Source organism: Syntrophaceticus schinkii (genome assembly GCF_000946815.1).
Taxonomy (GTDB): Bacteria; Bacillota; DSM-12270; order Thermacetogeniales; family Thermacetogeniaceae; genus Syntrophaceticus; species Syntrophaceticus schinkii.
On sequence record NZ_CDRZ01000079.1, the window covers coordinates 1 to 44,479 of the forward strand.

The following is a 44,479-nucleotide window of genomic DNA, read 5'->3' on the forward strand; positions in this document are numbered from 1 at the left end:
TCAGTTTCGTTTTCCACTATTTATCTCTCCTCCGGTGAGTTAGTGTTCCCCTTCCAAGGGTAATGACTCCGCTACTGCCTTTCCTCTACAGGAGTTACCCTGCTTCATCGGTACTATGCAGTAATCCGACTCCCTGCGCGCCTTTTGGCTTCCTCACTTTGTATCGCTTGTCTGCCATACTCCCTCTTCGGAAGAGCCCGCAGGGTCTCCCAAGTTGCCGTGAACCAACTGTGTACAGCGTGCCAAGGTCTTTGACTCCGGGGAAGTTCCGGCCTGCTCGCCTCTATCGCCTGCCGAAATGTTGCCTTCTTCAGGACGGAATGAATCGGCCTTCCCATCTCGCACTATTTCGAAGCTCAATCCCTTCAACCTTGCGGCTTTCGGCCCGCTGTCTCGCCTGCCTACGCTTAAACATAGCTGTTACCAGCTATGCTCCAAGGCTGGCTACGGGTGGTTGGCTAAACCTTGCCCGGTGGGATTCCCACCCACTGAGTGTCACGACCTGGCTTGGTCGCTCCCGTCCCCAGTGCATCTGCTAACCACCAATAAAGGCATCTTTCACCTTTTCAAAAAAGCCTTGCGGGTTTGGTACTGGTCGATGCGCACAGTAGTGTCGAATTTATGCAACATCTCTTTTTGTTCCTCGGTCAGCTTAGTGGGGATCACTACCTTAATGCTGAGGATCTGGTCGCCTCTGCCGTACCCTTGCAGGTGGGGGATCCCCTTGCCTCGCAGATGGAACACCGCATTGGGCTGTGTCCCCTCGGGTATTCTGAATTTAGTGTTTCCATCCAGTGTGGGAATTTCAATCTCATCTCCCAGTGCTGCCTGCACAAAGGAGATGGGTACTTCCATCACCACATTATCCTTCTCCCGCTTAAACACTTTATGGGGGCGCACACGAATGCGTACAATCAGGTCACCCGGAGGGCCGCCCTGTGTCCCCAATTCCCCTTCCCCGGCCAGGCGCAGGGCGGAACCATTATCCACACCGGCCGGCACTTGTATATTGACCTTGCGCGGGCGGCGCACTTTTCCCTTACCGTGGCAGGTATTGCAGGGTTTTTCGATGGTTTTCCCTGTACCCTTGCAATTGTCACAGGTGGTTACTGTAGAAAACTGCCCAAAGGCAATCCTCTGGGTTACACGCACCTGTCCTGTCCCCCCGCATTTATAACAGGTAACCGGCTCAGTACCTGGAGCGGCACCGGATCCACCGCAGTCACCACAGTCCTCCCAGCGCTGAATAGTCACCTCTCGCTCCACCCCAAAGGCAGCCTCTTTAAAGGAGAGTTCTATATTCATCTGCAGGTCAGGGCCACGCCTTGGCCCCCCTCTCTGCCCACCGCCGAAGGGACTGCCAAACCCGCCCCCGCCTCCGAAAAAGACATCGAAGATATCTTCAAAGCCACCGAAATTGCCGAAGTCGTAACCCGCTCCACCTGGTCCGGCTCCGGCACCCATATCAAAAGCGGCATGGCCAAACTGGTCATAGCGGCCCCTCTTTTCCTGGTCACCCAGTACTTCATAGGCCTCATGGACCTCTTTGAACTTTTCGGCAGCTTCCTCCTGGTTATCCGGGTTCATGTCAGGGTGGTATTGGCGAGCCAGCTTCCGGTAAGCCTTTTTAATTTCCGTTTCGGAGGCATTCCGGTCCACCCCTAAAACCTCATAATAGTCCCTTTTATCCATCTTTCTCACCCTCCGGATTCGGTCCGGTTCATCTTATTTCTCTTCATCATCCACAACAGTGTAGTCAGCATCAACGGTCTTGCCATCACCGGGGTTTTCTGCACCGGCAGCTCCTGTGGCACCTCCGGTGGCACCAGCAGCACCTGGATCACCCGCTGCTCCCTGGCCTTCCGCCTGCTGGTATATCTTGGATGTGGTATCATAGATGACCTTGGTCAATTCCTCAGTCTTCCCTTTGACTTCTCTTCTAGATCCTTCCCTTCAAGAGCCTTCTTCAATTCATCTTTGGCCTTGTTGATTTTATCCTTGTCATCAGAACTGATCTTGTCACCCAGGTCACTGATTGTTTTTTCCGCCTGATACACCAGGCTGTCTGCTTTGTTGATTACTTCTGCTTCTTCACGCCGCTTTTTATCTTCCTCTGCAAACTGCTCTGCCTTTTTTACCATATCATCGATTTCCGTGTCATCCAGGTTTGTAGAAGCAGTGATAGTAATCTGCTGTTCCTTGCCGGTTCCCATATCTTTGGCTGAGACATGAACGATCCCGTTAACATCAATATCAAACTTGACCTCGATCTGGGGTACCCCACGGGGTGCCGGCGGAATTCCTACCAACTGGAAGCGGCCAAGTGTTTTATTGTCACCCGCCATTGCCCGCTCTCCCTGAAGAACATGAATATCCACACTGGTCTGGTTATCAGCAGCAGTTGTGAATATCTGGCTCTTGGATGTGGGAATCGTTGAGTTGCGCTCGATGATCTTCGTCATCACACTGCCCAGTGTCTCTATCCCTAAGGAAAGGGGTGTGACATCCAGCAGAACGATGTCTTTGACATCACCGGCCAACACACCGCCCTGAATGGCAGCTCCCATAGCCACAACCTCGTCGGGGTTGATGCCCTTGCTGGGCTCCTTACCCAGTACCCTCTTGATCATCTCCTGAACAAGAGGTACCCGGGTAGACCCACCCACCAACAGAACCTTATCGATCTCGTTGGGTTCCAGACCGGCGTCAGCCATAGCCTGCTTGATGGGGCCCACGGTCTTCTCCACCAGGTCTGAGGTCAACTCCTCAAACTTAGCCCTGGTCAGTGTCATCTCCAGGTGCTGCGGGCCAGCATCTGTTGCGGTAATAAAGGGCAAACTGATGGTTGTCTGGGGGATCCCGGAAAGCTCATGTTTGGCCTTCTCCGCAGCCTCCTTGAGGCGCTGCTCTGCCATCTTATCCTTTGAAAGGTCAACCCCGGTCTGCTTTTTAAACTCACTGACCATGTAATCGATAATCCGGTTGTCGAAGTCATCTCCACCCAAATAGTTATTGCCGCTGGTGGCCATAACCTCAACAACATCATCACCTAACTCCAAAATGGAAACATCAAAAGTGCCACCGCCCAGGTCATAGACAAGGATGGTGTGGTCCTGGTCTTTATCTAAACCATATGCCAGGGCTGCTGCAGTCGGTTCGTTGATAATCCTCTGCACATCTAGACCGGCAATGCGCCCCGCATCTTTGGTGGCCTGCCGCTGACTGTCGCTGAAGTAAGCGGGAACTGTGATTACAGCCTTGTCAACGGTTTCTCCCAAGTAAGCCTCTGCATCCGCTTTGAGCTTCTGGAGCAGCATAGCTGAAATTTCCTGCGGGGTATAGTTATGGCCATCAATATTAATTGTATGGTTGCTCCCCATCTCTCTTTTAATAGAGCGCACTGTGCGATCTGGATTTGTAACCGCCTGTCTCTTGGCCAACTCCCCTACCAACCGCTCCCCATCTTTGGTAAAAGCAACCACTGATGAAGTAATACGGGCACCTTCCGGTGTCGGTATAATCGTCGGCTGCCCACCCTCCATAATGGCTACACAAGAGTTCGTTGTTCCCAGGTCAATACCTATAACCTTACTCATCTACACATGCCCCCTTTTGGCAAGATTTTTTTTTGTGTTTTTATTTCCGTTTCCGGTTTTTTAGCTACGATAACTAAAGCGGGACGCAGTACCTTACCATGTAGGAGGTAGCCTTTCTGCACCTCCGCGGTCACAGTGCCTTCGGGATATTCTGTGGTTTCTATCCGCTCAAAGGCATCCTGGTAAACGGGGTCAAATGGTTTGCCCACAGATTCCACAGGCTCTACACCCTCCTGAGACAGCAAGTTATGCAGCTGCCTGTAGATCATCTCGATCCCTGTAATTATATTCTCCGGCAGCTCCTTTTTTGCAGCATCCAGGGCGCGTTCAAAATTATCGATAATTGGAATAATGTCCAGCAATAGACGCTCATTGGCGGTGCGCCGGATTTCCGCATTTTCCTGCCGTGTACGACGGCGATAGTTATCAAAATCGGCAGTCAGGCGCAGGAATCGCTGCTGTAAATTATTGAACTCCGCTTCAAGATCCGCCTTGGCGTCCTCAGCTTCCTCAATTACCTCAGTTTCCTCCTCAAGGGATCCTTCCGTCTCAGCTGTAACTTCTTCTCCGTTTTCAGGTGATACCCCCTGCTCCTGCAAGTCTTGATCACTGTTCAACAACTTATTCCCTCCTTGAAAGGTCACATCGAAAAGTCACATCATCCCTGATCTAAAAATAAAAATATCTATGCACAGGCAGTTGTATTCTGTCTTTCCACCCTGAAAATAGAAACCGGAAGCCGGAATCAAAGACCGGAAGTTGCGAGAAATCTCTTCCCTGCCGGTTCCACTATAACATTCGACTTCAGTCTGTTGTTATCATCGTCTGGGTTTTGCCATAAAGCGGCATGGCATTAAATAAGTCCAGATCAATAAAAAGTATCCTTGGACAGAACCTCTGACAGAATTTCAGTAATATACTCTACAACAGCAACTGCCCTGGCATAATCCATCCTCATGGGACCCATAAGCCCGATAGTCCCTACGGCATTTCCCCCAATACTGTAAACAGCACTGACCACACTATATCCCGCTGCTGGATCGTAATTGATTTCTCTGCCGATCCTGACTGTTACAACGTTGGGATCAGTTTTTTTAAGGATTGCGCGCAGGATTTCCTCCTCTTCGATGATGCTCATCAGATTGCGCACTTCTGCAATATCACTGTATTCAGGTTGTTTTATAATATTTTGAGCTCCGCCCAGGTAGACGGTTTCATCTGCATCTTCCTGCAGTACCGCTTCCACAATTTCCATGATCCTGTCGAGAACCCGCCGCTGTTTGATCAATTCATCATAAACATTATGTAAAATTGTACGGGAAATCTGCGGAAATGTCAGCCCCCGGAAGTACGTATTGAGAACATTTTCAATATGCGCCAGATCGGCGGTTGTCATACCTGAAGGCAGATCCACCATCTTGCTTTCCAGCCATCCCGTTTCTGTCACAATTACCACCAGAGCCTTCTGCGGTGTCAAGGGGATGGCTTTAATTTTCTTGAGAGCTGCATTTTCCAGTTGAGGCCCTGACAGCAATACCAGATAATCGGTTAACTGGGACACCGTTTTAATGGTACGCTGGATAATATTAGCCAAAGCCTTTGCTCTTTGAGCAAAAATAGCGCGGACAATCTTCTCCTCCCGTAGCGTCAGTTTACTCTTCTTCATCAACCTGTCTACATAGTAGCGGTAGCCAGGTTGGGATGGTATCCGTCCCGCGGAAGTATGTGGCTGTAGGATCAGTCCCAGTTCCTCTAAATCTGACATTTCATTCCGAATAGTTGCCGGACTGACGCCTAACCGGTATTTACGGGCAATACTGCGGGAGCTCACGGGTTCCGCTGTGACAATATGGCTTTCCACTATCGCTTCTAGAACCTGTTGTTTCCTAATATTTAAACCCACCGGCGTCACCACCCTTTAATAATTAGCACTCCTATCAACTGAGTGCTAAGTTCTAGCAATAACATACCACCATGCCGCCCTGATGTCAATAGCCCATACCAACCACTAAACAAAGTGGGATAAAACGTAGTTGGCCAACAGGCGGCCGCGGTCGGTCAGAAAGATGGCGTCCTTGCTGACACCCATCAACCCCTCACCGACCATAATGGATAACTGCTGCTTATAAAAATCTTCGAAGGGGTGGCCAAAGCGCTGCTCGAAATCTTTACGGTAAAGGCCTTTGCTGAGGCGAAGCCCCATGATAATGGTATCGATGAGCTCATCTCTCTGTAACTGATGCTCCTCAAAGACGCGGGGGAGTTCCCCCGACAACACCCTCTCCAGATACCGTTGAAGATCACTTTCATTGGCATAGCGCACTTTTTCAAAGTACCCCTGTGCCGCGGCACCAAGCCCTAAGTAGGGGGTGTTTTTCCAGTAGGTGATGTTGTGCCTGCACTCGCGGCCAGGCCTGGCATAGTTGGAGATCTCATAGCGCACATACCCGGCTGATGTCACCTGCTGCGCAGTTTCTTCCCACATGGCTATCTGCATCTCTTCACTGCAGGCCTCCAATTTTCCGCTCTTGATCTCTCTGGCAAGTGGAGTGCCCTCTTCCAGGGATAAGCCGTAGATGGAAAGGTGTTCCGGGGAAAGCATCAGTGCCTGCTCCAGGTTATGCCTCCAGGAGGCCAGGTTTTGGCCTGGCAGGGCGTAGATGAGATCAAGGTTGATGTTGTCAAACCCCGCAGCCCTTGCTGCCTCATAAGCTTCAACAATCTCCACAGCACTGTGCGTTCTCCCTAAGAGCTCCAGCTCACCTGGTTGAAACGACTGGGCACCCAGTGAAAGACGATTCACCCCGGCCCTCCGTAAATCTTGAAGTTTCTCCAGGGTTACCGTTCCCGGGTTGGCCTCCACTGTGACCTCCAGATCATCGGACAGGCAAAAACTGCTGCTGCATCGGGAAAGCACACCACAGAGAGACTTCGTAGGTATAACTGTGGGGGTTCCCCCGCCACAGTAGATCGATGATAATTCCAAATGATGATCTCTGGCAGCATACGCCGCATACAGAGAGATCTCCATCTCCAGTGCATCAATATAGCGTTCAGCCAATTTCCCCTGATCATTTTGAGGAAGAGGGAGTGAATGGAAGGAGCAGTAGCAGCACTTTTGCAGGCAAAAAGGGAAGTGCAGGTATAGGCCGATCTTCACTCCTTATCAACCTGGAGTACCGCCAGGAACGCCTCCTGAGGGATTTCCACACGTCCCACCTGTTTCATCCGGCGTTTCCCTTCTTTCTGTTTTTCCAAGAGCTTGCGCTTCCTGGTCACATCCCCACCATAGCACTTCTCCAGCACATTCTTGCGCAGGGCCTTAACGGTTTCCCTGGCAATCACCCTGGAGCCGATCGATGCCTGGATGGGAACATCAAACAGCTGCCTGGGGATCAGCCTTCTCAGCTTATCCACCAGAGAGCGCGCCCGCTGCTGTGCCTGCTCGCGGTGGACAATAATGGAGAGGGCATCCACCATTTCACCATGCACCATACAATCGAGCTTAACCAATTCTGCTGCGCGGTATCCGGAGAGTTCGTAATCAAAGGATGCAAAACCCCTTGTGCAGGACTTGAGAATATCAAAAAAGTCAAAGATAATCTCTGACAGCGGCAGTTGATAAGAGATCTGCACCCGCTGTGGGGAAAGGTAGCTCATATCCTGATACTCCCCTCTGCGGTCATGGAAAAGTTCCATCACAGCCCCCACATAATCCGCAGGTGTGATCACATTTGCCTGTACATATGGCTCCTCAACCACAGCTATTTCCCCTGTTTCAGGCCAGTTGGCCGGATTATCCACCGTAACTGTCTCTCCATTGTGGCCGGTCAGGCGATAAACCACGTTCGGGGCAGTTGTGACGAGCTCTAAACCATATTCCCGCTCCAGCCTTTCCTGAATAATCTCCATATGCAGTAAGCCCAGGAAACCACAGCGAAAACCAAAACCTAAAGCAGCTGATGTCTCCGGTTCGTACTGAAAGGAGGCGTCATTCAACCTCAGCTTCTCCAAGGCATCACGCAAATTTTCGAAATCATTGGCCTCCACCGGGTAAAGGCCGCAGAAGACAACAGGCAGCACCTTTCTGTATCCAGGGAGAGAACTTGATGCAGGTTTGTTCGCATCTGTAATCGTATCTCCCACCCTGGTATCGGCAACTTCCTTGATCCCTGCTGCCAGATAACCCACCTCACCAGGGCCGAGTTCATCAACCTGATGCATCGACGGGGAAAACACGCCTACCTCACTGACCTCGTAGGACTTGCCGGTAGCCATCATCATGATCTTCATCCCTGGCCGCACACAGCCGTGAAAAACCCTGATATAGGAGATAGCCCCCCGATAGGGGTCAAAATGAGAATCGAAGATCAATGCCTGCAGGGGTTTTTCCGCATCCCCTTGAGGAGAAGGCACCCGCCGGATCAGCGTTTCCAGGAGTTCCTTTACCCCCTCACCCTCCTTTGCGGAAACCAGCAGGATATCATCGGTATCCAGGCCAATCACATCCTCTATTTCCCTGGCAACCCGGTCGGGATCCGCCACAGAGAGGTCAATCTTATTGATCACAGGGATGATCTCCAGATTGGCATCCAGAGCCAGGTAGGTATTGGCGATGGTCTGGGCCTCTACACCCTGAGAGGCATCCACAATCAGCAGGGCTCCCTCACAGGCGTTCAGACTCCGGGAAACCTCATAGCTGAAGTCCACATGTCCCGGGGTATCGATTAGGTTTAAAATATACTCCTGCCCATCCGCGGCTTGATAATTCATCCTGGCCGGGGTCAGCTTAATGGTAATTCCCCTCTCCCGTTCCAGGTCCATCTGATCGAGTACCTGGTCCCTCATCTGCCTGGATTCCAGAGCACCTGTCAGCTCCAGAAAACGATCAGCCAGAGTGGACTTCCCATGGTCAATATGAGCTATTATACAAAAATTTCTGATCAGTTCTTGCTTCACTGTTAATCACCTTTCTTGCCAAATACACCAAAACCAAGGATCTCTTTCCCATCAATAAGAGGATCAAGAGATGGAGAATATCAATGAAGAGTACCGGCCTTTCTATTATGTCCGATCTTCTTCTTAACCAGATCCAGCACCAGTTGAAACTCCTCTAGCTTCAAGAAATAGGTCACCAGGAAATAAACCAAAATCCCTGCAGCCACCGCCCCACTTACAGCGATCAGCTGAGCGAACTTAGTGGCGATCCCCAACAGGCCCTGGAGCCAGGTGACAACCAGATAGGCCACACCCCCTGTAGCCAGGGAAGCAGCACCAGAGCCAAGTGCAGAGGAAATAATCCTGTGGCCGTCGATATTGCCGATCTTTGCCCTTAATAGAAACAGCAGCACCAGCATGTTGACGATCCCCACCAGTGAATAAGCCAGGGCTAGTCCACTGTGTCCCATAGGCTTAACCAACCAGATATTGAGGACAATATTCAGAAACACGGTGCCGATCCCCACCAGAACCGGGGTTTTAGTATCTTTCAGAGCATAAAAAACCCTGTTTAAAATCAGGGAGCCCGAGTAGCCGATAATCCCAAAAGAGTAATAGAAAAGCGCTACTGACGTAGCCACTGTGCTCTCCGGTGTGAATTTCCCCATCTGGAAGAAGAGCCTGATCGCTGGAAGCCCAATAGCGATCAACCCTGCCACGCAAGGGATAGTCAAAAAGTTGATCGCACGAAACCCCAGGGAAAAGGTGCGGCGAAACTGGCCCAACTCCTGGCGGGCTGACTGCTCGGTCAGAGTAGGAAAGATTGCCGTACCGATGGCAACTGCAAAGATTCCGATAGGGAGCTGCATGATCCTTTGTGCTGTCTTTAGAGCTGCCAGCTGCCCACTGGGAAGCCCGGAGGCCAGGTTCTGGCTGACAAAAAGATTAAACTGGGATACTGAAAGACCGATCAGAACCGGGAAAACCAAAGCCCCGATCTGCCTGATCCCCGGGTGACTCAGATCCAGCACCGGCTTATACCTGATACCCAACCGCAATAGAGGCGGCAGCTGAACAGCAAAGTTCAAAACCGCTCCCACTACAACCCCGATGGCAAAGGATACAATACCTATGCGCGGACCAAACAGCCCTCCTATAACCACAACAGAGAGATTATAGAGCACAGACCCCAACGCCGGTGTGCTGAAGTGCTTGTAAGCGTTCAGTATCCCTATAGTCACTCCGCTCAGACCCATAAAAAAGGTCTGGAAGAACATGATCCGTGTGAGGTAAACGGTCAAATCGATCTCCCCGGCTTTAAAACCCGGCACCAGCAGGTGCACCAACTGCGGGGTAAAGACTACTCCCAGGGTGATGGCAGCAACCATGAGGATGATCACCAGGTTGAGCATGATGCTCGCTACCTGCCACCCCTCATCCTCTTCCCCTTTAGCGAGATACCCGCCGAAAACAGGGATAAAGGCGGAACTGAGAGCCCCCCCGATCAAGATCATATAGATAAAATCAGGGATGGAGAAGGCCGCATTATAAGCATCTGTAATCCGGTTCTGCCCAAAGAGTGCATAGAGCAAAGCATCCCGCACATAACCAAGAATACGGGCCACAACCATTGCAATAGTAATGATCCCTACGGCCCGTGCAATTTTTTCACGTTCTGACATCTGTTCTCCTTCATATAAAAAAATAGAGCACTTAAAGTAGATATTATCACTTTGTGCTCCACAACGAAAGGGGTAGATTTCACAGGGATAGGTTCGGCAGCACAAAAGGCATACAGATGCCGGGCGAAAAGCAGTAAAATTATATTGCTGGCAGTGGTTCGTTTAACAAGCAACGGGGACAAATGCGGGACAGTCCCCGCTGCACGCGGCGTTCTGGTCCTTCCTGGGAATATGGCCTCACCGCGTCCTGACTGGGGCAGTCCGCTGCACGCGGCGTTCTGGGGACTCGTGCACCGGGGACACCAGAGGCAGTCCCCAGTGCACGCGCACTCGTTGCACAGCTGGCTACGGCTCAGCTGAAAACCGTTGATCCGTTGTTTCCTGGATACTCTTGATCAGATCAGCAGAAGTCTCCATGATCATATCACACCAGGTATCTAGGCCAGCCCTGACAGCCCTGGTGTAAACCTTTTTGTATGTCTTCTTGATGTATGAGGATAAAATCTTTCCATTAAAGGAAAGGTGGCTTTTCTCCATCCCCTGCAGCTCTCTCATATTGTTATCTGTAAGCAGGATTCCCCCAGCCATAATTGCAATAATGGTTATAACAACTAAAACGCGGCCGCATCGTCTCACCTTACCTGAAACCCCCTATTGTTTTACAGATAGTTTTCCACTGGAAGAGAGGCTGTATACCATTTTATGTCTCATTTTTCTCCTGGATTAGCTCAGCGAGAACTTCACCGAGGCAGTGTGCAGCGATAAGGCACTCATCGAGGGTATTTTTGTCGCTTCCCACTTCAATCAATACTGCCTTGGGGGAAAGGTTTTGGTTATAGCTTCCATCCTTCAAGCGCACAGCCTTGACAAGACCCGGGTACTTTTCATCCAGGCGGTTGGCAATCTGTCGGGCCAGGGCATAGTTTTCCCTCCAATGGGGGTTGGGAATACGCTGCCCATTCCCCATCACAAACAGCAGTTTCGCTGCTTGCTTACCATCTATAATAACTGTCTGTTTTTCTGCTATGCCCGCATCACGGTGCAGATCGATCAGAATTTTTAAATCAGGGTATTCCTCCAAGAGCCGCTTAGCAGTGACCTTGGATTTGATGTAAGAGGTAGGGTGGTCAGGATAATCGTGGATTGTCAGGTCCTGCACCGCCCGGACCCTATGCTGGGCCAGCGTTTTTACTATCTCTTCCCCTACCACGGTGATGCCCCCATTTTTTCCTTCATCTCTGCTCTTGCCATGTAAGGGGATATAGGTCTCTGCATTATGGGTGTGATAAATGGCCACTTCAATGGGTTTTTTAGCAAATTCCTCTTTTAGAAAGGACTCATCAATAAATAAGGTTTTTTCCACAGGCTGTTTTACTGCACTGCTTACCATTGCTGTCTTTCCTTTGGTCACACAATAGGGAAGCCCCTTTTTCAGTACACCGGGAAGGTCCTGGGGATCGATGCCAAACAAAAACTTGGCTGCCCCTCTGATAAAGGAACTTTCCTGGTTTTTTCTGACTCCTCCACCCAGCCCGCTTTCCAGCAATTTTGTATATGAAAAATCACCGATCCCCACACCCACCAAACAAACGAATGATAAGAGCAGGACTGAGATACGCTGCCCAAGCTGCGGTCTCTGCTTAAATTTGCGGTACATTGAGTTCCCCCCTTGACTGGCTGTCTGACAAATGATATTCCAACATGTGGCAAATTATCACTATTTAGTTAGGGAGAAATAAAAATAATGCCCAAAATCTAATGCTTGCAAACCGCATTTAATCGTGATAATATCGTATTTGGTTTTAGTTTACTGAACGAGGGGGTGAAAGTGTGGCAAACATCAAATCTGCAGAAAAGAGGGCCAGAATCGCCAAAACCCGGACACTGCGCAACACATCTCGCAAGTCTGCCATGAAAACCGCAGTCAAGAGATTCGAAGCATCACTGGCAGAGCAAGATAACGAGAAGATCGAGGCCAACTTCAAAAAGGCAATCCAGTTAATAGACAAAGCAGCAGTAAAAGGTATCATTCACCCCAATGCCAGAGATCGCAAAAAGGCGCAGTTAGCAAAAAAAACTGAATCAGGCCCAGGCATAAAGAGATGAAAACCCCTTTTTTATTATCTATACCTAATTGAATAAATGTTGCAAAATGGATGAAGGGACATATTATATACAATATGTCCCTCTTTTGGATTATCTATGGGTAACTTATTGATAAATTTTTGTAACTTTTGATACACATAATAAGAATGATATGCAACAAGCGGGCGACCTGTGGCCACCCAAATATTGATAATTTATATTGTAGTAGGGAACGACCCCTGTGCCGTTCCGTCATGTGTATCTTTATTGCATAATATTCAACTGATGTATTGTACAATAAATTCTGAGCCGACCCCTAAACCGTCCCCAGAAAAGATGTCATCAACAGCTCCGGAGAACCCTTTCCCTTTTTCAGCGAAAGATCAAGTTCCAGCAGTCCATCAAGTATTTTTTCGATTTCAGAGAGATGATAGGAGCGAATCTGCTTCATCAGCTTTTTCGCTACGAAAGGATGGACTCCCATTACACCAGAAAGCTCGCCAGGAGATACACCTTCTTCAAGCAGCCAATATGCCTCCAGCATCTGGAGATAATGACGGGAAAGCATAGAGACCAGCAGCACCGGGGGTTTGCCCTGGGCCAAAAGTTCCTGCAAAACCTCAACAGTAGCACTCCCCTTGCGCTCAGCCACAGCATCCACCAGTTCGAAGAGCGTCCGTCCCGCTGTCCTGCTGCCCACACTCTGAAAGACATCAACAGTAATTCTTCGCTGCTTTTTACCCAGGTAGAGAGAAGCCTTTTCTATTTCCTGGCTGAGAAGGGCGGGATTCTCCCCACAGGAAAACCGCAGGTACTCTGCTGCAGCAGTCGGTAGTTCATTGCCCCTGGATATGGCCTCTTCCTGCAGCCATCTGACAAGCTCCCTCCCCTTGAGAGGTATACACTCTACCACCCAACCATTTTCGATATCTTTTAGATCTTTTTTCTTGAGTTTTTTTTCCATAAGCAGTACGGCCACCAGGCGCGGGTTGTTCACCTTTAAATAAGATTTCACTGCTGAAACATCCGGATTGTTGATCACCGCCATGCGTTCTGCTGTACCAAGAGGCAGTGTTACCAGAGATTTATAGATATCTGCTTCCACTGCTTCCTCATCCCACTCCAGGTAATCGATCCCGCTGCTATTCCGTGCTTCCAGGCGGCTTCTCAAGTACCTGATCATCTCCCGGGCCTGGTATCTATCCTCACCGTGCAGCACCAGGAACGCCGGAATCTCTCCCATGGCAAGGGCCTGTTTTGCCTGATTGTAAGTTATTACAGCCATTTTAAGCCCACCTCTCTAGACTATTTTTATTCTCGCCCGGGGATATAATCCCTGCACTGTTTCCCGATCAGTTTTCCGATCAATTCTTATTACATTGAAAATAACATAGAAAGTTGTTACGTGCGATCCAGGAAAAGAGCCAGCATTTTTAGAAGATCACCTGCAAGCTGTTCACCATCCAACTGCTGTGCAGCCTCCGCTATGAACTCCTTAAGCTGGCAGCGCTTCTCTTCACTCAGATCAGCGGTTAGATCCTGTATCATCTTCAATATTTCTCCCTGGTCCGGCAGATCACCGCCTGATGTGACATTGTCCAGCAGTTCCTGGGCTTGCTGCGACTTATCCGCGTCTCCTTCAAGCTTCTCTAATAATTTGAAAAAATCCTGTTCACTCAATCCCCTATCCCCCCTCAATTATTAACACACCCTTTAACATACCCTCCGGCTTTCACCTGTACTAAAATATGCGTCTTGCCCTAAGAACTTGCCAGAATAAGCAGGATTATTATCTCCTGAGTGAAATAGTAAGAGTAAAGATAGATTTTCTTTTTTATAGGGGCTCATTTTTAGAAGGGAGGAAAAAACATGCGTGTGGGAATTTTAACCGGCGGCGGCGACTGCCCGGGCTTGAATGCTGTGATCAGGCTGCAGCCAAAACCCTGTTCAGCGGCGGTGTTGAAGTCCTGGGGTTCCGCGACGGTTATCGGGGGATTATCGAGAAAGACTGGATGCCCATCGACAAGAGAGCGATCTCCGGGCTTTTGCATCGCGGGGGAACAATTCTGGGAACGAACAACCGCGACAACCCATTTAACTTTCCGGTAGTAACAGCTGAAGGAAAAACAGAATACTGTGATGTCTCAGATCAGTTACTTCAAAATATGCAGGAACTAAAACTGGATAACCTGATCTCCATCGGAGGAGACGGCACCCTATCAATTGCCAGAGAACTGGTTGACAAGGGCGCTCATATTGTTGGGGTTCCCAAAACCATCGATAATGACCTGGCTGCCACTGACCAGACATTCGGCTTTGATACAGCGGTGGCTACTGCAACCGGTGCCCTGGACAAGCTTCACACCACAGCTGAGTCACACCACCGGGTGATGGTTCTTGAAGTGATGGGGCGCTATGCCGGGTGGATTGCCCTCTGGTCCGGGGTCGCCGGTGGTGCTGATGTAATCTTGATCCCGGAAATACCCTGGTCACTGGAAAGCATCACTGAAAAGCTTGAGGAGAGGCAAAAAGAGGGCAAGCCCTTCAGCATCATCGTTGTAGCAGAGGGAACCCCAGCCCCGGATGGACAGCAAGTGGTCAGAGAAAGAATCGAGGGGAGCGGTGATCCCCTGCGCCTGGGGGGGATCGGACAGGTGGTAGGCGCTCTCGTGGAACAGGCTACAGGTGTGGAAACAAGAGTGACCGTTCTGGGACACATTCAAAGGGGTGGTTCTCCTTCTCCCCTGGACAGAATACTGTCCACCCGTTTTGGAGTAGCTGCAGCGGAGCTGGCTATGTCCGGCCGCAGCGGCTTAATGGTTGCCCTCAAAGGGAATAAGATCGTTCCTGTTCCCCTGGAGGATGCGACGAAGAAACCGTCCTTAGTTCAATCGGATAATGAGGTGGTACAAGCCGCTCGCTCCACCGGGATCTGCTTCGGAGACTAGGTGCCTGGCATTATGAGGTTGGCGCCATCTGTAAGAATGGTGATATGTCCGTCTTCATCTGTACGCAAGACCCTTGCACCCTGCTCCTGCCAGAAACGAATCGTCTGAGCATCCGGATGGCCGAAAGAATTGCGTCCAACACTGATCACAACAAGTTGTGGTTTTATAGCCGCAGCAAACTCCGGACAAATGCTGTATGAGCTGCCGTGATGGGGACACTTGAGGAGATCAGCCTGGATTCCATTGCTGCCTTGAAAACGACTAACCAGATCTAGCATACCTTCCTGCTCTAAGTCCCCGGTCAGCAAAATAGAAACTTTACCATATGTTATATGCAGCACAAGGGAGTTGTTATTGGCATCACTGCGTGTCCCTGAAAATAGTGTCTGGGGAGGCCCTAGAACAGATATTTTTACATTGGAATCAAGGTTAATTTCTGCCCCTGTTTTAACATATGAAACAGGGATCTTTTTTTCCTCCAGCAGCTCCTGCACTTTAAGCACCAGGGGTGTGGTGTGTTCCTGGGGAGGGGCTATATACCTGCCCACCTGTATATTATCTAAGACAGCCGGGACACCCCCCAGGTGGTCCTCATGAGGGTGCGAATTGACCACCAGATCCAGCTTCCTGATACCCGCCCGTGCCAGAGCCGGAACCACTATCTGTCTGCCGGGGTCAAAGGAACTGCCGGCATATACAGGACTTCCCCCGGCATCCACCAGCATAGTGCGCCCTGAAGGTGTCTTGACTAAGATGGCATCCCCCTGCCCAACATTGAGAAAGGTTATTTCCAGTTTTCCTGAGTTCCCTGCCCAGATACCTGTACAGAGCAAAAATAACAAACAGACAAAGACGATAAAGGAGGGCATAACCCAGTAGGATGCCCGAGACCGGTAGCGGAAGTGGGGAAAAGAAACCGCAAACCCCTCACGCAGCGCCCAGCCCAGCACAACCAGCAGAGCAAACCAGAGCAGGCACAGCCACAGTGGTGGTGGAGGAACAAGAAAAGAGGCACCCAGGACACCGGCCAGCAAACGAAGCAGCCCTTTGATGGGAAGGGAGAGCGCTCCGGCAGCCAGAAAAAAAGGATTGAATATGCCAGGTGCTGCTATAGCAAGCAGCATTCCCGCCAGACCCAAATATACAACCAGCCCAGCCAGGGGTATCACCAGGACATTGGCCAGAATGCCCAGCACTGCAACCCTTTGAAAGTATATAGCTGTCAGCGGGAGAATAGCCAGTTGGGCAGCAGCCGGTACAGTTAATGCTTCTCGCCATCCTTCACGCAGTGGCAGGTGCCTGTTCAAGGGAACCGCCAGATAGATGATCCCCCAGGTTGCAACAAAGGAGAGCTGGAAACCAGGATCAAAGAGCACCGCCGGATTAAGCAGAAGGAGAACAAGGGCAGCAAGGGCAAGTGAATTGATGGCATTCCGCCGCTCTTGCCAGAGGTAGGCCGCTAATCCCACTGTAGCCATCACCGCAGCCCTGGTAACCGGGGATGTAAAATCGATCAGAGCGGCATATCCCCACAGCCCAGCGGTTACCAGGATAAAGGTGGGGAGACGCTTGAGGCCAAGAGAGCCGGCCGCTGCCATTAACGCTATAAAAACAAAGCCCAGGTGCAGGCCGGAAACAGCGAAGAGGTGCATCACCCCTGTCTTCTGGTAGAGATCACGGTCATCCGGGGTCATCCCTTCTTTTGACCCAAGCAAAAGCCCCTGAAGAAAGAGGGACTCCTCCTCTGGCAGGGAGGAGTTGATGCCGTCTACAATTCGCAGGCGCAGGGCAGCCCAAAAGCTGCTGAGGCCCTGACCCTGTGCTTTGATCTCAGGATACCCTTCAGCCTTAACCTGTGCTATAATGCCGCGTCTCTCCAGATAATGGCGGTAATCAAACTCCCCTGGTGATAAAGGAGCAGGAACAAGATCCAAAAACCCCTCTACCCTGACAACAGCGCCGGGCATCAAGGCTGTTGCCTGCGCACCTTTACTGCCGGTACCGGCCTTTGCGGTAGATGCCAATGCCGCCCTGGCGGCACCATTAGAAAACAAGTACACTGGTGACGGTTCCTGCTGCATCCTTCCGAACTCCGACTTCCGGCTTCCGACATCTATTTTCACGGTAGGTGACAGGCCGCTGCCCAGGGACTTTCCGGCAAGTTCTTGTGGCACAGTATCCTCATCAGCACTGCCCTCAGGGATATAATAGACAACCTGAATTTTCCCGCTTCCCTGCCACTTTTCCTTGCCCAGGCATACAGCGGAATTATCCAGCACAACGACAAACCTGTTGGGGTAAACAGAAGGAAGCCTCTCCACAACCCCTTCTATCTGTACATAGTGCCCCAGGAAGGGGTTCAACTGCTGTGGAAATGAAACCCGGTCGATCTCCATCCAGGCATACCCCAGACACAAAAAACACAAAGGCAGCCAGAGGAAAGAATACCTCTTCCCCTGCACATATGCCCAAATACCCCCGACCAACAAAAATACAGCAGTTGCAATAACTGCCCATACCCAACTGCTGCTTTTACAAAGCTCAGACAACCCGATCCCCAGAGCAAAGGCACCTGTAATTAACACAAAAGGAGGCATCCCACGCCCTCCCGCCATTATTTAACATACATGTTCTACCATGTTCTACCTTCACTCCAAAGTTCCTTCTATAAATCAAAAATAGACATCCTATTTCCAACCACTAGCCACCGACTACGGGCTTACCCCTTGCACGTGCATCCCCGGCGAGACGCGAGAGCGAGACGCGAGAACCGTCCCCGCGTCTCACTCCGGGCGTTCTGTCAGGGTTACTGTAAACTTTTCAGCCTTTTTATTGCGCCAGACTGTTACCTGCACCTTTTTTCCGGGACCCGCTTCCCTGACTATATCCAGCAGGTCACCTGTAGTTGCAACCTTTTTCCCGTTTATGGCTGTGATAATATCGCCTTGTTGAAGACCTGCTTTTTCAGCAGGCCCTCCCGACAATACATTTCTCAAAACTACCCCTTCTGGCTCGGACAAGCCAGAGGTTTCAGCAATGGTTGGTGTTACATCTTGTATCTCTACACCTAGCCAGCCCCTCTTTACCTTACCCTGTTTAATCAGGTCATCGAGCACACTCTCTACGGTATCGCTGGGGATAGCAAAGCCAATCCCTTGTGCCTGGGCAACTGCGGTGTTAATACCGATTACTTCCCCTTTGAGATTTAGCAAGGGGCCGCCACTGTTGCCCGGGTTAATTGATGCATCTGTCTGCAAAAGATTCCTAAAGCTCCGGTCCTGAATGGTGACCGGACGCCCTTTGGCACTGATCACACCGACAGTCACTGTATGGTCTAATCCATAGGGGTTGCCGATAGCAACAACCCAGTTGCCTACAGCAACAGCACTGGAACTGCCCAATTTCAGTACAGGAAGATCCTTACCGGCATCAATTTTCAATACAGCCAGGTCAAGCTCATGATCAGAACCGACAATCTTAGCCGGTACCGAACTCTTTCTCCCTGCTATATTCACCTGAATTTCCTGCACTCCCTGCACCACGTGCTCATTTGTCAAAATATATCCATCAGGTGAAATAATAAAACCTGATCCCATCCCCTTCTGTACCTTTTGTTTCGGTGTATAATCGAACTGCCCGAAAAACTCCCGGAAAAAGGGATCATCAAAGAAAGGATCAGAACGCTTATTTGTGGTCACAAATGTCTCTATCTTTACCACCGCAGGCCCTGCTTTTTCAACGATACCTGCGATAGTGCCTGGTTCAACACCCGGAGGCTGCTGCCATCAGGGGCGGGTTCAGAATTTTGACTTCCAATTACCTTATCAAGCCAGTAATTGCCCGATGCAAACAAAACACCCCCGGTAAAGACTATACCAGCCAGGAAAGCTGCCAGTACAACCGCAATAAATGCTTTTTTTGACCTCAAAATTCCTCCCTCCTTACAGTTATAGATACACATCTCTTATTCTTGATCAGCACCGGTATCATCCTCCGGTATTTCACCATCTACCACCTGCTCTTTATCTTGTGCCTCTTCAACTGCCAACTGCTGGCCTTCATCCGGGGTTTCTTCACCCACCTCATGCCCTTCAGATTGATCTCCCGAACTGTTCTCCTCTTCACCGGCTTTATCGGTTGAGGCATCAACACCGGTTTGGCTGCTTTTCGCAGCTTTAATCGGCTCTTCCTCTTTAATCACTTCATCCCAGACACGCTGTACATTTGACGAAGCTTTACGAAATTCCCGCACTGCTTTTCCTAAGGATTGGGCCACTTCAGGTAGTTTTCCCGGACCAAACACAATAAGCATAACTACCAGGATCAGAATTAATTCCCAGGGCCCTATATTCAGTATTCCAAACATTATTCTCACCCCGGCTTTATTATAGCTTTAATTGAAAGGCTGGACAAGAAACAAATTTTGAGGGAAGGGGAGAGATCCCCTCTCCCACTCTGTGTGATTTTGGATCAAAAGAACCGCAGAGATCAGAAAAACACCCATCCCTGCCCCATATTCTGGATAAAAAGAGATCAGAAGAACCGTCTCCCTGATCCACTGATCCACTCTGAGCCAAAATAAAAGTCCCCACCGTTACGATGGGGACCATATTTATCAGGTATTACTACCTAGTTTATTCTTTCTATTTCTCTTTATCTTTTTTTCCCTTGGCAATGTGCACTTCTACAGGCTTAGTGTAATAGGGTGTCCGCCACTTGTCAACTGCAATGACGGCATCCTTATTACAGGCTTCGGCACAAACAAAACAGATAATGCAGCGGGCCGGATAGAAAACCAGCTCATTTTTATCTTTATTGATCTCTATAGCTGCGGCCGGGCAACGCCTGGCACAGTTGCCACACAAAATACATTTATCATCATCAAACTCTATATGCCCACGCGCCCCTGCAAAGGGTTCCCTCACCTTGACGGGATACATCCGGGTTGCTGGCCCCCCAAACAGGTTACGGAGGACAGTTGGCAGCATAACTGGCATTGTGCTCCACCTCCTTTATATTCCAGGGCTACCTTTCAGTACAACTGATGCAGGGGTCGATTGACAGAACAATAACCGGTACATCAGCAAGTTCACTTCCTGGCAGCATCACAAGCAGAGACGGAATGTTGGAAAAGGTCGGTGTCCGCACGCGGAAACGCTCCAGGTTTTGGGTGCCATTGCCCTTAGCGTAGTAGAAGCACTCGCCTCGGCACTGCTCACTCCTATAGCTTACTTCATTGGCCGGTGGACGCCCCTTGGGACGCTCGAAGATTTCCCCCTTGGGCATCTTGCTGAAGGCTTCCAACTGCAGGTCGATCGCCTGTAGGGTCTCTCGAGCCCTAACCAGTGCCCTGGCGAAACTATCGCCGCCTGTTTCCACAATAGGCTCAAACCCGAGCTCATCATATACCTGCATCCCCAACATCCTGCAGTCCTCTTTAACTCCTGAGGCTCTCAGGTGAGGGCCATTGGTGCCAAGGAGAATTGCCTGTTCTTTGGTCAAGACGCCTTTTCCAACTGTACGCGCCTTGACGGTTGGGTCGCTTGCCAGAACATTGATTAAGGCTTCTGCTTCTTGTCGTACTTCCCGCAGAGTTCTAATAATTATCTTTTCTTGTTCATCATCAATATCACGGCGCACACCACCGACAACGGAAACCGAATGTGTAACCCGGGTGCCTGATGTCATCTCCAGCAGATCTAAAACTTTTTCGCGAATCCGCCAGAACTGCATGAACATACTCTCGAAGCCGAGCGCGTCACACAGCAGCCCAAGCCAGAGAAGATGGCTGTGGGTCCTACTCATCTCTGAATAGATGACACGCAAGTACTTGGCACGCGGTGGAACTTCCATGGGCCAGAGTCTTTCTACTGTTTCACAGTAACTGATCCCATGTATGCAGCTGCAGATACCACAAATCCGCTCGATCAAGTGTATATTTTTCGGGTACTCATTTAATTCACAGGCCTTTTCAATACCACGGTGACCGTAACCGAGTGCCGGTACAACATCTACCACTTTTTCATTTTCATAAGTGATTTTCAACTGAATCGGTTCCGGAAGTACCGGGTGCTGTGGTCCAAATGGTGCAACTGTACGCGGTGCCATTTACTCGCCCCCCTTCCCGCCAGCGGCCTTGTCTTTTAACATGGGAGTCACAGGACTGCCGTTGCCTAGCAGCATCAAGCCACCAAAATCAATGGCTATATCCTTTACCTTGAGGCCATACTGTTCGAACATTTCATTTTCAGCGAGTACAGCGCAAAGATAGATCCCGCTGATACTGGGAACCTCTTCATCCTTGCCGACAACCATACGCAGAGCAACCATTTCCACACCAGGGCTGTAGTTGAAGTAATATGTAGCCTCCAGCTTATCACCCAGGTCATTGCAGACAGTTACAACAAACCGTGCCTTGGCATCGGCAAACTTCTGTACCTCTGATAACAGTGTATCTTTGGTGATCTCTTTCAGATTCTCTATCATTTCGCCACCCCCACAGCTTTGGACAGTTTTTGCAGGGCCAGCACTACACCATCAATGATCGCCTCCGGGCGCGCCGCACAACCAGGAACATAAACATCCACCGGCAGCACCTTATCGACACCGCCCAGAATGTTGTAGCAGTTATGGAATACGCCTCCTGTGGCTGCACAGGCACCAACAGCGATCACCATTTTCGGATCAGCCATCTGATCATACAGATTCTTCAACACCCTCGCTGTCCGGTAATTGACAGGACCGGTAACTACCATCACATCAGCATGTTTCGGGTTACCCATATTAACGATCCCGAAACGCTCAACATCGTAGAGGGGTGTTAAGGAAGCCAGTACTTCGATGTCGCAACCGTTACAGGAACTGTTGCAAAAGTGCAAGATCCAAGGAGACTTAATTTGTGAAGTTTGTATGATTCCCATCTACAACACCCCCTTATTAATAATCCACCAATAAGCTATGTTCAAGACACAGAATACCAGGGCAATAACCCAGGAGAACTTGACCATCCAACCGCCTGTCATACGGGCATTGATATTGTCGATGAACAGCTCCAATATGAAGGCCGCTAAAGCGATCAGGATCCCTATCCAGAGCGGGTTCGCCCAGAACAGAGCTATAAGCCCCAGCAGCAGTACCAATTCGTACCACTCGGTCAAGAGAACCATGGCATAATAAGGACCCGAGATCTCGGTCATGATACCCTTAACCAGTTCCTGGTGTCCATGATGTGATGTTGCAATATCAAAAGGCGACTTCCGCATCTTGATGGTCAACACCACCAGCAGAGCTATAAAGATCGGCCAGAGTGATGCCAAAAGCGGTGTCTGACTTGCCATGATATCGCTGATCATAAAGCTCTCAATCTGTGTGTAAACTCCCAATGCGAACAAAAGGAGAATCGGCTCATAGGACAGAATCTGCAGCAGTTCACGGTTCGCTCCAAAGTGGCTATAGGGAGACTTGGTGCTGAACCCAGCCAGCACAAAGCTGATTCCCGCAAAGCCTAGCAGGAACACCAGAAGCAGGAGATCCTGTTGTAGCACCAGGAAGAGCAAACACGCAATCATGAAGACCAGGTAACTGATGATCCACACGAACTGTGTCTTGCTGGTAGCTATCCTGGATTTACCAAGCAGCTTAAAGAAATCATAGAACGGCTGCAAGATCGGGGGACCATAGCGTCCCTGCAGCCTGGCGGTAACCCGCCGGTCTATACCGGCCAGGAACCCACCAATGAGTGGCGCTGCAATAACCGCGATAATCGCTATCCACACCTGGTTGCTCATATGCTCACCCCCACCACTCCAAACATGATGACGAGCAGGGCGATGGCAATAACGTATACCCAGGGATTGATTGCCTCTTCACCAATCGCATCCTTGTAGTAATAACCGCCCAGCTGCAGTTTTGTCTTGACATCAGCGGCACAATACCACTCGTCAGTATCCACATCCCCTGCCTGCTCACCGCACATATAAACAGGACGAAGTTCCTGCGGTTTCAGTGAAATAAAGAGCAGCGGCAGAACAATGGCTACTGCAAAAACAATAAACAGAGGCCATACCGGATAGGAACCGATAACTTCCGTTGCTGCGGCCGCCTTCGGCAACACAAGATTCCAACCCTTTACCATTCCGTCTAATGCAACGACACTGGTAACATTGCCCGTAGCAACACAGCTCACTGCACTTTGGACGAAATTCTTAAATACCGGTGCCACACCGATACCAAAGGCAAAGATGCCGGCAACCAGTGACCATAATGGTACTGAATAGCTGAGTGACAGGCTTTCGATCTTCCTGCCCAGTCTCGGTGTAACCTGTAAGAGACGGCCGAGCCATTTTGCCCAGAAGACCATGGTTACAGCACTGGCCAGGACAAAGAGTACTGCCGCCAGCGGAACAGCATAAGAAGCTTCCAGTGCCACCCACTTACCGAGGAGCATACCGAAGGGCGGCAGGAACATGGAAAGCATACCGATAATGGTAATAAATGTGGTAAGCGGTGCTTTCTCTGCCAGACCTTCCATATCCTCGATCTCGCGGCTCCAGATTTGGTGCTCGATGGTACCGGCACACATAAAGAGGAGACCCTTGGAGATGGCGTGGAAGATGATCAAGAGAATCGCTGCTGCCATGGCAAGATCCGTTCCGATGCCGGCACATGCAACGATCAGACCAAGGTTAGCGATGGTGGAGTAAGCCAGCACCCGCTTTCCTGTGGTTTGGGCTATAGCCAGCACAGAGGCAGCAAAGAAGGTAAATGCTCCACAGATAGCTACCGTCACACCTAATACCGGGTTAAACGCCGGGGCCAGTCTGAGTACAAGATAGACCCCTGCCTTGACCATGGTACTGGAGTGAAGCAATGCGGAAACCGGTGTCGGTGCAACCATTGCTCCCAGGAGCCAGTTCTGGAAGGGCATTTGAGCCGCCTTGATCATGCCTGTGAAACACATCAATGCTACAGGCAGCAAGAGAAAGGCTACAGTGCCACCAGATTCAACAATGGACTGAAGTGTAAGGTATTCAACAGTTTGACCGCTGTTGAAGTAAATGTAAATCATTGCCGCTATCATTGCGGTACCGCCTATTGAGTTCATCCACAATGCACGGGCACCGTTGTTGATGGCTTCCTTTGTCAGGTCATGAGCAATCAACTGGAAGCAGCAAAGTGTGGTGACTTCCCAGAAGAAGTAGAGCCACAACAGGTTGTTGGCCAATACAAGGCCGTTCATTGCCCCGAGGAACATCACTAACCAGAATAGGAAACGGGACTGCCGTGACCGTGCCAATTCTTTGTGGTCCTCGTGGTCCTTCATATAACGAATGGCGTAGATACAGATTAGCGAACCAATTATCGATATTATCAAAACCATTACCACAGAAAGCTGGTCGATCATAAAAGCAGGTGTAATTGTCTCCAGTGCCTTGCTTGCACCGGCACTAAATTCCCACCATGCCAGCGGAATAATCTGGGTCAATGCGAAAATAAGAACAAGCCAATTCTTAAGAGATAAACCAGCATAGATGTAGAATAGCAGTATCGCATAGTCAAGAACAGTAATAATTGTACCCCACACTTCGTTCGTCGGTGTGAACTCAGTGGGCAAACCCAGCTTCAAGAAGTAAATGGAGTTGACAATTAAGGCCACTGCAGTCAGGATTACGATGAGTCCGCGCGTCTGATAATGGCGGATCAGAAAGACAAGAATCCCGGCTATCAGTGGAAGCAGTATTGCTACCGCCAACATCCACTGGATGTCCATATATTTTCCCCCCTTAAAACATTAAACTACTTGGCAGTCACCTCTAATAAAATAATACTAACCCCCTAAATCACCTCCCAGAAAAACGCGTAGCCGACAGCTAGACAGCTGCCAACCGATAGCCCCCTTTTTAACCCCCCCCCCTTTTTTCAATATTATTACGCTCTCAATAGAAAGCGCTTTCTCCCCCCGTTGTAAAACAAAAATATTCTTTCATTAAATTCATATTCTTGATTAATGGCAAAATTCCTGCCTGTCCCTAAAATAATTTCGGAATGGCATTAGAGGTTTCTGGAACAAGCATGCCCAAATTTCATCCTCAGTCGGAGTTCAGCCTGCATCTCTACTTAAAATAGCTGTTCGGATACCGGAGGTCTGAATTTTAAACTCAGGTGACATAGGAGCTGAAATGGCTCCTGAGCTGGAGTCATATGGTGATCAGATCCTTGAGCTGTTCATAGCGGCGAGAGCCAATCCCTGACACCTTCTGAAGGTCGGCAACAGATCGAAACTGCCCGTGAGTTGTCCGGTAATCAATGATGCGCTGGGCTAAGACAGGACCGATCCCCGGCAGGGTATCCAGTTCCGCGGCAGAGGCTGTATTGATATTGATCTTTCCTCCGCTTTCAACAGCAGAAGCCGTTGACTCCACACCGCTTCCATCTGAAGAGGTTTGCACCTCACCCTCCCTGGGCACATATATCTTTTCTCCGTCTACAACCCTGCGAGCGAGATTGAGATGGTTCAAATCAGCCTCCGGCAATGGATCCGCTCTGCTGACAGCATCTTCTACCCGAGCGCCCTGGCCCAGCTGATAAACTCCCGGCTTGTTCACCGCCCCGGCAACATGTACACCCAGTGTCTCCATCTCCCTTGCTTCCTCAACCTGCTCAGTAACAGTTACCTCTGATTCAGGGCCAGGGGCTCGGAAAAGGGCATACTTATAGCCGCCGGCAAACAGCAGGGCAGCGGCAATAATGATCAGAAATACCTGTGCTTTCCTGTCCATCTCCCACATAACCGTCGCTCACCTGTCTTCCCGCAACAGCCGGGATATTTCATCCAGTGCACACCCATCCCCCTTTTCCCATTGCAGAAGAAGTCTCTTTAACACAGCACCTGGAATCTTCCCCCTGGACGTAAAATTCCCTGTACAACCATCACTGTGGACAACCCGATGACAGGGCACGAAAAGAGGAGTGGGGTTTACAGCCAGAGCCTGTCCCACCGCACGGGCGGCTCCCGGTTTCCCACACTCAACTGCAACCCATTTGTAGGAACGCACCTCATCCCGGGGAATGGAGCGCACAACGCGATATACCATTCGCTGCCATAGCGACAAATTCCTGCTATCAATTTCCACATTTACCAAGGGTGCGAAATTCCCAGAAAAATAAGCAAGCAGCGCTTCTGCTGCCTGCTTTAATACGGCATCATCATTTTTCTCTACATCTCGTTTATCTGCGGAGCGGCCATCTTTCAAAATAATTAGGTTTTTCTGAAACTCTTCGTGGATCCGGTGGCAGTGATCATGACCGTCTTCCCATGCAACCAGGTCTTCCTCTGCAAGCGGCCAGATACAAGCCATCACACCGGCTTCACCTGCAATAAGATAAGCCCATCCACAAGAAGTATTTACAGCACCTGTCACATATTTGTCAAGATTCTTTGCCTTCTTCATTTTACCTTTTCTGGCTTACTCTCCATGTTTATTTTTTCTCACCGTATTTTCCTTGTTCTTCTACACTTACATCTCGCTCTCCCGCACCCAGGTAAGCTGGCCCAGGCACTCCATTCCTCCGCTCTCACACCCAGGTAAAGAGCACAATTTAAACACTTTTGCAGTTTTCTCTACACTTTCGTCTTGCTCTCCCGCACCACCAAATTGACCAGCTTATCCGGAACACAGATCACCCGCGCCAACTCCTTGCCCTTAATCAGATCCTTGACACGTGGTTGGGCAAGCGCAACATTTTCCATCTCTTTGCCCTTTAATCCTACCGGAATCTTGACATGGTCCCTCACCTTACCGTTGATCTGTACAACAATGGTGATCTCATCTTCCCTGAGGGCGTCTTGATCCACTTCAGGCCAGTCCTGGTCGTGGACACTGCCCTCTCCACCCACCGCCTCCCAGAGTTCCTCAGCAAGATGGGGTGTAAAGGGCGCCAGGAGAGTGATCAATGTCTTCACACCCTCCCGAAGTACACCACTGTGCCATGGGAATTCCTTGCTTCCTTCTGTATAGTGATAGAGAGCATTGGTAAGCTCCATGATAGCACTCACTGCTGTATTGAAATTGAACCTGGTCTTGATGTCATCCCCCACACGCTTAATTGTCCTGTGGATGATGCGCCGCATATCCTTTTCCGCGGCACCCAGGAACTCGGTATCATACTGCGATTGAGCATCTTTGATCTCAGGTAATAGATGCTGAACCAATCGCCAGACGCGGTTAATAAATCGATAAGCTCCATCAACAGCCTCATCGCTCCATTCCAGGTCACGCTCCGGGGGAGCTGCAAAGAGGATAAAGAGCCGTGCGGTATCCGCGCCGTAGTTGCCGATGATCTCCTCTGGGCTGACGACATTCCCCTTGGATTTGGACATTTTGGCACCCTCTTTCAGGACCATGCCCTGTGTGAGCAGATTGGTAAAGGGCTCATCAACAGGAATCAGATCGTGATCATAGAGCACCTTGGTGATGAAACGGGAGTACAACAGGTGTAAAATTGCATGTTCCACACCACCGATATACTGGTCAACAGGCATCCAGTAGCGCACCTTTTCCGGGTCAAAGGCCCGCTCACTCTCCCTGGGGCTGCAGTAACGCAGAAAATACCAGGTGGAGCAGACAAAGGTATCGAGAGTATCTGTCTCCCGGCGGGCAGGGGCTCCACACTGGGGACAGGTGGTTTTGAGAAACTCCTCCGCTTTAAGCAAAGGGGATTCACCTGTAGGCTGAAAGGCCACATCCTCCGGAAGCAGCACCGGAAGATCCCCTTCAGGTACCGGGACAACACCACAGTGATCACAGTAGATGATCGGTATCGGTGCCCCCCAATAGCGCTGCCGGGAAACAAGCCAATCCCTCAATCGGTAATTGACCTTCTCTTCACCTAAGCCCTTCTCCTGAATATAATCGATGATCTTAAGCCGCGCCACTTCACTGTCCATACCATTGAACTCGCCGGAGTTGACCATGACACCGGGTTCAGGATAGGCCTCGGTCATGGTGGCGGCATCCAGGTTATCCCCGATGGGCTGGATGACCACCTTCACAGGCAGATCATACTTGCGGGCAAACTCCAGGTCACGCTGGTCATGGGCTGGAACCCCCATCACCGCTCCTGTGCCGTATTCCAGTAAAACGTAGTTGGCCACCCAGATGGGTACCTGTTCTCCACTTAATGGATTGGTGGCATAGGCTCCGGTAAAGATCCCTTCCTTTTCCGCTTCAGCAGATGTCCGCTCTATCTCACTCTGTTTCTTTACTCTGGCCACAAACTCCCGCACCTTACCGGCTTCTGCTTTATCCTGAATCAGTTCCTCCACCAGGGGATACTCAGGTGCCAGAACCATATAGGAAACACCGAAAATTGTATCCGGGCGTGTGGTAAAAACACTGATTTCTTTGCCATTCTCGGCGGTAAACTTCATCTCGGCACCCTGACTTTTCCCGATCCAGTTCTCCTGCATCAATTTAACCTTCTCCGGCCACCCGGTCAGTTTTTCCAGGTCTTCTAAAAGGCGGTCAGCATAGTCGGTGATGCGGAAGAACCACTGCTCCAGGTCCTTTTTAATGACCTCACTGTCACACCGCTCACAGCAGCCGGCTACCACCTGTTCATCAGCAAGCACTGTAGCACAGGAAGGACACCAGTTAACCGCCTGCCTCTTTTTGTAAGCCAGCCCATGATGATAAAGCTGGAGGAACAGCCACTGGGTCCAGCGGTAGTATCCAGGATGGCAAGTGGCCACATCCCGGGACCAGTCATAACTCAATCCCATCGCCTTCATCTGCTCTCGCATCTTGTCGATATTCGCCCATGTCCAAGCAGATGGGTGAATGTGGTGTTGAATAGCGGCGTTTTCAGCAGGGAGCCCAAAACCATCCCAGCCCATGGGATTGAGCACATTAAAGCCCAGCATCTTGTAAAACCGCGCTACCACATCCCCAATAGCGTAATTGCGCACATGCCCCATATGCAAATTACCGGAAGGGTAAGGAAACATCACCAAACAATAGTACTTTTCCTTCTCCGGATCCTCGATCACTCGAAAAGCGCCTCTCTCCTCCCAGCGCTGCTGCCACTTTTTCTCCACAACTCGAAAATTATATCTGGTTTCCAATTCACTCACCATCCATCTCTATATTGGGTGACAAGGGGACGGTTCTCCTGTCACCTTCCGCGGGTGACAAAAGGACGGTTCTCTGTCACCATCCTATTCCCACTTCCCACATCCCACATCCCACTTCCCACTTCCCACATCTCATTTGCCAATCACCAAAAAACTCCCGCCCCTAAATCTTAGGGACGGGAGTTATTCCCGTGGTACCACCCAATTTGGTAAATATATTGGTGGAGCTGGCGGGAATCGAACCCGCGGCCTCTTCCATGCCAAGGAAGCGCGCTCCCGAACTGCGCCACAGCCCCATCTATCTACCCACTTATTATGGCCTTTAACGCTGCCTGCGTTACCGGCTAATTCTCTTCACCGGTACTGCTCCCGGGCGAGTTCAACCTCCGACTCGGCCACCGGCTCGCACCCCGTTCAACCGGTTCTCTGAAGGCCTGCCGGAGTGGTTTACTAATCCCGTTCCTTGCATTTGCCGAACTCTATTATATGAAAAATCGCCGACCATGTCAACACGCAGTTTTTAAAAACCACCAAGGCAGCACCGGCAGATAATAAAACAGAGGCCGGAATCCGGACATGTTGCGAAACCAGCCGAAGCAGTTCTTACAAGCTTCTGGCCTCCAACCTCCGGCATTAGGCCTCCATTTTTCAGTTAGGTTAAAAAAGCAAAAAGCCGTAATTTCCGGCTTCACAACGTACTTGACATCATAAATGGATTGGAAAACTTGGCAAAAACGCCTGCTGCTGGACTACTTTGAATCAGATAGCCCCTCCTGCAGGGCTATCGCCTGCGCTTCATGCCGCTTCTTAACCCCCAGTTTGCGGAAAATGCTGCGCAGGTGGGATTTAACCGTAGACTCAGAGATGTAAAGGTCTGAGGCGATCTCCTGGTTGGTATGTCCCCTGCCAAGCAAGGACAGCACATCTAACTCCCTCCTGGTAAGAGAACTCAGAAGAAGGGAAGTCTCTGTGGTTCCACGCTTGCCGTTATATTCTTGGCCAAAGCGTGGGATACAAAGCACTCCGGCATCTACAATCAGTTCAACCGCATACACTATCTGTTTGGGCAGCAGGCGCACAGGTAAGCAGCCCTTTATACCGGAGCGAACTAATTCAAACATATCGTAATTGCTGGGGTCATGCAAGATAATTACAAGTTGGGAGAAGGGGCTTTTAACATTGATCCCGGAAATGACCGGTAATGGGTCATCTGTGTTCACTTCCAAGATAATTACATCGGGATAATTATTAGATGCTATCTCAATAATGTCGGTAGTAGGAAATGTACCCAAAACACGAAAGATACTGCTTTTCTTAAATGCTGCAGCCAGGCTCTCACGCCACTCCACGGAGTTGCTGCTGATCACGAGGCGATATTTCAGTTTGACTCCCTCCTTGAGTAACTTTCTTCTACAACATGGGAATATAAGCTGGCAAAAAAATTGTCATATCCTTCAACACGCTGACTAAATATTACTCAAGGATTAGTTCTTTATCAACCGGCAATTTTCCTCCCAAGTTTATGTCGTTATAATAATTTCTAGAAAATATATGGCACCTTATGACTATGTAATACGCTGCAACTCCGTCCCAGGAGGAAAGCACAAAACTGATTTTACCAATATTGTCCTGCCATCAGGCATAAATGTTTTGAGGCATCATTTTCGCGAGTGCTTTCGCCTTAAAAAAAACGCCAAACACCACCGCCACCGTACCCACAAGATAAAAGAAATAAACAGTCCCTCCTGTTCTCGGCAGCAATGCAGACTTTACTTTAGACACAGCCTGATCGCTGATCGATCCTACAACTTCCAATGCTTCGGCTGTCAGTGTAACCCCAAAGTCGTAAGAGTGGTTCTGGCATGCCCCTTGCAGCACATGATACTCAAGGGCACAGGGTAAAATATCACCTGGATACAGATTCTGTTCAGATCCTTCTGTCCAGCGAACCTCCAGTATTGCATCTTCCGGCGCAGTGGCGTTTTTTATCATTCTTCTATCCTCGTAGAGGTAATATACCTGCCCACTCTCCAGTGTAAATGTTTTTCCCTCCCATATGAATATCGCATTACCTACCTTTACAGCAATTTCCCCGAAATTCTTCACCCCAATGTCGACCTTATTATAATAAGAAGGATAGGCATTCTTTACATCTATTTTAATAGTATCAATTGCACCGTTTTTATTTGTATCCTGCAGATTCAGACTGGTTGCTCCGACATCCTTGCCCTCGGAGATAGGGCGGGCATTTTTTAGCCCGGGCTCACAGGTTAGGTCTGGCCCCCAATCTCCCTGGGAAACGGAATCACTAAATATCCCCCATTTGAATTTGCTGGTCTGGGAGGCAGAACCTGAATTGCGGTTCGGCCAGTTTGTAAAGCCAAAACTCATCAAAGAAAGAGCAATCAATAGACTTAACACAGCACAGGCAGATCTGTTCATTTTTTACCCCCCCCCTTTGCAGTAGCAAAACCCCTTAGCGGCAACCAGGCGTAAACTGGCTGGAAGCCTAATCATTGTTTTCAATCTCTAGCAGGCTGAACAGCTTCACCAGATGGAAAAACAGTCTCCATATCATTTTGCAGAGTAACAACCTCGAAATCCGTGATCGTGTATTGATAAAAAGTTAGCCCATCAAGGACATAACATCTTGGTTTCATCTCAGGAGCAGTTGCATCCTGAAAGATAAGCGGTTTGCCTGCCTCATCAGCCACCTTGATCAGATCATCAATCGAACCCAGTGGAACAAAAACCAAATCATCGGGAACCGAAAACTCCTTACCCGCTTTTACCAGGCGATCCCTGTACTGTCTCCAAATTAAGTCCGCCTCCCTTACCGGCACAGGCTCCTTCACTTCAGTCCACAGCAGAAGGATAGCCCCTAGTACAGTCAATATTCCTAAGAAGAGAACAGCTCTCATCCTCCTGTCCTGCAGCCTCGGGTTGGGAACCATTTCCGCTGCCCTCAAAGCACCGGAGTCCTCGGGAGATAAAGTGCCGCCAATCTTAAACTTCCCTGATGCCAGGGGAATCTCCATAGATGGAGTTAACTTCTCACTGGACTTCCCGGCCGTTGACTCAGCTACCACATTGATATCAGCCCGAACAACGACCCTGGGTTCTCTGGAACTTACCCCCAGTTGTTCATTGGCTTTTCTAAGGTACTCCTGGTAGGGCTCAAGGTTAAAGGAAAATGGCCTGCTGAAAGAAATTGTCTTGCCCTCTTCCTCCAATACAGTTTCAGGAACCAGGGGAAATTCTTTTCTCCACATCTCTGGAGCCTCAACAACAGCTACAACACCATAAATAACCTTCAGCTTCGCCGGTTGATCAGCTGTATAGCGATATGAAAAATCGGTATCAATCGATTCTACCAATTTGGAGTAGTAGACCTCATCCGAATCCAAATAAGTCTCACTGAGTATGGTATTTGGTTTGAGCTGCACCCTGTAATCCATCTTCCCCTGATGCTGGAAACTATAAATCGGAACATTTTTTTTGATCATCAGCGGTTCCCCGAAAACCCTGTAAATGTTGTAAACAGATAAAACCATCAATAGACCCACTATCGCCAAGAGAAAAAACCTTGTTTTCTTTCCCAAACCTATTTTACGCAGGTACATACCATATCCCATTCCTCTCCAATAAAATTCCCGGGGTTCATCTATTTCAACCTCCAACCTTCGGGTATCCGACTTCCGTTTTCAAGGCGGGCAACTTTTCCCAAAGGCTAACGTTCAGCCACCTAAAATCACTGGGACACCATGCGATTGCTTTATTGATTCGGGGCCTTCTACAGGGGTCTAACCGGAGATAATAAATTTCCTGATCGCTATGGAAGCCCACCCCACCCGGGGTATTTTCAGCACAACCTTTCCCATCACCTGTTCAGGCTTGACCGGTTGATCCGCTTCTTTGTTGTCATCCCCTTTGGTAATAAAAGCTTTAGAAGAACCATCCCCCTCTATGGTGATCACCCGGTGAACAATTGGAATCGGGGAGTCCTTGACTCTATACGAAATCACATCACCAACATCAAGAAGACTGGGGTTTTTTTGTGCAACAATGACGATGTCACCCACTTCAATCGATGGGCGCATGCTTCCGCTGTAGATAACCGCAGGCTTTACAGGGAATACCCCTAATGAGAACCAGATGGCAATTACCGCGGCCACACTGAAGGCTGCTGCGCTGACAATCCCCTGTTCACCTCTTTTTTTCCTGCGGCAGCAAGGAGCAAGTTGAAAAGAGAAATATTCCTGGATAATGCCCAGTGCTACCACAGGCACTGCCGTGCCAACGAGAGCCTTCATCGCCCAGTTGAGATCCGGAAGAACCGGGCTGAACCATTCAAAGGCTTGCAGTACCCCTCTGTAGGCGATGGCAGGGAGCGGGCCGCCCCACATAGCGAGAATCGATGCCAGCAGGTGCTCCAAAGACAGGGGAAGGCATGTGGAACCCAAAAAACTCGTCCAAGCTTCCAGTGTGCCCCCCACAGGGGGAATCTGCCCCAGGGGAAGATCGATCAGGGTGTAGAGCAAGGCTACCAACACCGGGAGCAAAACTGCGGGCTTACGCAGAACTCTGTTTACTAGCCACGCTCTGCTCAGCTCCATCCCTATAAGGCTGTGCCAACATAAATTAGATTGATGAGAACCCCTTTGATGGTAAAGGAATAGGGGCTTTTACCAAAACCATTAAAGAACCCGGCCACCACCATCAAATAGATTTGAAAAAAAGCAACACCCAGCGCAAATTTGATTAAGAAGGGACGCATTCGTGTTTTGCCAATACTATTTACAGACGGCAGGCGCAGGATAATAACGGCCAGCATCCCCCAGAAAGCCGGCCGAATAATATAAGCTATATAGAACGCATTAACAAAAGGCGATAAAACAAGATTTAAGAGCAACGGAACAGAGAGTACCGCTGCCAATAAAATCAACCAGTTCCACTGTGGTTTATGGTTCCAGTTCACATATCTCACCTTTTTTTGCTCATTAGCGAAATTTCTGCTGCTTCCACAGTTCTGCATACAGGCAGAGCAAAAGTCTGCCTGCATTCAGAATAAAATCGATATATCGTATTATCGCAACGGTCTAATATCGGCTTTCATTCCACTGGACAGCCTCTAGCTAAATGGAAAATTGGTAGGTACTATCCTGTCTCCTGGGCGTTGAGGTCTACAACACCGAAAAAACCGTTGTGTAGATCTGCTCCCCCCGCCAAGGTAAGGATGCATCATAAATTTTGGCATGGTGGGGGTCTCCCCCACCATGCCTACAATATCTCTCAACAAAAAATTTTACGCAGCAGGTCCGGGCCCAACCTCATTCCACTGGGAGAAAATGAGTTTGACTAAACCATAAAAATTAGCATCTTGCGGGGCAATTCGTTTATTACATCCGCAACCAATTGTTTCCTGAATATACAGATTTACCGATACATCAATATATCCATCTTTATGAAGCTGGATATACTTAAGAGCATTGGCAAGACCTTCCCAACTTGCGTTACTTGAATCTGACGCAATTGTCCTATCTTCCGCAGCCAGTCCATGGGATTCCGGATTAACCACATGGATCTCCCAGTCCGCCACTTTGATAAAGTTGCCCAATCCTTTAGGATCTTGACAAGCGAGAATTTTTAGTTCCTCCACCTTAACAGGCACAGTGCCCAAACCGTTAATTCGGAAGCTAAAACCCGGTTTGTACCACGGATAAGCGTTTTCGATGTTGACGACAAGCGTTGTGTTGCATTCTGTAGTAACTGTACAGCTGGCAACATCCTTGCCTTCCCAGTTATCACCTGGTGGATAATTGGGGTCGGCCCCCAAGTCAGTGGTTTCACCCGCCTCAATGTTGACTCCTACATTACCTGTTGCTACACTGCCTTCGAATTTCACATAGTCAGACCACTTGGCAAACCCAAAGCCCATCATGGCCAGGGCAAGCACTGCGACCAAACAAATTATCATGATCTTTTTGGATTTCATACGAACAAACCTCCTCATTATTATTGAGTCTTAAATTTCAAAATCAAATTTTAGCTGTCGTCGTTCTGGCACTCACCTCCGGTTGTCTTCTATTGTCCTGTGGGTACACCGAAAATCACAGCCACAAAGCAAACAATTTTTAGTAGCACAATAGCTGCTTTTTCCACCTATCGGTAACAATAGGCTATGCATTGACTTTAATTACCTTATCACGCTTCCCTTCTCAACTGCTATTGACCAAAAGGGGGAAAATGGGATAAGCAATAATAGCAATAAATAGCATTATTTGTACTACTTACTAATCACTTCTGCTGTAGATGTCCTGAGAACAACGGGAAATAACACTTTCCAATATTTAACCTATCCCCCGGCAGGACATAAATTGGGTAACCAACAGGTCAACTTCAAGCAACTCCGTACTAATCCAAGGAGCAAAAGTTGAAAGGCCTGGACTAATAAACCAGGCCTTTCTTAAATGAACAGGTTCTATTTTTACTGACCGGAAAACAGAGGGTGTTTAAATCATGGGTATATCTCTTCTATCACCCCAGGTGAGATAATTGTAAGGCCAGCGCCTGTGCTTCATTGCGATTGCGCACCTCCAGTTTGCGGAAGATGCTGCGCAGATGGGATTTGACCGTAGATTTTGAGATGAAAAGGGTAGATGCAATCTCCTCATTGGAATGCCCCTTGCTGAGTGAGGCGAGCACCTCCTGCTCCCTTCTTGTCAGGGTCTCTTGAAAGGGAGGAGCAACTGAAGAGTTATTGCTGCCATTGTACTCCGGGCCAAAACGCGGGAGACAGAGCACTCCGGCATCGACGATAAGTTCAACCGCATGTACTATCTGTTTGGGCAGCAAGCGTACAGGTAAGCAACCCTTGATACCGAAGCGAACTAATTCAAGCATATTATAGTTGCTGGGGTTGCGCAGGACAATCACGAGTCGTGAAAAGGGGCTCTTATCTTTGATCTTGGAAATGACCGGCAGGGTGTCATCTGAATTGACTTCACAGAGAACAACATCCGGGTAGTGATCAGATGCGGTCTTAATGATATCGGATGTAGGGAAGGCACCCAAAACATGAAAGAGATCACTGCTCTTAAACGCTGCAGCCAGGCACTCGCGCCACTCCATGAAATTACTGCTGATCACAAGGCTATACTCCATCATTTATCCTCCTTGAGTACTCTTTTCCTTACGTTGCTCATACCTTCTGGTATGTTAATTTACTCAAGGATTACTTCTTTATCTTCCTGCCTGATCCCTTTCCATTTACATGATATTTTTACATTATAATACATTAATATATTACAGATTTCGACTTTGCCATCCGATTATTTTTTATGAATTAACCAATATTGCCCTACCATCACCCCATAAATGTTCAATATCATAAAATTTTCGAGCTTCTTCACTAAAAATGTGAATAACAACATCACCGTTATCCAACAAAATCCATCCTGATTCGGGGCTGCCCTCTCTGCGGTAAGATCCATCACTGGATTTCTTAAGCTCATCCTCGACTTCCCGAACAATTGCCGCAAGTTGAGCAGTACTACGCCCGCTGCAGATCACAAAATAATCTGCTACCGGAAAGATTCCTTTCAAATCGAGAACCACAATATCAAGCGCCTTTTTCCTGGCGGCTGCTTGTGCAGCACTGATGGCCCTTTCTTGGCCGTAATCCAATCTTTAAATTCCCTCCTCTCGGTTACCATAAGAATAAAAATTCCACGCCTCAATCGTCTGGGGGTGGATAATCCATCGCCTTTCCAAACAGTAACCAATGGTAGAAGCAATGCATTCCAGCAGTGCCTCATTAAGATTTTCCCTGGCAGTGTTTCGCAGGTATCCTATTGCTGAGAAGTCTCTCCCCTCAGCTATCAGATCAGCTATATAGATCACCTGAGCCAGCTTACCCATAGCTGGGCCTGCAAGTGTGTGCAGAGCAACAGCCTCCAGCACCTGTGCATCATTGATGCCCAGTTCATCCTCAATCAGTATAGCTCCCACAGGCCCGTGCAGCAAAACAGGAAGCTGCTCCTCAATTTTACAGGTGATCAGCTTCCTCGCCCGCCCAATGCGCAACAGATCATCAGCAGGCAGATCCCGCGCATAGTCATGGAGCAGACCTGCCAGTTCCGCCTTTCCCCGATCCAGACCATGAAGATCAGCCAGTTCACCTGCACAGGTACTGACAGCACAAACATGGTCATACCTGCTCTCTGTTAAATTACCTCTTAATATTGATTCATATTCTTGCATCTTTGACCCAGTTCCAGCCGTTCTTCCAAAACCCCCTTAACCTATACCTTTTGCATACTATTCTCAAAGAACAGAGCAAGTTCTTATCTGCACTCGAAAATAGCTATCGGCTCCCAGCCTATTCACCAACCCGCGGGCGCGGGTTTTATATCAGAAGAATAAAGCCCCTGCTGTTTAATATAGTCCTCAACCGCCTCAGGAACCAGGTATTTGATCGACTTACCCTCCTGAATACGCCTGCGGATACCTGAGGATGATATATCCATCTGAGGCATTTGCAGGAACCCCACTACATTATGATAATACTTCCCAAAAACCTCTTTTACAATTCGCAGATCATATCCAGGACGTGCGGCAGCAATAAACTTACACAGGGAAAACAGCTCTTCCGGCTCTCGCCAACCGAAGACATCCAGAATAGTGTCAACACCTGTTATAAAATAAAGTTCAGTCTCTTCACCATAAATTTGGCGCAGCTGGCGCATTGTATCAACTGTATAGGTAACTCCGCCGCGCTCATACTCGAGGCGGCTGGCCTTAAAATAAGGGTTTCCCAATATAGCAAGCACAACCATCAGGTGCCTGTGCCAGAAGTCTGTTATTATATCTGGTTCCTTATGGGGTGGAATACCTGTTGGCACAAAAATGACCTGCTCTAAGGAATATTTCTCCCTTGCTATCTCAGCCGCCACCAGGTGTCCGTAATGAATGGGGTCAAATGTGCCGCCCAGTATCCCAATCCGCTGCTCCTTCATGAGTGCGTTCCTACCCCTCTTTATTAAAACTATTTATGACCTGACGTGTCCATCCCCGAGAATAATAAACTTACTGGATGTAAGCTCCTCTATGCCCATTGGCCCCCGTGCATGCAGCTTCTGGGTGCTGATCCCGATCTCTGCCCCAAAACCAAACTGGTGCCCATCTGTAAAGCGAGTTGAGGCATTGACAAAAACAGCAGCAGCGTCAACCCTTTGTACAAAGAGAGAGGCCTTCTGATAGCTGTTTGTAATGATGGCTTCTGAGTGTTTAGTACCGTAGCTGTTGATATGTGTGATCGCTTCTTCTAAATCCTCGACCACCTTTACTGCCAAAATCAAACCTAAGTATTCGGTTCCCCAATCATCTTCTGATGCCGGCAGGCAGTGGATAATCTCCTGGGTTTTGTTGCATCCTCGCAGCTCCACTCCCTTTTCAATAAATACAGCTGCCATTTGAGGCAAGAATTCCTGTGCCACCCTGTGATTAACCAGAAGAGTCTCCATGGCATTGCACACACCAGGGCGCTGCATTTTAGCGTTCACAACTATCTTGAGGGCTGCATCAAGATCAGCATCTTCTTCAATATAGGTGTGGCAGTTGCCGATACCCGTCTGCAGTACAGGTACTGTAGCATTGGTGATCACTGCCTTGATCAGGCCTGTCCCTCCCCGCGGAATCAAGACATCGATATACTCGTTCATGGTCATCATCATGTTGGCTGCCTCCCGATCCGTTGTCGGAACAAGCTGTATTGCTCCTTCAGGGATCCCGGAACTTGTAGCCGCGGCACTGATCACATTAGCCAAAGCCTTGTTGGAATGAAAGGCCTCAGAACCACCCCTCATCACCACTGCATTTCCCGCCTTGAGGCAGAGCCCTGCAGCATCCACAGTAACATTGGGACGCGCCTCATAGATAATCCCGATCACACCCAAGGGCACTCTCATCTTCCCCACCCGCAAGCCGTTCGGCCTTGTGCGCATGTTGGTTACTTCACCAACCGGGTCAGGAAGACCAATAAGCTCCCGCAGTCCCTCAGCCATCCCTTTGATGCGCTCCGGAGTCAGCAGCAAACGGTCCAGCAGAGCGTCACTCAGTCCCTTTGCCCTACCGGCATCCATATCCTGCCGGTTGGCATCGATAATCATCTCGACCCTCTCTTCCAGTGCCCTGGCCATTGCCTGGAGAGCCTGGTTCTTGACCTCAGTAGAAACCCCTGCAAGTATATATGAGGCTTTTTTTGCTGACTCTCCGATCTCCCTCATCTGGTTTTCCAGCATATATTGCTAGACCTCCTCTCTAGTACCGTTATCTAACACAATCGTAAGGTTATCCCTGTGCACCACTTCATCATAGTCATGATAACCCAATATTTCTTTGATCTTCCGGCTGTTCTGTCCCTTGATCAACTGCAGCGCCTGAGCATTATAATTACTGATACCCCTGGCGATCTCCTGCCCCGCAGGGTCAACAATACTGACAACATTACCGGTGGTAAAGGATCCCTCGACACTGACAATACCGCTGGGCAGCAAACTTTTCCCCTTTTTTAAGAGTGCTCCGGCAGCCCCGGCATCCACAACCAATGTCCCCTGTACCGGAGAACCAAAGGCAATCCAGAGCTTGCGTGCCTTCATCCTGTCTTCCCGGGGAACAAAAAGGCTTCCTGTCTGCTCACCCTTTAAAACTGCCTGTAGTGTTCCTTTTCTCATCCCGCTGGCAATAACCAGGGGTATCCCCGCCTGCATGGAGACCTTTGCTGCCGTGATCTTTGTTTCCATCCCACCTGTAGCCAATGCGGAACCACACCCACCGGCAGCAGCCTCGATCTCCGGTGTAATTTCATAAATTTCCGGGATCAATTCAGCATCCTTGTTTTTATGTGGATCAGCTGTATAATAGCCATCAAGATCAGTGAGCAGAATCAACAGATCGGCATCTACCAGGCAAGCCACCAGGGCCGCTAAGGTATCATTATCCCCGAAGCGGATCTCTTCCACTGCCACTGTATCATTCTCATTGACGATAGGGATAACCCGAAAGCCCAGGAGTGACTGCAGGGTATGGCGTGCATTCAAGTAGCGCTCACGATCCGTAATATCCTCTCTGGTCAGGAGCACCTGGGCGACAACTACCCGATGGGGAGTAAAAAATGTTTCATAGTGCTGCATGAGGATTCCCTGACCCACAGCAGCTGCTGCCTGCTTTTCCGGAATCGTCCTGGGCTTGCGCGAAAGCCCCAATCTTCCCACCCCGGCACCGATCGCCCCAGAGCTGACAAGTATGATATCCCTGCCCTCTTCCCAGAGGGCTGCCAAATCCTGCACCAGACTTTCTACGCGCCGCAGGTCGAGCTGACCCCTGCTCCCGCAGATAATCTTCGTCCCAACCTTCACAACAATCCGGCGTGCCTCTTTCACTTTTGCTCGTTCACAACCGCACATCAACAATTCTCCATTCTCCCCCAAGACGTGAGACGCGGGGACGGTTCTCGCGTCCCGCGTTGGATCAAGGGGATGGTTCTCCTGATCCATTTTCCGGGAGTCACGAAAACGAAACATTACATCACTTTGCCGCGCTTGCCCATCTTATTTCCAACGACCAACGGCTACCCTGATAACAGAAGTCGGAAGCCGAATATCGGAGGTCGGATGTGTTCAGGAGTTGCTTCGAATCAGTAGTTCGATTACCAGGCAATAGACAATCTGTTTTGTCCATCTCTTAACCGTATTTCCTTTTCCACAACCAACGGCCAACCACCAACCACTAATCTGGTAGTTCTATCTTCGGCTCCTTCCCCCTCCTGTAGAGAACCACATTCCGGCCGATCACCTGTATAAGCTCTGATTGTGTCCGCTCACTCAATATGGAAGCAGCCTCACTGGCCTCAAGCGGACAGTTGGGCAGTACCCGCACCTTGGTCAATTCCCGTGCTGTCAAGGCATCATCCAGCTGGGTTATTACATTATCGCTGATCCCTGACTTGCCCACCTGAAGAAGGGGAGTCATCTTGGCAGCCAAGCTCCGTAAATACCTTTTCTGTTTTCCTGTCAGCAATTCCTGCACCCTCACCTTCACATCTCAAATGTTTATCTATCTCTATTCCTGCCACTCAAATTCGAAATCATCGATCCTGACGGTGTCTCCGACTTTTATTCCACCTGAGCGCAGGGCATTCTCGATCCCGATCACACGCATCATATGCTGAAAATAGCTGAGCGCATCCGGGATGTTCAGATCCAGCCGGTTCACCAACCGCTCAATGCCTTTTCCTGTAATCAGAAAGACACCGTCTTTGAGTAGGGTAATGTCAAAGTCCTTCTCCTGTAAGCGGTCAGCAGTGACTACCCGCATATCCTCCGCTGGCTCTGTCTCTTCTTCTACCACTTCCTCTTCCAGTTTACCGGAGATGGCATAGAGCAGTGTCTGTACCCCGGACCCGGTTACTGCAGAAATTGGGTAGATCTCCAGTTCCGGAAACTTCTGCTGCAGAGAAGAGAGGTTACCTACGGCTTCCGGGAGATCCATCTTGTTGGCAGCCACCACCAGGGGCCTCCCCGCCAGTTCTTCTTTATAAAGCTTCAATTCCCGAAGGATAATCTCCACATCCTCTATGGGATTCCGCCCCTCGGTACCGGCGGTGTCGACAACGAGCAGAAGCAACCTGGTACGCTCTACATGGCGCAGGAAACGGTGTCCCAGCCCGGCACCTGTATGAGCCCCTTCTATTATCCCAGGGAGATCCGCCGCCACAAAGCTCCTGTCGCCTACCTGCACAACACCTAATTCCGGATTCAGAGTAGTAAAAGGATAGCCGGCTATTTTCGGACGCGCCGCTGAGATGCGGCTGAGAAGGCTGGATTTACCTGCATTGGGGAAACCGATGAAACCAACATCTGCCAGGAGTTTCAGCTCTAATTCCAGCATGCATTCATCCCCGGGGTCCCCCCGTTCCGCAAAGCGCGGCGCCTGCAGCTTCGGTGTGGTAAAGCGGGCGTTGCCACGCCCTCCCTTTCCACCCCGGGCGACGATGATCTGCTGCCCATGTCTTTTGAGATCGACAGAAAATCTGCCTTCAGTATCACGGACAACAGTCCCCAGAGGAACCCGCACAATCAGATCCGCCCCGTTTTTGCCATGCTGATTCTTCCCGCGGCCGTGTTCTCCCCGCTCTGCTTTATAGTGTTTGCGGTAGCGGAAATCGATCAGGGTGTGCAGGTTGCGGTCAGCGGTAAACACCACATTACCACCCATTCCGCCGTCTCCACCGCTGGGGCCGCCATGAGGAACATACTTCTCACGGCGGAAGGCAACACAGCCGTTCCCCCCATCCCCTGCTTTTACATAAATTTTTGCGTAATCAATGAACATTCTTTAACCTCACAAGCCCGCTATAATACGGGTAATAACAAATTCCCCTGGTCCGAAGGCCAGGGGAGCTCTTACTGCTTATCGATATTAGACGCTTTCAGCATAAATACTGACCTGCTTCTTGTTTTTACCCCTTGCCTCAAACTTGACATAGCCATCGGTAAGAGCAAACAGGGTGTCATCTTTGCCGCGGCCTACATTCCAACCAGGGTGAAACTTGGTTCCCCGCTGGCGGATGATAATGTTCCCGGCTGTGACATACTGTCCGTCACCCCTCTTCACACCCAGTCGCTTGGACTCGCTGTCCCGCCCGTTGCGGGAACTGCCTACACCCTTTTTGGTTGCAAACAGCTGTAGATCAAACTTATAAGTTATCATTTTTGCGGTACCTCCTCACTTCAAGATATTTTCCGTAGCCTCCGGAGATTCCCTGCATTCCCAGCTCCATGGTTTCCAGGATCACCCGGGCGGTTCTTGTATCCTCTGCTGTTAAATCATCAGGCAGTATCAATTTCACGAACACATCATTCAAACTTTTGGTACAGCCCTCTATCAAAGGTGCCCTGGAAAGAAAGCGTTCTAAACCTGCTGCCGCTGTTTGGACAAGAGCCGAAACACCGGCACAGACTATATCTTCACCTGCCGCTTTATATCCCGCATGCCCCCTGACCAGGAAACCTCGCAGTTCACCATTTTCATTTTCAAAAAATGTGGCACTAATCATCCTTGTAAAGCTCTATCACTCCGCTGCAGCCACAGGTTCATCCTGCTGTCCCAGGGAGATCTCCTCTACCATTAATTCTGTAAATAGCTGCCGGTGACCTTTCCGGCGGCGGTAGTTCTTTTTGGGCTTATACTTGAAAACAAGTATTTTTTTGGCCTTCCCCTGTCTGAGAACCCGGGCTGTCACCTGTGCCCCAGATACATAGGGGGCTCCTACCTGAAACTCCCCATCGCTGTTTACCGCCAGAACCTTGTCCAGCACAACCTGATCTCCCTCAGCGACTTCGATCTTTTCTACTCGCAGTACTGTCCCTTTGCGGACATTATACTGTTTACCACCGGTTTCTACAATTGCAAACACAATATTTCCTCCTTCGCCGGAACCCAGGGTGGCATCCTTAAAGTGCACTTTATCAACCCTTCCCGAGCGTTTTTTTATGAAACAGTCACAACGGAATTTTAGCACCTCAACCCCTTGATGTCAAGCTAATTGGTGGTTTCTTCCCGCCTCCCACCTCTCATCTTTCACCTCTCAATTATACGTGCTCTTGCGCAGGTGCGGTATACCTTATCGATTTTGATCGCCACCTTCTGGCCGATGCAGTCGCTGCCATCCTCAATATCGATAATATAGCCCTGAATGCGGGCGATCCCGTCTTTTGGGTTTGTGGCATGCGCCTCTTCCACCTCCACCTCCAGGATCTCCCCGGCCTTGACAGGTGCTGACAGGGCAGCAATCTCTTCCCTGCTATGGAGGGCCTTTACCTGCACATCCTCCAGGTGAGAGGAGTCACTCCCCTTGATAACGATCTTCTTGCCGATCTCATCCTCCAGTTCCCGCAGATGACCTGCCCCCTCCACCGATGAGGAAGGCAGCCACAGTGGGATGCATCTCCACTCAGAATTCCCTCCTGTTCATCCCGCTCCCTGTTCAGCCAGGAACCTGATCTCCTGGCAGGCCTGCATGTCTCACTGTTCTTCAGA

44 protein-coding genes, 1 tRNA gene and 1 pseudogene are annotated in these 44,479 nt (G+C 49.6%); 2 read left to right on the forward strand and 44 right to left on the reverse strand.

The window, feature by feature from the left end; all coding sequences use genetic code 11:
* Positions 1-153 precede the first annotated feature (153 nt).
* The 10 genes and pseudogenes from SSCH_RS04710 to spoIIP all read right to left on the reverse strand — a co-directional run bounded on the left by SSCH_RS04710 (position 154) and on the right by spoIIP (position 11,873).
* Positions 154-360, reverse strand: a complete 207-nt coding sequence (locus tag SSCH_RS04710) for a hypothetical protein (protein WP_198142174.1) — start codon at positions 358-360, stop codon at positions 154-156.
* A 198-nt stretch (positions 361-558) separates the two neighbouring features.
* Positions 559-1,692, reverse strand: coding sequence for a molecular chaperone DnaJ (gene dnaJ / locus SSCH_RS04715; RefSeq protein WP_232294222.1), 1,134 nt, complete (start codon positions 1,690-1,692; stop codon positions 559-561).
* 33 nt (positions 1,693-1,725) lie between these two features.
* Positions 1,726-3,596 (reverse strand): annotated as a pseudogene (gene dnaK / locus SSCH_RS04720) (molecular chaperone DnaK).
* On the reverse strand, positions 3,593-4,216 hold the full coding sequence (gene grpE, locus SSCH_RS04725) for a nucleotide exchange factor GrpE (RefSeq protein WP_052835323.1): 624 nt from the start codon (positions 4,214-4,216) through the stop codon (positions 3,593-3,595). The pseudogene dnaK and the gene grpE overlap by 4 nt, the downstream one beginning before the upstream one ends.
* Positions 4,217-4,464: 248 nt before the next feature.
* A complete protein-coding gene (gene hrcA / locus SSCH_RS04730; RefSeq protein WP_044664469.1) occupies positions 4,465-5,499 on the reverse strand; it encodes a heat-inducible transcriptional repressor HrcA in 1,035 nt (344 codons plus the stop codon).
* 105 nt (positions 5,500-5,604) lie between these two features.
* Positions 5,605-6,756 carry a radical SAM family heme chaperone HemW gene (hemW, locus tag SSCH_RS04735; protein WP_044664470.1) on the reverse strand — a complete coding sequence of 384 codons (1,152 nt, stop codon included), beginning with the start codon at positions 6,754-6,756 and terminating at the stop codon, positions 5,605-5,607.
* Positions 6,753-8,555 carry a translation elongation factor 4 gene (lepA, locus tag SSCH_RS04740; RefSeq protein WP_044664471.1) on the reverse strand — a complete coding sequence of 601 codons (1,803 nt, stop codon included), beginning with the start codon at positions 8,553-8,555 and terminating at the stop codon, positions 6,753-6,755. The genes hemW and lepA overlap by 4 nt, the downstream gene beginning before the upstream one ends.
* A gap of 80 nt (positions 8,556-8,635) precedes the next feature.
* Complete coding sequence (gene murJ / locus SSCH_RS04745) at positions 8,636-10,216, reverse strand: murein biosynthesis integral membrane protein MurJ (protein ID WP_044664472.1); 1,581 nt, start codon at positions 10,214-10,216, stop codon at positions 8,636-8,638.
* A 345-nt stretch (positions 10,217-10,561) separates the two neighbouring features.
* Complete coding sequence (locus tag SSCH_RS04750; RefSeq protein WP_044664473.1) at positions 10,562-10,852, reverse strand: hypothetical protein; 291 nt, start codon at positions 10,850-10,852, stop codon at positions 10,562-10,564.
* Positions 10,853-10,916: 64 nt separating this feature from the next.
* Positions 10,917-11,873: a stage II sporulation protein P gene (gene spoIIP / locus SSCH_RS16260; protein WP_052835325.1), complete on the reverse strand. Its 957-nt coding sequence runs from the start codon at positions 11,871-11,873 to the stop codon at positions 10,917-10,919.
* 173 nt (positions 11,874-12,046) lie between these two features.
* On the opposite strand from spoIIP, the gene rpsT reads away from it, so the two are divergent.
* Positions 12,047-12,322: a 30S ribosomal protein S20 gene (rpsT, locus tag SSCH_RS04760; RefSeq protein WP_044664474.1), complete on the forward strand. Its 276-nt coding sequence runs from the start codon at positions 12,047-12,049 to the stop codon at positions 12,320-12,322.
* Positions 12,323-12,617: 295 nt separating this feature from the next.
* Here the strand turns inward: rpsT and holA are convergent, their stop codons facing one another.
* Positions 12,618-13,586: a DNA polymerase III subunit delta gene (holA, locus tag SSCH_RS04765; protein ID WP_044664475.1), complete on the reverse strand. Its 969-nt coding sequence runs from the start codon at positions 13,584-13,586 to the stop codon at positions 12,618-12,620.
* A gap of 116 nt (positions 13,587-13,702) precedes the next feature.
* Positions 13,703-13,981: a hypothetical protein gene (locus tag SSCH_RS04770; protein WP_044664476.1), complete on the reverse strand. Its 279-nt coding sequence runs from the start codon at positions 13,979-13,981 to the stop codon at positions 13,703-13,705.
* A gap of 68 nt (positions 13,982-14,049) precedes the next feature.
* On the opposite strand from SSCH_RS04770, the gene SSCH_RS04775 reads away from it, so the two are divergent.
* Positions 14,050-15,249: a 6-phosphofructokinase gene (locus tag SSCH_RS04775; protein ID WP_232294223.1), complete on the forward strand. Its 1,200-nt coding sequence runs from the start codon at positions 14,050-14,052 to the stop codon at positions 15,247-15,249.
* On the opposite strand, the gene SSCH_RS04780 is transcribed toward SSCH_RS04775, so the two are convergent.
* The 32 genes from SSCH_RS04780 to SSCH_RS04930 form a co-directional block, all read right to left on the reverse strand.
* Positions 15,246-17,846 carry a DNA internalization-related competence protein ComEC/Rec2 gene (locus SSCH_RS04780; protein WP_044664477.1) on the reverse strand — a complete coding sequence of 867 codons (2,601 nt, stop codon included), beginning with the start codon at positions 17,844-17,846 and terminating at the stop codon, positions 15,246-15,248. The two genes, SSCH_RS04775 and SSCH_RS04780, sit on opposite strands and share 4 nt — an antisense overlap.
* A gap of 186 nt (positions 17,847-18,032) precedes the next feature.
* Positions 18,033-18,968 (reverse strand): S1C family serine protease, encoded by a 936-nt coding sequence (locus SSCH_RS04785; protein WP_232294224.1) that lies wholly within the window; start codon positions 18,966-18,968, stop codon positions 18,033-18,035.
* Positions 18,962-19,177 (reverse strand): hypothetical protein, encoded by a 216-nt coding sequence (locus SSCH_RS18135; RefSeq protein WP_156972102.1) that lies wholly within the window; start codon positions 19,175-19,177, stop codon positions 18,962-18,964. Before SSCH_RS18135 ends, SSCH_RS04785 begins: the two co-directional genes overlap by 7 nt.
* 36 nt (positions 19,178-19,213) lie before the next feature.
* Positions 19,214-19,615, reverse strand: a complete 402-nt coding sequence (locus SSCH_RS04790; protein WP_044664478.1) for a Sec-independent protein translocase subunit TatA/TatB — start codon at positions 19,613-19,615, stop codon at positions 19,214-19,216.
* Positions 19,616-19,892: 277 nt separating this feature from the next.
* Positions 19,893-20,246, reverse strand: a complete 354-nt coding sequence (locus tag SSCH_RS04795; protein WP_044664479.1) for a 4Fe-4S dicluster domain-containing protein — start codon at positions 20,244-20,246, stop codon at positions 19,893-19,895.
* A 28-nt stretch (positions 20,247-20,274) separates the two neighbouring features.
* A complete protein-coding gene (locus SSCH_RS04800; RefSeq protein WP_044664480.1) occupies positions 20,275-21,357 on the reverse strand; it encodes a hydrogenase large subunit in 1,083 nt (360 codons plus the stop codon).
* The gene (locus SSCH_RS04805) at positions 21,358-21,735 is read right to left on the reverse strand and encodes an NADH-quinone oxidoreductase subunit C (protein ID WP_044664481.1); all 378 of its coding nucleotides are present in this window, start codon (positions 21,733-21,735) and stop codon (positions 21,358-21,360) included. It lies immediately after the preceding gene.
* Positions 21,732-22,169 carry an NADH-quinone oxidoreductase subunit B family protein gene (locus SSCH_RS04810; RefSeq protein ID WP_044664482.1) on the reverse strand — a complete coding sequence of 146 codons (438 nt, stop codon included), beginning with the start codon at positions 22,167-22,169 and terminating at the stop codon, positions 21,732-21,734. The genes SSCH_RS04805 and SSCH_RS04810 overlap by 4 nt, the downstream gene beginning before the upstream one ends.
* Positions 22,170-23,036, reverse strand: coding sequence for an NADH-quinone oxidoreductase subunit H (locus SSCH_RS04815; protein WP_044664483.1), 867 nt, complete (start codon positions 23,034-23,036; stop codon positions 22,170-22,172).
* Positions 23,033-25,018 (reverse strand): NADH-quinone oxidoreductase subunit 5 family protein, encoded by a 1,986-nt coding sequence (locus tag SSCH_RS04820; protein ID WP_044664484.1) that lies wholly within the window; start codon positions 25,016-25,018, stop codon positions 23,033-23,035. Before SSCH_RS04820 ends, SSCH_RS04815 begins: the two co-directional genes overlap by 4 nt.
* A 427-nt stretch (positions 25,019-25,445) precedes the next feature.
* Positions 25,446-26,036, reverse strand: a complete 591-nt coding sequence (locus SSCH_RS04825) for a ComEA family DNA-binding protein (RefSeq protein ID WP_044664485.1) — start codon at positions 26,034-26,036, stop codon at positions 25,446-25,448.
* 9 nt (positions 26,037-26,045) lie between these two features.
* Entirely contained in the window at positions 26,046-26,699 is a 654-nt protein-coding gene (locus SSCH_RS16265) for a methylated-DNA--[protein]-cysteine S-methyltransferase (RefSeq protein WP_052835327.1), read from the reverse strand.
* Between the two features lie 170 nt (positions 26,700-26,869).
* On the reverse strand, positions 26,870-29,371 hold the full coding sequence (gene leuS, locus SSCH_RS04835) for a leucine--tRNA ligase (RefSeq protein WP_156972103.1): 2,502 nt from the start codon (positions 29,369-29,371) through the stop codon (positions 26,870-26,872).
* Positions 29,372-29,599: 228 nt separating this feature from the next.
* Positions 29,600-29,676 (reverse strand) — tRNA-Ala (locus SSCH_RS04840).
* A 453-nt stretch (positions 29,677-30,129) separates the two neighbouring features.
* Positions 30,130-30,747, reverse strand: a complete 618-nt coding sequence (locus SSCH_RS19975) for a response regulator transcription factor (RefSeq protein ID WP_044664487.1) — start codon at positions 30,745-30,747, stop codon at positions 30,130-30,132.
* Between the two features lie 268 nt (positions 30,748-31,015).
* A complete protein-coding gene (locus tag SSCH_RS04850) occupies positions 31,016-31,822 on the reverse strand; it encodes a hypothetical protein (protein ID WP_044664488.1) in 807 nt (268 codons plus the stop codon).
* An 80-nt stretch (positions 31,823-31,902) separates the two neighbouring features.
* The gene (locus SSCH_RS04855) at positions 31,903-33,060 is read right to left on the reverse strand and encodes a DUF5305 domain-containing protein (protein WP_044664489.1); all 1,158 of its coding nucleotides are present in this window, start codon (positions 33,058-33,060) and stop codon (positions 31,903-31,905) included.
* A 123-nt stretch (positions 33,061-33,183) separates the two neighbouring features.
* A complete protein-coding gene (locus SSCH_RS04860; RefSeq protein ID WP_198142175.1) occupies positions 33,184-33,933 on the reverse strand; it encodes a signal peptidase I in 750 nt (249 codons plus the stop codon).
* 65 nt (positions 33,934-33,998) lie between these two features.
* A complete protein-coding gene (locus SSCH_RS04865; protein WP_156972104.1) occupies positions 33,999-34,325 on the reverse strand; it encodes a hypothetical protein in 327 nt (108 codons plus the stop codon).
* Positions 34,326-34,685: 360 nt separating this feature from the next.
* Entirely contained in the window at positions 34,686-35,375 is a 690-nt protein-coding gene (locus SSCH_RS04870) for a hypothetical protein (RefSeq protein ID WP_044664492.1), read from the reverse strand.
* Positions 35,376-35,917: 542 nt separating this feature from the next.
* Positions 35,918-36,547, reverse strand: coding sequence for a response regulator transcription factor (locus SSCH_RS04875; RefSeq protein ID WP_084710941.1), 630 nt, complete (start codon positions 36,545-36,547; stop codon positions 35,918-35,920).
* A gap of 171 nt (positions 36,548-36,718) precedes the next feature.
* Complete coding sequence (rsfS, locus tag SSCH_RS04880) at positions 36,719-37,066, reverse strand: ribosome silencing factor (RefSeq protein ID WP_044664494.1); 348 nt, start codon at positions 37,064-37,066, stop codon at positions 36,719-36,721.
* A gap of 3 nt (positions 37,067-37,069) precedes the next feature.
* Complete coding sequence (gene yqeK, locus SSCH_RS04885; protein ID WP_044664495.1) at positions 37,070-37,642, reverse strand: bis(5'-nucleosyl)-tetraphosphatase (symmetrical) YqeK; 573 nt, start codon at positions 37,640-37,642, stop codon at positions 37,070-37,072.
* Between the two features lie 122 nt (positions 37,643-37,764).
* Positions 37,765-38,397 carry a nicotinate-nucleotide adenylyltransferase gene (gene nadD, locus SSCH_RS04890; protein ID WP_044664496.1) on the reverse strand — a complete coding sequence of 211 codons (633 nt, stop codon included), beginning with the start codon at positions 38,395-38,397 and terminating at the stop codon, positions 37,765-37,767.
* 33 nt (positions 38,398-38,430) lie between these two features.
* Positions 38,431-39,681: a glutamate-5-semialdehyde dehydrogenase gene (locus SSCH_RS04895; protein ID WP_044664497.1), complete on the reverse strand. Its 1,251-nt coding sequence runs from the start codon at positions 39,679-39,681 to the stop codon at positions 38,431-38,433.
* Between the two features lie 6 nt (positions 39,682-39,687).
* Positions 39,688-40,845: a glutamate 5-kinase gene (gene proB, locus SSCH_RS04900; RefSeq protein WP_044664498.1), complete on the reverse strand. Its 1,158-nt coding sequence runs from the start codon at positions 40,843-40,845 to the stop codon at positions 39,688-39,690.
* A 322-nt stretch (positions 40,846-41,167) separates the two neighbouring features.
* Complete coding sequence (gene yhbY / locus SSCH_RS04905; RefSeq protein WP_332306900.1) at positions 41,168-41,479, reverse strand: ribosome assembly RNA-binding protein YhbY; 312 nt, start codon at positions 41,477-41,479, stop codon at positions 41,168-41,170.
* Positions 41,480-41,500: 21 nt separating this feature from the next.
* On the reverse strand, positions 41,501-42,772 hold the full coding sequence (gene obgE / locus SSCH_RS04910; RefSeq protein WP_044664499.1) for a GTPase ObgE: 1,272 nt from the start codon (positions 42,770-42,772) through the stop codon (positions 41,501-41,503).
* A gap of 87 nt (positions 42,773-42,859) precedes the next feature.
* Positions 42,860-43,150, reverse strand: coding sequence for a 50S ribosomal protein L27 (gene rpmA, locus SSCH_RS04915; protein WP_044664500.1), 291 nt, complete (start codon positions 43,148-43,150; stop codon positions 42,860-42,862).
* Complete coding sequence (locus SSCH_RS04920) at positions 43,137-43,496, reverse strand: ribosomal-processing cysteine protease Prp (RefSeq protein WP_044664501.1); 360 nt, start codon at positions 43,494-43,496, stop codon at positions 43,137-43,139. The genes rpmA and SSCH_RS04920 overlap by 14 nt, the downstream gene beginning before the upstream one ends.
* A gap of 15 nt (positions 43,497-43,511) precedes the next feature.
* Entirely contained in the window at positions 43,512-43,856 is a 345-nt protein-coding gene (gene rplU, locus SSCH_RS04925) for a 50S ribosomal protein L21 (RefSeq protein WP_044664507.1), read from the reverse strand.
* A gap of 164 nt (positions 43,857-44,020) precedes the next feature.
* A complete protein-coding gene (locus tag SSCH_RS04930; protein ID WP_044664502.1) occupies positions 44,021-44,356 on the reverse strand; it encodes a TRAM domain-containing protein in 336 nt (111 codons plus the stop codon).
* Positions 44,357-44,479 lie beyond the last annotated feature (123 nt).

Excerpts from the sequence above, each read along its gene's own strand:
- SSCH_RS04795 (WP_044664479.1), bottom strand. The coding sequence starts at position 20,246 with ATGCCAGTTATGCTGCCAACTGTCCTCCGTAACCTGTTTGGGGGGCCA.
- SSCH_RS04775 (WP_232294223.1), top strand. The coding sequence starts at position 14,050 with ATGCGTCTTGCCCTAAGAACTTGCCAGAATAAGCAGGATTATTATCTC.
- SSCH_RS04895 (WP_044664497.1), bottom strand. The coding sequence starts at position 39,681 with ATGCTGGAAAACCAGATGAGGGAGATCGGAGAGTCAGCAAAAAAAGCC.
- SSCH_RS04790 (WP_044664478.1), bottom strand. The coding sequence starts at position 19,615 with ATGTTTGGAATACTGAATATAGGGCCCTGGGAATTAATTCTGATCCTG.
- SSCH_RS04800 (WP_044664480.1), bottom strand. The coding sequence starts at position 21,357 with ATGGCACCGCGTACAGTTGCACCATTTGGACCACAGCACCCGGTACTT.
- SSCH_RS04875 (WP_084710941.1), bottom strand. The coding sequence starts at position 36,547 with ATGATGGAGTATAGCCTTGTGATCAGCAGTAATTTCATGGAGTGGCGC.
- SSCH_RS04920 (WP_044664501.1), bottom strand. The coding sequence starts at position 43,496 with ATGATTAGTGCCACATTTTTTGAAAATGAAAATGGTGAACTGCGAGGT.
- SSCH_RS04825 (WP_044664485.1), bottom strand. The coding sequence starts at position 26,036 with ATGTGGGAGATGGACAGGAAAGCACAGGTATTTCTGATCATTATTGCC.
- proB (WP_044664498.1), bottom strand. The coding sequence starts at position 40,845 with ATGTGCGGTTGTGAACGAGCAAAAGTGAAAGAGGCACGCCGGATTGTT.
- nadD (WP_044664496.1), bottom strand. The coding sequence starts at position 38,397 with ATGAAGGAGCAGCGGATTGGGATACTGGGCGGCACATTTGACCCCATT.
- SSCH_RS04780 (WP_044664477.1), bottom strand. The coding sequence starts at position 17,846 with ATGCCTCCTTTTGTGTTAATTACAGGTGCCTTTGCTCTGGGGATCGGG.
- SSCH_RS16265 (WP_052835327.1), bottom strand. The coding sequence starts at position 26,699 with ATGAAGAAGGCAAAGAATCTTGACAAATATGTGACAGGTGCTGTAAAT.
- SSCH_RS04805 (WP_044664481.1), bottom strand. The coding sequence starts at position 21,735 with ATGATAGAGAATCTGAAAGAGATCACCAAAGATACACTGTTATCAGAG.
- rpmA (WP_044664500.1), bottom strand. The coding sequence starts at position 43,150 with ATGATAACTTATAAGTTTGATCTACAGCTGTTTGCAACCAAAAAGGGT.
- dnaJ (WP_232294222.1), bottom strand. The coding sequence starts at position 1,692 with ATGGATAAAAGGGACTATTATGAGGTTTTAGGGGTGGACCGGAATGCC.
- holA (WP_044664475.1), bottom strand. The coding sequence starts at position 13,586 with ATGGCTGTAATAACTTACAATCAGGCAAAACAGGCCCTTGCCATGGGA.
- SSCH_RS04870 (WP_044664492.1), bottom strand. The coding sequence starts at position 35,375 with ATGAAATCCAAAAAGATCATGATAATTTGTTTGGTCGCAGTGCTTGCC.
- SSCH_RS04850 (WP_044664488.1), bottom strand. The coding sequence starts at position 31,822 with ATGAACAGATCTGCCTGTGCTGTGTTAAGTCTATTGATTGCTCTTTCT.
- SSCH_RS04815 (WP_044664483.1), bottom strand. The coding sequence starts at position 23,036 with ATGAGCAACCAGGTGTGGATAGCGATTATCGCGGTTATTGCAGCGCCA.
- obgE (WP_044664499.1), bottom strand. The coding sequence starts at position 42,772 with ATGTTCATTGATTACGCAAAAATTTATGTAAAAGCAGGGGATGGGGGG.
- spoIIP (WP_052835325.1), bottom strand. The coding sequence starts at position 11,873 with ATGTACCGCAAATTTAAGCAGAGACCGCAGCTTGGGCAGCGTATCTCA.
- yqeK (WP_044664495.1), bottom strand. The coding sequence starts at position 37,642 with ATGCAAGAATATGAATCAATATTAAGAGGTAATTTAACAGAGAGCAGG.
- SSCH_RS04810 (WP_044664482.1), bottom strand. The coding sequence starts at position 22,169 with ATGGGAATCATACAAACTTCACAAATTAAGTCTCCTTGGATCTTGCAC.
- murJ (WP_044664472.1), bottom strand. The coding sequence starts at position 10,216 with ATGTCAGAACGTGAAAAAATTGCACGGGCCGTAGGGATCATTACTATT.
- SSCH_RS04820 (WP_044664484.1), bottom strand. The coding sequence starts at position 25,018 with ATGGACATCCAGTGGATGTTGGCGGTAGCAATACTGCTTCCACTGATA.